55 protein-coding genes (1 of these 55 running past the window's edge) are annotated in these 55426 nt (G+C 64.4%); 19 read left to right on the top strand and 36 right to left on the bottom strand.

Annotation, left to right across the window (positions count from 1 at the left end; translation table 11 throughout):
- Positions 1 to 117, top strand: partial view of an HAD family hydrolase gene (locus tag ABIB80_RS28095; RefSeq protein ID WP_007590720.1) — the 3' portion only. The gene continues 558 nt to the left of window position 1, outside the view; 117 of the gene's 675 nt are visible here — the last part of the coding sequence; its start codon lies beyond the left edge, outside the window; the stop codon is at positions 115 to 117.
- Between the two features lie 48 nt (positions 118 to 165).
- On the opposite strand, the gene ABIB80_RS28100 is transcribed toward ABIB80_RS28095, so the two are convergent.
- Together ABIB80_RS28100 and ABIB80_RS28105 are read right to left on the bottom strand one after the other, a co-directional pair.
- Positions 166 to 1119, bottom strand: a complete 954-nt coding sequence (locus ABIB80_RS28100; RefSeq protein WP_007590717.1) for a YVTN family beta-propeller repeat protein — start codon at positions 1117 to 1119, stop codon at positions 166 to 168.
- A gap of 2 nt (positions 1120 to 1121) precedes the next feature.
- Entirely contained in the window at positions 1122 to 1703 is a 582-nt protein-coding gene (locus ABIB80_RS28105) for an SRPBCC family protein (protein WP_007590716.1), read from the bottom strand.
- A 1158-nt stretch (positions 1704 to 2861) separates the two neighbouring features.
- On the opposite strand from ABIB80_RS28105, the gene ABIB80_RS28110 reads away from it, so the two are divergent.
- The gene (locus ABIB80_RS28110) at positions 2862 to 4934 is read left to right on the top strand and encodes a DUF1217 domain-containing protein (RefSeq protein ID WP_219685493.1); all 2073 of its coding nucleotides are present in this window, start codon (positions 2862 to 2864) and stop codon (positions 4932 to 4934) included.
- Between the two features lie 16 nt (positions 4935 to 4950).
- Here the strand turns inward: ABIB80_RS28110 and ABIB80_RS28115 are convergent, their stop codons facing one another.
- Positions 4951 to 5811: a PCC domain-containing protein gene (locus ABIB80_RS28115; RefSeq protein WP_007590713.1), complete on the bottom strand. Its 861-nt coding sequence runs from the start codon at positions 5809 to 5811 to the stop codon at positions 4951 to 4953.
- A 9-nt stretch (positions 5812 to 5820) separates the two neighbouring features.
- Positions 5821 to 7428: an acyl-CoA synthetase gene (locus ABIB80_RS28120; RefSeq protein WP_007590712.1), complete on the bottom strand. Its 1608-nt coding sequence runs from the start codon at positions 7426 to 7428 to the stop codon at positions 5821 to 5823.
- 179 nt (positions 7429 to 7607) lie between these two features.
- Here ABIB80_RS28120 and ABIB80_RS28125 point away from each other — a divergent pair, with 179 nt between their 5' ends.
- A complete protein-coding gene (locus ABIB80_RS28125) occupies positions 7608 to 7964 on the top strand; it encodes a hypothetical protein (protein WP_007590711.1) in 357 nt (118 codons plus the stop codon).
- A 63-nt stretch (positions 7965 to 8027) separates the two neighbouring features.
- Here the strand turns inward: ABIB80_RS28125 and ABIB80_RS28130 are convergent, their stop codons facing one another.
- Positions 8028 to 8957: a tetratricopeptide repeat protein gene (locus ABIB80_RS28130; protein WP_219685495.1), complete on the bottom strand. Its 930-nt coding sequence runs from the start codon at positions 8955 to 8957 to the stop codon at positions 8028 to 8030.
- A 103-nt stretch (positions 8958 to 9060) separates the two neighbouring features.
- On the opposite strand from ABIB80_RS28130, the gene ABIB80_RS28135 reads away from it, so the two are divergent.
- A complete protein-coding gene (locus ABIB80_RS28135) occupies positions 9061 to 9336 on the top strand; it encodes a GNAT family N-acetyltransferase (RefSeq protein ID WP_219685496.1) in 276 nt (91 codons plus the stop codon).
- 53 nt (positions 9337 to 9389) lie between these two features.
- On the opposite strand, the gene ABIB80_RS28140 is transcribed toward ABIB80_RS28135, so the two are convergent.
- Positions 9390 to 9779, bottom strand: coding sequence for a DUF3597 domain-containing protein (locus ABIB80_RS28140; protein WP_219685497.1), 390 nt, complete (start codon positions 9777 to 9779; stop codon positions 9390 to 9392).
- Positions 9780 to 10112: 333 nt separating this feature from the next.
- Between ABIB80_RS28140 and ABIB80_RS28145 the strand changes: the two genes are divergently transcribed.
- From ABIB80_RS28145 to ABIB80_RS28180, 8 genes are all read left to right on the top strand, one after another.
- Positions 10113 to 11021 carry a DUF2189 domain-containing protein gene (locus ABIB80_RS28145; RefSeq protein ID WP_354128845.1) on the top strand — a complete coding sequence of 303 codons (909 nt, stop codon included), beginning with the start codon at positions 10113 to 10115 and terminating at the stop codon, positions 11019 to 11021.
- Between the two features lie 130 nt (positions 11022 to 11151).
- Positions 11152 to 11976 (top strand): lytic murein transglycosylase, encoded by an 825-nt coding sequence (locus tag ABIB80_RS28150; RefSeq protein ID WP_354128846.1) that lies wholly within the window; start codon positions 11152 to 11154, stop codon positions 11974 to 11976.
- Between the two features lie 472 nt (positions 11977 to 12448).
- Positions 12449 to 12601: a DUF1127 domain-containing protein gene (locus tag ABIB80_RS28155; RefSeq protein ID WP_007590701.1), complete on the top strand. Its 153-nt coding sequence runs from the start codon at positions 12449 to 12451 to the stop codon at positions 12599 to 12601.
- Between the two features lie 125 nt (positions 12602 to 12726).
- On the top strand, positions 12727 to 14154 hold the full coding sequence (gene trmFO / locus ABIB80_RS28160; protein ID WP_354128847.1) for a methylenetetrahydrofolate--tRNA-(uracil(54)-C(5))-methyltransferase (FADH(2)-oxidizing) TrmFO: 1428 nt from the start codon (positions 12727 to 12729) through the stop codon (positions 14152 to 14154).
- 7 nt (positions 14155 to 14161) lie between these two features.
- The gene (locus ABIB80_RS28165; protein ID WP_354128848.1) at positions 14162 to 15256 is read left to right on the top strand and encodes a serine/threonine protein kinase; all 1095 of its coding nucleotides are present in this window, start codon (positions 14162 to 14164) and stop codon (positions 15254 to 15256) included.
- Between the two features lie 104 nt (positions 15257 to 15360).
- Positions 15361 to 15918, top strand: coding sequence for a CAP domain-containing protein (locus tag ABIB80_RS28170; protein ID WP_354128849.1), 558 nt, complete (start codon positions 15361 to 15363; stop codon positions 15916 to 15918).
- A gap of 92 nt (positions 15919 to 16010) precedes the next feature.
- Positions 16011 to 16424: a GFA family protein gene (locus ABIB80_RS28175; protein ID WP_007590685.1), complete on the top strand. Its 414-nt coding sequence runs from the start codon at positions 16011 to 16013 to the stop codon at positions 16422 to 16424.
- Positions 16425 to 16453: 29 nt separating this feature from the next.
- On the top strand, positions 16454 to 17632 hold the full coding sequence (locus ABIB80_RS28180) for an aminotransferase class V-fold PLP-dependent enzyme (RefSeq protein ID WP_035992621.1): 1179 nt from the start codon (positions 16454 to 16456) through the stop codon (positions 17630 to 17632).
- Positions 17633 to 17649: 17 nt separating this feature from the next.
- Here ABIB80_RS28180 and ABIB80_RS28185 read toward each other — a convergent pair whose 3' ends face one another.
- The 6 genes from ABIB80_RS28185 to yajC are packed head-to-tail and all read right to left on the bottom strand — an operon-like array spanning position 17650 to position 23315.
- On the bottom strand, positions 17650 to 18894 hold the full coding sequence (locus tag ABIB80_RS28185) for a threonine ammonia-lyase (RefSeq protein WP_007590682.1): 1245 nt from the start codon (positions 18892 to 18894) through the stop codon (positions 17650 to 17652).
- Between the two features lie 45 nt (positions 18895 to 18939).
- Positions 18940 to 19803, bottom strand: a complete 864-nt coding sequence (locus tag ABIB80_RS28190) for a phytoene/squalene synthase family protein (protein ID WP_007590680.1) — start codon at positions 19801 to 19803, stop codon at positions 18940 to 18942.
- On the bottom strand, positions 19800 to 20183 hold the full coding sequence (locus ABIB80_RS28195) for an Mth938-like domain-containing protein (RefSeq protein WP_007590678.1): 384 nt from the start codon (positions 20181 to 20183) through the stop codon (positions 19800 to 19802). The genes ABIB80_RS28190 and ABIB80_RS28195 overlap by 4 nt, the downstream gene beginning before the upstream one ends.
- Positions 20184 to 20243: 60 nt before the next feature.
- Positions 20244 to 21269 carry a protein translocase subunit SecF gene (gene secF, locus ABIB80_RS28200; RefSeq protein WP_007590676.1) on the bottom strand — a complete coding sequence of 342 codons (1026 nt, stop codon included), beginning with the start codon at positions 21267 to 21269 and terminating at the stop codon, positions 20244 to 20246.
- A 16-nt stretch (positions 21270 to 21285) separates the two neighbouring features.
- Entirely contained in the window at positions 21286 to 22890 is a 1605-nt protein-coding gene (secD, locus tag ABIB80_RS28205) for a protein translocase subunit SecD (protein WP_007590675.1), read from the bottom strand.
- Positions 22891 to 22949: 59 nt separating this feature from the next.
- Positions 22950 to 23315, bottom strand: a complete 366-nt coding sequence (gene yajC / locus ABIB80_RS28210) for a preprotein translocase subunit YajC (protein WP_007590674.1) — start codon at positions 23313 to 23315, stop codon at positions 22950 to 22952.
- A 180-nt stretch (positions 23316 to 23495) separates the two neighbouring features.
- Between yajC and ABIB80_RS28215 the strand changes: the two genes are divergently transcribed.
- Positions 23496 to 24524: an ATP-binding protein gene (locus ABIB80_RS28215; protein WP_007590673.1), complete on the top strand. Its 1029-nt coding sequence runs from the start codon at positions 23496 to 23498 to the stop codon at positions 24522 to 24524.
- 155 nt (positions 24525 to 24679) lie between these two features.
- Here ABIB80_RS28215 and ABIB80_RS28220 read toward each other — a convergent pair whose 3' ends face one another.
- Both ABIB80_RS28220 and ABIB80_RS28225 read right to left on the bottom strand, forming a co-directional pair.
- Positions 24680 to 26068, bottom strand: a complete 1389-nt coding sequence (locus ABIB80_RS28220) for a LysM peptidoglycan-binding domain-containing M23 family metallopeptidase (protein ID WP_007590672.1) — start codon at positions 26066 to 26068, stop codon at positions 24680 to 24682.
- Between the two features lie 109 nt (positions 26069 to 26177).
- Positions 26178 to 26828, bottom strand: a complete 651-nt coding sequence (locus tag ABIB80_RS28225; RefSeq protein ID WP_007590671.1) for a protein-L-isoaspartate(D-aspartate) O-methyltransferase — start codon at positions 26826 to 26828, stop codon at positions 26178 to 26180.
- A 226-nt stretch (positions 26829 to 27054) separates the two neighbouring features.
- On the opposite strand from ABIB80_RS28225, the gene ABIB80_RS28230 reads away from it, so the two are divergent.
- Positions 27055 to 27426, top strand: coding sequence for a response regulator (locus tag ABIB80_RS28230; RefSeq protein WP_007590670.1), 372 nt, complete (start codon positions 27055 to 27057; stop codon positions 27424 to 27426).
- 18 nt (positions 27427 to 27444) lie between these two features.
- Here ABIB80_RS28230 and surE read toward each other — a convergent pair whose 3' ends face one another.
- The 12 genes from surE to ABIB80_RS28290 form a co-directional block, all read right to left on the bottom strand.
- A complete protein-coding gene (gene surE, locus ABIB80_RS28235) occupies positions 27445 to 28230 on the bottom strand; it encodes a 5'/3'-nucleotidase SurE (protein ID WP_219685501.1) in 786 nt (261 codons plus the stop codon).
- 103 nt (positions 28231 to 28333) lie between these two features.
- The gene (locus ABIB80_RS28240; protein WP_007590660.1) at positions 28334 to 28696 is read right to left on the bottom strand and encodes a hypothetical protein; all 363 of its coding nucleotides are present in this window, start codon (positions 28694 to 28696) and stop codon (positions 28334 to 28336) included.
- 95 nt (positions 28697 to 28791) lie between these two features.
- The gene (gene serS / locus ABIB80_RS28245; protein ID WP_354128850.1) at positions 28792 to 30078 is read right to left on the bottom strand and encodes a serine--tRNA ligase; all 1287 of its coding nucleotides are present in this window, start codon (positions 30076 to 30078) and stop codon (positions 28792 to 28794) included.
- A 211-nt stretch (positions 30079 to 30289) separates the two neighbouring features.
- Entirely contained in the window at positions 30290 to 31102 is an 813-nt protein-coding gene (gene tatC, locus ABIB80_RS28250) for a twin-arginine translocase subunit TatC (protein WP_219683152.1), read from the bottom strand.
- The gene (gene tatB / locus ABIB80_RS28255; RefSeq protein WP_007590657.1) at positions 31099 to 31674 is read right to left on the bottom strand and encodes a Sec-independent protein translocase protein TatB; all 576 of its coding nucleotides are present in this window, start codon (positions 31672 to 31674) and stop codon (positions 31099 to 31101) included. Before tatB ends, tatC begins: the two co-directional genes overlap by 4 nt.
- Before the next feature lie 88 nt (positions 31675 to 31762).
- Positions 31763 to 31999 carry a twin-arginine translocase TatA/TatE family subunit gene (locus ABIB80_RS28260; RefSeq protein WP_007590656.1) on the bottom strand — a complete coding sequence of 79 codons (237 nt, stop codon included), beginning with the start codon at positions 31997 to 31999 and terminating at the stop codon, positions 31763 to 31765.
- Between the two features lie 167 nt (positions 32000 to 32166).
- The gene (gene scpB, locus ABIB80_RS28265) at positions 32167 to 32919 is read right to left on the bottom strand and encodes an SMC-Scp complex subunit ScpB (RefSeq protein WP_007590655.1); all 753 of its coding nucleotides are present in this window, start codon (positions 32917 to 32919) and stop codon (positions 32167 to 32169) included.
- Positions 32920 to 32940: 21 nt separating this feature from the next.
- Complete coding sequence (locus ABIB80_RS28270) at positions 32941 to 33780, bottom strand: segregation and condensation protein A (RefSeq protein WP_007590654.1); 840 nt, start codon at positions 33778 to 33780, stop codon at positions 32941 to 32943.
- A complete protein-coding gene (nagZ, locus tag ABIB80_RS28275) occupies positions 33777 to 34805 on the bottom strand; it encodes a beta-N-acetylhexosaminidase (RefSeq protein WP_007590653.1) in 1029 nt (342 codons plus the stop codon). Before nagZ ends, ABIB80_RS28270 begins: the two co-directional genes overlap by 4 nt.
- A 45-nt stretch (positions 34806 to 34850) precedes the next feature.
- Positions 34851 to 36425 (bottom strand): SPOR domain-containing protein, encoded by a 1575-nt coding sequence (locus ABIB80_RS28280; RefSeq protein WP_007590652.1) that lies wholly within the window; start codon positions 36423 to 36425, stop codon positions 34851 to 34853.
- Positions 36426 to 36564: 139 nt separating this feature from the next.
- Entirely contained in the window at positions 36565 to 38355 is a 1791-nt protein-coding gene (argS, locus tag ABIB80_RS28285) for an arginine--tRNA ligase (protein WP_007590651.1), read from the bottom strand.
- Positions 38356 to 38364: 9 nt separating this feature from the next.
- The gene (locus tag ABIB80_RS28290; RefSeq protein WP_246649028.1) at positions 38365 to 39561 is read right to left on the bottom strand and encodes a deoxyguanosinetriphosphate triphosphohydrolase; all 1197 of its coding nucleotides are present in this window, start codon (positions 39559 to 39561) and stop codon (positions 38365 to 38367) included.
- A gap of 146 nt (positions 39562 to 39707) precedes the next feature.
- On the opposite strand from ABIB80_RS28290, the gene erpA reads away from it, so the two are divergent.
- Positions 39708 to 40037 (top strand): iron-sulfur cluster insertion protein ErpA, encoded by a 330-nt coding sequence (gene erpA / locus ABIB80_RS28295; RefSeq protein WP_007610737.1) that lies wholly within the window; start codon positions 39708 to 39710, stop codon positions 40035 to 40037.
- Between the two features lie 6 nt (positions 40038 to 40043).
- Here erpA and ABIB80_RS28300 read toward each other — a convergent pair whose 3' ends face one another.
- Entirely contained in the window at positions 40044 to 42374 is a 2331-nt protein-coding gene (locus ABIB80_RS28300) for a hybrid sensor histidine kinase/response regulator (protein ID WP_035992616.1), read from the bottom strand.
- 134 nt (positions 42375 to 42508) lie between these two features.
- Between ABIB80_RS28300 and xth the strand changes: the two genes are divergently transcribed.
- Positions 42509 to 43306 carry an exodeoxyribonuclease III gene (gene xth / locus ABIB80_RS28305; protein ID WP_007590647.1) on the top strand — a complete coding sequence of 266 codons (798 nt, stop codon included), beginning with the start codon at positions 42509 to 42511 and terminating at the stop codon, positions 43304 to 43306.
- A gap of 15 nt (positions 43307 to 43321) precedes the next feature.
- Here the strand turns inward: xth and ABIB80_RS28310 are convergent, their stop codons facing one another.
- The 3 genes from ABIB80_RS28310 to ABIB80_RS28320 form a co-directional block, all read right to left on the bottom strand.
- On the bottom strand, positions 43322 to 44143 hold the full coding sequence (locus ABIB80_RS28310; RefSeq protein WP_007590646.1) for a tetratricopeptide repeat protein: 822 nt from the start codon (positions 44141 to 44143) through the stop codon (positions 43322 to 43324).
- The gene (gene ilvD / locus ABIB80_RS28315) at positions 44130 to 45854 is read right to left on the bottom strand and encodes a dihydroxy-acid dehydratase (protein ID WP_354128851.1); all 1725 of its coding nucleotides are present in this window, start codon (positions 45852 to 45854) and stop codon (positions 44130 to 44132) included. The genes ABIB80_RS28310 and ilvD overlap by 14 nt, the downstream gene beginning before the upstream one ends.
- A gap of 1310 nt (positions 45855 to 47164) precedes the next feature.
- Entirely contained in the window at positions 47165 to 47563 is a 399-nt protein-coding gene (locus tag ABIB80_RS28320; protein WP_007590644.1) for a MerR family transcriptional regulator, read from the bottom strand.
- Between the two features lie 84 nt (positions 47564 to 47647).
- On the opposite strand from ABIB80_RS28320, the gene ABIB80_RS28325 reads away from it, so the two are divergent.
- Together ABIB80_RS28325 and ABIB80_RS28330 are read left to right on the top strand one after the other, a co-directional pair.
- A complete protein-coding gene (locus ABIB80_RS28325; protein WP_007590643.1) occupies positions 47648 to 48100 on the top strand; it encodes a hypothetical protein in 453 nt (150 codons plus the stop codon).
- A complete protein-coding gene (locus ABIB80_RS28330; protein WP_007590642.1) occupies positions 48100 to 48315 on the top strand; it encodes a hypothetical protein in 216 nt (71 codons plus the stop codon). The genes ABIB80_RS28325 and ABIB80_RS28330 overlap by 1 nt, the downstream gene beginning before the upstream one ends.
- Before the next feature lie 25 nt (positions 48316 to 48340).
- On the opposite strand, the gene ABIB80_RS28335 is transcribed toward ABIB80_RS28330, so the two are convergent.
- From ABIB80_RS28335 to ABIB80_RS28355, 5 genes are all read right to left on the bottom strand, one after another.
- A complete protein-coding gene (locus tag ABIB80_RS28335; protein ID WP_007590641.1) occupies positions 48341 to 48919 on the bottom strand; it encodes a hypothetical protein in 579 nt (192 codons plus the stop codon).
- A 125-nt stretch (positions 48920 to 49044) separates the two neighbouring features.
- Positions 49045 to 49302, bottom strand: coding sequence for a hypothetical protein (locus ABIB80_RS28340; protein ID WP_007590640.1), 258 nt, complete (start codon positions 49300 to 49302; stop codon positions 49045 to 49047).
- 134 nt (positions 49303 to 49436) lie between these two features.
- The gene (locus ABIB80_RS28345) at positions 49437 to 49649 is read right to left on the bottom strand and encodes a hypothetical protein (protein WP_007590639.1); all 213 of its coding nucleotides are present in this window, start codon (positions 49647 to 49649) and stop codon (positions 49437 to 49439) included.
- A gap of 148 nt (positions 49650 to 49797) precedes the next feature.
- The gene (locus ABIB80_RS28350; protein ID WP_007590638.1) at positions 49798 to 49974 is read right to left on the bottom strand and encodes a hypothetical protein; all 177 of its coding nucleotides are present in this window, start codon (positions 49972 to 49974) and stop codon (positions 49798 to 49800) included.
- A gap of 104 nt (positions 49975 to 50078) precedes the next feature.
- Positions 50079 to 51815, bottom strand: a complete 1737-nt coding sequence (locus ABIB80_RS28355; RefSeq protein ID WP_007590637.1) for an adenylate/guanylate cyclase domain-containing protein — start codon at positions 51813 to 51815, stop codon at positions 50079 to 50081.
- 323 nt (positions 51816 to 52138) lie between these two features.
- Between ABIB80_RS28355 and ABIB80_RS28360 the strand changes: the two genes are divergently transcribed.
- On the top strand, positions 52139 to 54328 hold the full coding sequence (locus tag ABIB80_RS28360) for a lytic transglycosylase domain-containing protein (protein WP_007590636.1): 2190 nt from the start codon (positions 52139 to 52141) through the stop codon (positions 54326 to 54328).
- A gap of 448 nt (positions 54329 to 54776) precedes the next feature.
- On the opposite strand, the gene ABIB80_RS28365 is transcribed toward ABIB80_RS28360, so the two are convergent.
- A complete protein-coding gene (locus ABIB80_RS28365; RefSeq protein ID WP_007590634.1) occupies positions 54777 to 54965 on the bottom strand; it encodes a hypothetical protein in 189 nt (62 codons plus the stop codon).
- Positions 54966 to 55426: the final 461 nt, after the last annotated feature.

Raw genomic sequence — 55426 nt, forward strand, 5'->3', positions numbered from 1 at the left:
CTGCGGGCGCAGGCGCCGGATCACATGTTTGAGCAGATGGATGAGATTGTATGGACGCTGTGCCCCGGTGCAGTAGCCCGGATGAGCGAAGCGATATCCGGGAACGGCGGTGGATGAGGAGAGCCTGTCCCGCAAGTCGCTCCGCTCATGCGGGCTACGACGCCCCTACTCCGTCCTGCGCAAAAACGCCCCGAACGCGCGCGGGCCGTCGCCGGTCTTGACTTCGCCGATCACCTTTAGCTCGACCGCGTCGATGATGTCGAGCGTGTTGCTCTCCCAGCAGGCGACGATGATGCGCTTGCCGTCGGCGGTCGCGGCGATGCCTTCGGGATAATCGCCGACATTGATGCGTTTGATCGGCTTCAAGGTCGCCAGATCGAACACGCTGACAGTGCCGCCATATTGGTCGGTGACGAAGCCGCGGCCCTGCGCCAGCGCCACCGCATAGGGGCGCATCCCGACCGGCACGCGGCCGGTCTCGGACCCAGCGGCGATGTCGATCACGGAGACGTCGTTGGAGCCGACATTGGCGGTGTAGGCCCGCTTGCCTTCGGCATCGATGGTGACGCCGAACGGACGGGTGCCGACCTTGATGGTCGCCTTGCGCTGGCGGGTCGCGATGTCCACCACCGAGACGCTGTCGTCGTCGCGGTCGGCCGAGAGCAGCAGCTTGCCGTCTGGCGTCACTGCGAGCCCCGACGGCGAGGCGCCGACCGCGATGCTGGCCGTGACGCTGCGGCTCGCAGCGTCGATCACCCGCACGGCGGCTGCGTACCAGTCCGCGACATAGACGGTGCGGCCATCCGGCGCGACGGCAATGCCAAGCGGCCCGCCGCCGACCTCGATCCGCCCTGCAATCTGCCGCGTTGCTGCGTCCACCACCGTTACGGCCTTGGCGTCCGGGCTCGTGACATAGGCAAAGCGCCCGTCCGCGCTAACGGCCACGCCCGCCGGCTTGCCGCCGATCGGGATGGTCGCGACGCTGCGCGCGGTGGCGAGGTCCACCACCATCAAATCGTCGCTGAGCTGGTTGGTCACGAACGCCTCGTCGGCGCACGCGCTGCCGAGAGCGGCACGGTAAAGGCTGGCAGCGAGCGCCGCCAGGACCAACGCCCGCACGGTCAGCTTCCGCTCTCGATCTTCTTCTTCAACGACTCGAGGCCGGCCTTGTAGAGCCCGCTCACCGCAGTCTTAGCCGCCTCGTCGCTCAGCTCCGGCGGCGGATCGTTGTTGGGAAAGCCGCGGTAGAACGCGCCGGCCCATTCCAGGGTCGAGGCCTTGCCGTCGGCGCTCGGCGTGACGGTGAGCGTCGAGGAATAATTGGTGACCGGCAGCACCTTCACGTCCACATTGGTGATCCGGTAGGAATAGCTCATCGCGGCGGCGTCAAACTTGTAGAGCTCTTCGTCGACGGTCGCGCCTCCCGTCAGCGTCAGCTTCCGCGTCGCGCCGATCTCGTTGCCCTTCTCGCCCTCGGTCTTGGCAACAGGCGGCAGCCAGCTCATGTCCTGGAAATTGCCCATTGCGGCCCACACCTTGGCCGGGGCGGCGGTGATCTCGATGGATTCGCGGACCTTCTGCCGGGTCGGCCCGTGGGCCCAGGCCGATGTCGAAGCCGGGCCAAACGCCGCCGTCAAAGCTGCCGCGCCCGCAGCAGTCAGTACTACGCCCAAGACCGTGCGGCGTCCAATCGTCACCCTCATCTCGTTTCCTCATGCGTCTCATTGATCATGCGCGACTTGATGCGCGCTGGGATCATGGTAGCGCATTTTGCGGCCGAGGGGAGACCCGTTCGTGGCCACGTTGCGGCAGGCGTCCGCGCGCCCCACAACCCCTTGCCGCCCGGCGGGCAAAACACCCAATAAGCGGGTCAACCACGATCGGCAAAAATATTTCTCTTTATCCGTATTTCGGATTATCGTATAGAAAGCCATCCCAACCCGGCCGGGGGGCGGATCGCGATCGTCACGAACGCGGGATGGGACGTGGTGGACGTGGGCCACACCGGCGCGAAGGCTTCGCAGGGCGGGCAACCGTGAACGAAGGCGTCGCGCACACGACCGGTGTGATCCGCGTACGGCAAGATCGTGTGGTCCTGACGCCCGGGGTCTGTGCGTCAAGTCTTGTGGTGATGTGGGCGGCCCGACCGGGCATCCGCATCAGCCATCCGTAAGGCGACGGGGGCAATAGTGCATCGCTCCCCGGGGAGATCACGACATAAGCCGTAAAACCACTGCGCAGGGAAGGCCGTGTGTTGGGCTTCACCTGTATGCCGCTGTGCAGCCTCTTGTAGCGCAACCTTCGCACAGTGGACCGTGGGTGCCAGCCGGCACCCGGCCTTCCCTGCGCCCTCGGCATTTTTGGGGGCAAAGAATGCCGCAAAGCTCGGGCCGCACAGGCCGCGAGAAGGCGAAGGTGCGCGGACTCTGTGGATTGAAATACGAAGATGGATTTTGGGCGCGTGCCCCGGACGCGGCGCAACGCCCCTTCGGCGGTGCGCCGCAGAGCCGGGGCCCACGCAGCGGCAAATGCACGGCTTCTGGGTCCCCGCTCTACGCCGCAACGCTTACGCGTTGCAGCTTGTCCGGGACACGAGCGTGGAACTTTATCTGGCGCGCTGGCGACCGCAACATGCCAAGCACGAAAGCCTCGCGAAAGCTGCATCTGGGAAACAGACAGAAACAAACGGCAACAAAACTCGTCATGCGGCATCGGACGCAAATTGAAATCTCAGTTGTTAACCGGAATCTTCCTGGGAAGACCCAGCTGAGACAGTTTGCCGGCATGAGGCCAGCCCCCATCTCGCGACCCCGCAATGATTGACGGATGTCCGGGACCGTAAGAGCCGCGAGGAGTGCGCGATGGTATCAACGTATTTCAGTTACAGCTACATCACGCGCAATCTCAAGCAGTCCCTGACGCGGGTCGAACAGCAACAGGACGTGGCGCGAGAGGCCGCCTATTACAAAGCCCACATCGGCAAGGTGAAGTCCGTCGACGACTTCATGAAAGACTATCGCCTTTATCATTATGCGACGAAGGCATATGGCCTGGAAGACATGGCCTACGCCAAGGCCTTCATGAAAAAGGTGCTGGAGAGCGACCTCTCCGACGCAAACAGCTTTGTCAACAAGCTGGTCGACAAGCGTTACCGCGAGTTCGCCGCGGCATTTTCCTTCAACGGCAGTGCAACGCCGGTTGCGCAATCGGAGAACCAGACCGACGAGATGATCGGTCTGTACACGGCGACCAGGAAGAGCCAGGTCGATGCACTTACCGGCGACTCCAATTACTACAGCGCCGAAATCGGCAACATCAGCAGTGCAGACCAGCTCCTGAACAACGACCGTCTTCGCAACTATGTCTATTCGGCATACGGAATCGATCAAACCAAGTGGTCGCGTGACACGATAAGCCAGGTCTTGCGCAGCGATCCATCCGATCCCAACAGCTACGTCAACACCACTTTCGCCTCTCAGTTGAGTGGCCTCAACGCCGACCTTGCTCAGGCCCGATCGGATGTCACCGCGGCCAATTCACGGATCGCCGACTACACCACCCAGCTATCGCAGCCGGGCGCGAACGTGACCCAGTTGAACGTGCAGATCCTGGTCGAAAAGCATCATTTGGAGTCATATGCGAGCAGCATTTCCAGCCTCAGCGACCAGATAGGGACGATTGGCGGGTTCGTCGACCTGGCCGGTGCGTTCGAGTTTTCGCCCGACGGGTCCCTTCCGTCAGGCGTGTCCGCGCAGACTGCTGCAAATGTCACCATCACGAAACAGAGGTTCGACGACAGCAAGTCCGCCGTCTATTCGGCGGCAAGCCCGTTGAACGAAGCCTTTGCAATCAGGCAATTCAGAACCGCCATCCTCAAGATCAATTCAGTCCAGGCGTTCGTATCGACACCGGGCGTTTATGATTTTGCGCTGGGAGCCGTCGGCCTCGATCCCGCAAACGTCTCGCCGGCGACTGTCAAGGCCGTGCTCGAAAGCGACATCAACGACCCCAAAAGCTACGTCTATACCCTCAAGGACAATCGATATCTGGAGCTGGCGCGCGCCTTCAACTTCGACGCTAAAGGCAATCTGACGACCCCCTTGGTGGCTCAGGACTCTGCTGAAGTCCTCCAGATCGCCAAGGACTACGTCATTGGAGCGGTGAAGAGCGCCAGCACGGCAACTCCCCAGCAGCAGGCCGCAGTTCGGGCACAGGCCACGAAGGATGCGTCGGAATATCAGCAGGCCATCGCCGGCATCGACAGTGTTTCCGATCTTCTCGCAAACAGGCCGATGGTCGATTTCATTCTCCTGGCCAAGGGTCTGGATCCCAAGAAGGTCAGCACCGATTTTCTCAAGAAGATCTTCGCCTCCGATCTGAACGATCCAAAGAGCTTCGCGAACACCGAGAGCGATCCTCGCTTTGCCGAAATCGCGGCGTCGTTCAATTTCGACAGTCAAGGCAACGTCGCGCGTCTTCCGATGATGGGGCCGCAGAAGCGGGATCAGTTTCGGGAAACACAGGCGAACTATGTCGAGCAAAGCCTGGAGCAGCAGCAAGGCGATGCGAATCCCGGCGTGCGCCTGGCGCTCTATTTCCAGCGAAAGGCGGGGGACATCACATCCGCGTACGACATCCTTGCCGACAAGGCTCTTTCGGAGGTGTTCAGGACCACCTTCGATCTGCCTGACTCGATGGCGGCGATGCCGATCGACCAGCAGGCCAAGTTCGTGGACAGATTCATGAAGATCAAGGACCTGTCCGATCCCGCGAAGGTTACAAAGCTGCTGAACCGTTTCTCCGCCATGTATGACATCAGAAACAGCCAGAGCACCGGTCAGGGTCAATCCCCCCTGCTCAACCTCTTTCAGGGATCCGGTTCGGGGATCAGTGACTCCACATATCTGGCCATTGCCAAGCTACGCACTCACTGACGGTCGCCCGCCGGGACTAGTCCAACACCTCGAGCACCAGCTCCATGGTCATGAGCACGGGATTGTCGCCACGGACCAGACGGCCCTCCGCCATGCCGCCGGTGTAGTCGATCAGGGCGACGTCGAGTGCGGCTTCGAGCGCTCCGGAGGCGCCGGCCGCAATCGTGCCGCCGGTGACCGCAAGCTCGGTCGCGAAGGGCTCGGTCACGCCGCCATGGCTGAAGCGGGCGCCGATGGTCGAGCCGACGCCGCCGTGGATCCTGGCGCGCGCGATGCCTTGCGCGCGGCAGAAGTCTTCGAGACAGATGGCGAAATCCTGATTGGGGCGCAGCCGCAGCGCGAAAGCGCGGCTGGTCGTGCGTGCGCCGGTGCTCGCAGCCGGCACCGGCCCGAACAGCTTGAAGTTGGTCTCGGGATCGGGTTCGGCGGCAAACATCGCACCATCGATGCCGAAGGCCTCGACCTCGAACGGCTCGGCGACGTCAGTCTCGTCCGGCAGCATGTGGCCGCCACTGTCGCGGCCATCGGGCTCCGTCCACAGCCCATGGCAATGAAAGAACGGCGCGCCATCGCGCGTGCCCAGCGTCATGCTGCCGAGCCTGGTGCGCGTCACGCCGCCCGGCCGGAAAGTGTCGCTATAGAACGCGGCGTTCTCGCTGGTCTTCGACAGCGCCGGCATGACATAGGCGAACGGCCCGAGCGCGCCGCGCCCGAAGCTGAGCACGCCGCCGGCGAATCCCTCCGCGGCAAAACCGCGGCGCGCCGCCTCCAACAGCGGCAGACCTGCTCGAAGCGTGAAGGAGAAAGCGCGTCCCCTCGCCTCCACCCATTGGATGCGTTCGGCGACCGGCGCGCCGGGCTGCTTGATGCTGCGCATGACTTTCGCTCAGCCCGCCCGCGTCTTGTCGAGATCGAGCAGCCCGCGCGCCTCGAGCTCGTCGCGAACCATCCGTTTGGGAATCTTGCCGTAGCCGGATTTCGGCAAGGCCTCCCAGAAGAAGAACCGCTTCGGCATCTTGTAGCGCGGCACCTTGGGGCTGAGGAATGCCGCCATCTCCGCTTCGCTCACCGGCTTTGCGCCTTCGCGGGCGACGCAGACGGCAACGCCGACCTCGCCCCAGGTCGCATCGGGCACACCGAGCACCGCGACCTCGCCGACGCAAGGATGGGTCAGGATTTTCTCCTCGATCTCCCGTGGATAGATGTTGGAGCCGCCGGAGATGTACATGTCGGAGGCTCGTCCGGTGATGTAGACGAACCCCTCCTCGTCCATGTGGCCGAGATCGCCAGTGCGGAACCAGCCATTGCGGAACGCCTTCGCATTGGCTTCGGGATTGTCGTAGTAGCCGGCAAGCACGGCGGGGCCGATCACGCAGATCTCCCCGCTCTGGTTGGCGCCGAGTTCGCGGCCCTCGTCGTCCTGGATCGAGACCTGCATGCCGGTACGCTCGAAGCCACAGGTGCCGATCTTCGCGTGCGGCCCGTCCTCGGGATCATGCAGCGCCGCCGGCAGCACGGTGATGTTGCCGGTCACCTCGCCGAGACCGAAATACTGCACGATGACCTTGCCGAGCTTCCTCAGCGCAGCCTTCTGGTCCTCGCGATACATAGGCGCACCCGCATAGATCACCTGGCGCAGCGAGGAATGGTCGTATTTGTCGGCGGCGGGATGCTCGACCATCATCTTCAGAATGGTCGGCACCACGAAGAGATTGCTGACCCGATGCGTCTCGATCAGGCGGAACGCCTCGTCGATATCGAATTTCTCCGTCGGGAGCAGCACGGTGCAAACGCCACGCGCGGTCTGAACCAGCTGATGCACGCCGGCGCCATGCGACAGCGGCGCCACCACCAGCGAAGCATCCGCTTCGGTGACGCCGGGCGTGAGATCGGCGAGATGGTTGGTGACGACAAAACCCATCTGCCCGTGGGTGAGCACCGCAGCCTTGGAGCGGCCGGTGGTCCCCGACGTGAAGAAGAACCAGCAGGGATCGTCGTGCTCGACCGCAACGTTCTCGACCACGCTGCCAGCGCGCGACGCGACGGCATCCGCAACCGACGTCTCGGCAAATGGCGCCCGACCGTCGATGCTCCAGGTGAATTCCAGCGCGCCACCGCTCACGGCCGCGGCGTGTTCAGGAAAATCGACGTGGCACAGAAACGCCTTCGCGCCGGAGGCCTGCGCAAGATAAGTCACCTCGTCCGGCATCAGTCGGAAATTGGTGGGTACCCAGACCGCGCCGAGCCGGAACGCCGCGAACATCGAGAAGAACATCTCGTCGCCGTTCTTGGAATGGACGAGGATGCGGTCGCCCTTCGCGATGCCCCGCGCAGCGAGCGCCGCCGCCAGCGCCGAGACCTGCGCGTCGATCTCCCGCCAGGTCCAGCATCTGTCACCCCAGACGAAACCGGGACGCGCCCTATGCCGCCGCGCATTCTGGGTCAGCATGTGAGCGAGATTCATGACGCGGCGGGACATGCGCAGGGGCTGCATCGGGCTTCCTCTTCGGCGGCGGACGGCACGCAAGCCGCCCGCTCATTGCAGCCCATTTATCGCCATCGCCACGACCCCTGCAAGGCTGCCGGGCGCAGCGCAGCCCATCCCACCGTTCAGGAAATTTTAAACATGATCGGCGCAACCTCGCTCAGTTCTCGCGTACAGAGTGCCGCATCATGGTCAAAGCGCCCGCCCTCCTCCTGTTGTCGTTGGCGCTTGCCGGATGTGCCGTGGGCCCACAAGCGCACCTCGCCTCCGGTCCCGCCTTCACGCCTGCGCGCTATGCCTGGGACGGCGCTGGCGAAAATCCCAATCACCCGCGCGCTCCCTCAGGACCAGCACGCACGGCCCGATCCGAGCGCAACAGCTCGCAAGCAGGGCTTAAACCCTACTCGAAGGAATGGTGGCAGGCGCAGGACGGCATCGAGGCGGAACAGGACGCCAGGGTCAACCGTTCCCTCGTCATCTGCCAGGGATGCCTGCGCCCGCAGGCGCAGTCCGAGGATTCCAGGCTCGCCAAGGCGACCGATTGAAACCTCCGGACGATCAGGACCTGGTGGAAGTCCGGCCCCGTCGTCGCGAGAAGCGACCGGGAGCTACAACGCCCCGAGCTTCCGCAATGACTCCTGTGCGGTCGGCAGGCCCGGCTTCAATTCCAGCGCCTTCCTGAAATCGGCAATCGCGCCCTGTTTGTCGCCGAGCCGCAGCTTAGCCTGTCCGCGGTTGCTCCACGAGAACACGTCGGAGGGATCGTATTGCAGCGCCTTGTCGTAGTCGGAAAGGCCGCCCTTGCTGTCGCCCTGATAGAGCCGGATCATGCCGCGATTGCGCCAACCGCGCGCGTCGGTCGGCGCAACGCGGATCGCCTCGCCATAATCGGCGGCGGCGCGATCGAGCTGCTCGCTATCGCGATAGACGTTGCCGCGATCGATATAGGCGAGCAGATCGGGCGCAAGCTTGATCCGCGTGGTATAGTCGGCGATGGCGTGCGCCATGTCGCGCCTGCGGTAAGACACCAACGCACGATTGGCGTAGGCCATGGCGTATTTGGGATCGCGCTTGATCGCGGCGTCAAAGTCCGCGAACGCACCGTCGAGATCGCCCTTGTTGAAACGCGACTCGCCGCGATTGCTGTAGGCCAGCGCCAGCGACGGATCGAGCTTGATGGCCAAGTCGTAATCGGCGATGGCGCGATCATAGTCGCGCTTGAAACTGTAGACACGGCCCCGATTGTTGTAGGCGCAGGCATAGCCGGGGTCGAGCCTGACCGCATCGTCGAGATCGGACAGCGCCGCGTCGAGCTCGCGCTTCTCCGTCAGACCATGACCGCGATTGCAATAAGCGCCGGCGAGCCGAGGTCCGGTTTCGCTCTTGGTATCGACCACAGTCGAGCAAGCCTTGATCCGCTCGTCCGGCGTGCTGGCCAATCCGACGCAGGCCTCCCAGGCCGGACCGCCTGCCGCGGACGCCGGAGCCGGCGAGATCAGCGCGGCGAGCAGCGCCAGGAGGCTGAGCGGGACACGCATTTTCCGGATATCTCCCCTGCGGCAATCCCTCTTGGTCGCACCTTGGCAAGGGCCGGTTCAGGCGCCTAGATCAGAGGCAAGCAGCAGGTCGGAAGGATTTTGCATGGCGCCATCGGTACGGGACAACAAGGACAAAAGCCGCTTCGAGCTCGATGTCGGCAGCGAAATCGCCTTCGCCAATTACCGGCTGACGCCGTCGGCGGTGATCATCACCCACACCGAGACGCCGCGCGCGCTGCGCGGCCGCGGCATCGGCTCCGAGCTGGTCAAGGGCGCGCTGGAATTGATCCGCCGCGACGGCAAGAAGGTGATCGCCGGTTGCGGATTCGTCGTCGACTATCTCGACAGGCATCCGGAAGATGCGGATCTCGTCGCCTGAATGCAAAAGGGCCCGCGCGATCGCGGGCCCTTGGGTTACGACCGGGGGACCGGTCAGTGCTTGATCTCCGGCGGCAGCTTGCCGCCATTGGCGGCGAGCTTGGACATCACCTGCTTGTGCAGCCAGACGTTCATGGTCGCGGAATCGTTGGTGTCGCCGCTGTAGCCAAGCTCCTTGGCGAGGTCCTTGCGCGCGGCGAGGCTGGAATCGATGTCGAGCGCCTTCATGAGGTCGACGATCGAGGTACGCCATTCCAGCTTCTCGCCCTTGTGCGCGGCGGCCGCCGCGTCGACGATCGAGGCAACGTCCACCGTCGCCGCGGGCGCCGATCCGCCCGGCGCGGGCCCTGCGGGCGCGCTGCCCGACGGTGCGCTGCCTGCGGGCGCGGCGGAAGCTGGCTGGCTACCGAAGATCGCGCCCATAATTTTCCCGAAAATGCTCATGTCTGCTCCCCGAAAAGGACCCGCTGGAGGGCCTTGAGTGGCACTTATAGACCAAGTTGCGTCGTTGCGCCCGCAAAGTTCCGCGGACCAGCACGCAGCATCAGCTTATCTGCGGCGAAATGACGACCGAACGACATCATCGGGGTTGCGCTGCGGCATCGAACCTCACCCAAGCGTGAGGGACAGGACTCGCAAATGGGCGTAGGCTTGACGTTCAGTTCGCGATGCCATCCGGAATTCGCGTCTGGTTGGGGATCGTGAAACTTAGAATAGCGGCCGCTTGCGCCGTTTGCTGGCGCCAGATGCGGCTGCATGGCAAGGGAGCTAGCGACCATGGCCACACTCTACCAGGGCAATGTCCCCACCTTGGCCCAGACCGCAGAAGCGGCTGGACCGGTGATCCGAACCATCCAACTCTCCGATCTGCACGATGCGCTCAAGCGCGGCTGGGACGATTTCAAGGCGGTGCCGAGCCACGCCATCATCCTCTGCGTGATCTATCCTGTGCTGGGCCTCGTGCTTGCCCGCGTGGTGATGGGCTATTCAGTGCTGCCGTTGTTATTTCCGCTGGCCGCTGGCTTCGCGCTGATCGGCCCGTTCGCTGCTCTCGGTCTCTACGAGCTCTCCAGCCGGCGCGAGCGCCATGAGGAGGCCAGCGCCTGGGATGCCATGGAGGTGCTGCGTTCGCCCTCCTTCGGCGCGATGCTCGGTCTCGGCGCGCTGCTGCTGGCCCTGTTCGTGACCTGGGTTGCGACCGCGCAGGCGATCTACGTTGCCGCTTTCGGCTACGAAGGCGCATCCGGGATCTCGGATTTTCTGACGCGCGTGCTCACGAGCCGGCAAGGCTGGTGGCTGATCGTGGTCGGCTGCGGCACCGGCTTCCTGTTCGCCCTTGCCGCGCTCTGCATCAGCGCCGTGTCGTTCCCGCTGATGCTCGACCGCCATGCCGGCGCGTTCGAGGCAATGGTGACGTCGCTGCGCGTTGTCGCGAAGAACCCGGTGCCGATGGCGGCCTGGGGCCTGATGGTGGCCGTCCTGCTGGCGCTGGGCACGATTCCCGCCTTCCTCGGCCTTGCCGTGGTGGTCCCCGTGCTCGGCCATGCCACCTGGCATCTCTATCGCAAGGTAATCGCAGCCGATCCGGGCGCGCGTCCGGTGCCGCCTCCGCCGCATCGTCCACGCAAGCCGGCCGCCGACTTCCCCGCCAACCTATTCCCCTGGCGCAATCGGACCGACGTCTGACGATATCGTGACATGCGATCCTGCTCCGGTGCGGGCAGGATCGCGCACTGTCATGCGCCTTGCTTTGGCCGCGGTTTCCATCGAGATTGCACCCGCCGTTCAGATCACTTCACGGAATTTATTTGCTCGAATGACCCCGACGATTTCTCGTCTCGCCCTCGCAGCCTTAGCCCTCACCGCGTCCATCCTATCCGCCCAGCCAGCGCTCGCCGCTGTTGCCTGCGGTTCGGGCAATTTCGACGCGTGGCTTGCAGACTTCAAAACGGACGCCGCGGCCAAAGGCGTCTCGCAACAAGCCATTTCCGCCGGGCTCGCCGGTGTGACGCTCGATCAGAACGTGCTCAACCGCGATCGCTCGCAGAAGGTCTTCAGCCAGACCTTCGAGGAGTTTTCCGGCCGCATGGTGCCGCCGCGCCTGACGCGCGGCTCCAACATGATGAAGCAATACGGCTCGGTGTTGTCGCGTATCGAGCAGACCTACGGCGTGCCTGGCGAGGTGCTGGTTGCGATCTGGGGTCTCGAGACCGATTTCGGCGTCAATACCGGCAAGTTCGCAACCATCCGCTCGCTGGCGACGCTGGCTTATGACTGCCGCCGCGCCGAGCAGTTTCGCGCCGAGCTGTTGGATGCGCTCCGCATCGTCCAGCGCGGTGACCTCGCACCGGCCGACATGAAAGGCGCCTGGGCCGGCGAGCTCGGACAGACCCAGTTCATGCCGTCGTCATGGATGAAATACGCTGTCGATTTCGACGGCAATGGCAAGCGCGATCTCCTGCACAACGCCCCCGACGTGCTCGCCTCCACCGCGAACTATCTCGCCGGTTATGGCTGGCAAAAGGGTAAGGATTGGCAGCCGGGCAGTCCGAATTTCGCGGTGCTACAGCAGTGGAACAAGAGCGAGGTCTACTCGAAGACTGTCGCTTATTTCGCCACCCAGCTCGCGCGCGCCCCTTAGAAGCCCCACGGTTCGGCGTGTGTGCACTGCAGCAGCGCCGCGTTATGTCGATCCGCCAGGGTTTAGTCGCACCGCTGGCCCAGGGCTGGCAAAAGTGTACCCTCTCGCTTGTTAATGAATCTTAGTTCACTCTTAATGCCCGATCATCATGCGATTCGCGCATGCGAGACTTGGGTATAGAAGCTATTCGATCAACTTGCGGACGACCACAAAGCAACTTATCTGGCCCTGAGTGGAACCGCCTCATCCGCAGTAAATCCGTGAATTCACGGGCATTTTCAGTACACTTTTTCCCGTTCCGCCTACCCTTTGGGCGGGAGTGCTCCTGGGTTAATCGACCGTTACCAATGCCATGCACCCAGCGCTTAGCTGCATCGCAACATCGGAACTTTCGCACTGCACCACTCTCACTTATATTCATTTCAACGATGAGGCTCGGGCAAGAGCTGAATCGAACTACAGGAGACTACCAATGCTGCTCTCGCTCATCCGCATGATCCAGGCTTTCCGGGACTATCAGCGCAATGTTGCCGAGCTGTCCCAGCTTAGCGATCGCGAACTGGCCGATATCGGCCTCGATCGCTCGGACATCCCGCGCGTTGCCGCCGGTCAGTATCAGGGCTGATATCGTTCAGCCTCAACCGGACGAACCGATAGCGCCCGCCTTGTGCGGGCGTTGTCGCATCCGGAGGCAGAAAACTCGATCTCGGCGATTCCACTGACCGCCGAAAAGCGCTACCTGTCCGCCCCATGACAGGACCCCAATCAAATACCGTGCACGTCATCGGCGCAGGCCTTGCCGGCTCCGAAGCCGCCTGGCAGGTGGCCAAATCCGGCGTGCCCGTGGTGCTGCACGAGATGCGGCCGACCCGCATGACCGAGGCACATCGCACCGACGGGCTTGCCGAGCTCGTCTGCTCCAATTCGTTCCGCTCGGACGATGCCGCCAACAACGCCGTCGGCCTGCTGCATGCCGAGATGCGCCGCCTCGATTCGCTGATCATGCGCGCAGCCGACGCCAACCAGGTGCCCGCCGGCGGCGCGCTGGCGGTGGACCGCGACGGCTTCTCAGCGGCCGTCACCAAGGCGCTGAACGATCATCCCCTGATCGAGATCGCCCGCGGCGAGGTCGCAGGCCTGCCGCCGGCCGATTGGAGCAACGTCATCGTTGCGACCGGCCCGCTCACTTCGGCGCCGCTGGCGGATGCGATCCGCGAGTTGACCGACGAGAACGCCCTCGCCTTCTTCGACGCGATCGCGCCGATCGTGCACCGCGAATCCATCGACATGTCGGTGGCCTGGTTCCAGTCGCGCTACGACAAGGTCGGTCCCGGCGGCACCGGCGCCGACTACATCAACTGCCCGATGACCAAGGAGCAGTATGACGGCTTCGTCGCAGCGCTGGTCGCCGGCGAGAAGACTGAGTTCAAGGAATGGGAGACCAACACGCCCTATTTCGACGGCTGCCTGCCGATCGAGGTCATGGCGGAACGCGGCCCCGAGACCCTCCGCCACGGGCCGATGAAGCCGGTCGGCCTCACCAATCCGCACGATCCCAGCACCAAGGCCTACGCGATCGTGCAGCTGCGCCAGGACAACAAGCTCGGCACGCTCTACAACATCGTCGGCTTCCAGACGAAGCTGAAATACGGCGAGCAGCAACGCATCTTCCGCACCATTCCGGGGCTGGAGAAGGCCGAATTTGCCCGCCTCGGCGGCCTGCATCGCAACACCTTTCTCAACTCGCCAAAGCTGCTCGACGGCCAGTTGCGCCTGCGCGCGCAGCCGCGGCTGCGCTTTGCCGGCCAGATGACGGGCTGCGAGGGCTATGTGGAATCCGCCAGCGTCGGACTGATTGCCGGCCTCTATGCGGCAGCGGAGGTGCGCGGCGAGACGCTTGCGGGTCCGCCTGCTACGACGGCGCTCGGATCCCTGCTCGGCCACATCACCGGCGGCCATATCGAGACCGTCGAGCCCGGCACGCGCTCGTTCCAGCCGATGAACATCAATTTCGGCCTATTCCCACCGCTCGCCAGTGTACCGACGAAGAAGCCGGACGGAAGCCGACTGCGCGGCAACGAGAAGACAGTGGCCAAAAAGCAGGCGATGAGCGCGCTGGCGCTCGCCGATCTCGATCGCTGGATCGCCGATCACCTGCGCATTGCCGCCGCGGCGTGAGTTTTCGATGAACCTTCCCAAAGACGACGCCGCAACACTCTCGGCGCGCTGGACCGAGGGCGTGCTGCTCAAGCGCGACGTGTTCTCGACCGTCGAGCGCGGCCGATTCCGCGACGATGACGGCGAGGTCGACGCGGTGCTGCGCCGCCTCGACGAGGTGCCGTGGTGGTCATTCCTTTTGGCGCGCCATCTGTTCGCCCGCGAGACGCATGCGCTGGCACTCGCCAAGGGACTCGATGTCGGCCCGGAGCTGCTGTGGGCCGGACGCCGCGCGCTGGTGCGCAGCTTCGTCGATGGTGTCGCACTGCATCTGGCGAAACCGCATGGCGACCTCGCTTATTTTCGCTCGGCGAAGGCCGCGCTGCGACGGCTGCGCCGCGCCGGAATCTGCCACAACGATCTTGCCAAGGAACAGAACTGGCTGGTCGGCCGCGACGGTCGCGCCTATGTCACCGACTTCCAGCTCGCGGCCTGCTTCGACCGTCGCGGCCGGCTTTACCGGATCCTGGCGTATGAAGATCTCCGGCATCTGCTCAAGCACAAGCGATCCTACGCGCCCGAGGCGCTGACGCCGCGCGAGCGCAAGATCCTGGCGAAGAAGTCGTTCGCCGCCAGCCTGTGGCTCGCCACCGGCAAGAAGGTCTATCGGGCAATCACGCGCGGCCTGTTCAACTTCACCGACCGTGAAGGCGGCGGCCGAAGGCTCGTCAACGACGCGCCGGTGCTGACGGAATTGATCCGCAAGAACCCCGCCGTGCGCGACACCGCCATCGTCGCGTTTGCCGACCGCCGCTCCGGTGTCGGCCTCTATGCCTTCGTCGAAGCCGATCAGGCCGCGCTCGAAGGCCAATTGCGGAACGAACTCACCGCCGCCAAGGGGCCGAAGCCCCCGGAACACATCCAGGTCGTGCACGCACTGCCACGCAACGCCGACGGCAAGCCGCGCACGGAGATCCTGCAACTGGTCGCCATGAACCAGCTCGACCTGATCGAGCCGATGATGAAGAACGACCAGGACCGTGCTTTCCTCAAGGACATCCTGGAGCAGCGCAAGAACTTGCGCGACCGCTTCAATTTCGAGGCCGACCTGCCGGCGGGCTAGCGTGGATCACGCCTTGAAGCGTCCACATTGGCGATAGAGAAGCGATCCGATAATTCGAGCTTGGTAGGGGACTTGGCGGGGTCATGGGCACTCGGGGGACGATGATGCATCGTGTGGTAGGCGGCCTGATCGCCGGCCTTCTGCTGCTCGCCACCACGCCCGTAATGGCCGAGTCTCCCGCCGAACTGATCTCCAGCTTCCGCCTCAAGCATGGCGAGGTCCGCGTCGTCCGCGATTCGACCCTCGACCGCATCGCCATGGACCAGGCGCACGCGATGGCGACAAAGGACGACCTCAGTCACGACGCCCTCGGTCCGTTCAACCGCCGGGTCGCACCTGCCGGCGCAGGCCGCGCCGCCGAGAATATTGCCTACGGCTATGACAATTTCGAGAAGACTCTGGGGCAGTGGATCGACTCGTCCGGACACCGCAAGAACCTGCTGCTGCACAACGCTTCCCGCGTCGGGATCGCGAGCGCGAAAAACGCCAGCGGCAAGCGCACCTATTGGGCAATGGTGATCGCCGGCGACTACGAGCCGAAGGGCAAAGGCAAAGGCAAGAAAGACGGAGAGCCCCTCGTTGCCGTGAAACGCGAAGCCGTTCCTGCAAGCAAGCCGAAATCCGGCGGCTGCCACATCAAGCTGCTCGGCCTCTGCATCTGAGGCGTGACGCCGCGCCGGAAGCATTGTTGCACGCGCTTCTCCGACCGGCCATTATGATCGCGCCGCTATCCTCAACCAACCTGAGGCGATCAATGGCCAAGAAGTACACCGCTCAATGCGCCTGTGGCGCCATCAAGTTCGAATTCAGCACCGATCCGTCCTTCATCGCCAATTGTCATTGCAACGACTGCAAGCGCGCTTCGGGCGGCGAGATGGCGACCTTCTTCGCGGTACCCGAGGACGATTTCACGCTTCTCTGCGGCAAGCCGAAGGCGTTTCACTACATCGCCAATTCCGGCAAAGGCCTGGATCGCAATTTCTGCCCGGAATGCGGTTCGCGGGTCTTTACCACTAATCTCGATAGCTTCCCCAAGACGGTCTTCGTCCAGTTGGGCAGCCTCGACCGGCCCGACCTCGTGGCACCGAAGCTCGAGATGTTCACCAAGCGTCGCATGTCGTGGAACATGCCGCTCAACCTGCCGCAGTTCGAGGAAATGCCGCACTGACGCGACGATAGTCCGAGCCGGAGATTTAGTTGATCAACATCGAGCGAATACGTGCCGACACGCCAGCCACCTCCCGGCTGGCGTACCTGCACAACGCGGGAGCTGCTCTCATGCCCGTTGCTGTCGTCGAAGCCATGAAGCAGCATATCGATCTGGAGTGCGAGATCGGAGGCTATGCGGCAGCCGATCGGGAGTCGCGCCGGCTTGATTCAGTCTACGGCTCTGTGGCCCGCCTGCTGAATGCCGCGCCGGATGAGATCGCCCTCATGGAGAACGCGACGGTTGCCTGGCAGATGGCTTTCTACGCGCTTCCATTTAGCAAGGGCGACCGGATCCTGACCGCCGAGGCGGAGTACGCGGCCAACTATGTCGCTTTTCTTCAGGTCGCCAAGCGAACAGGCGCCGCGATCGACATCGTGCCGAGTGATGCCAGCGGCGAACTCGACGTCGACGCGCTCGAACGCATGATCGACGAGCGCGTGAAGCTGATTGCGATCACCTGGGTTCCGACCAATGGCGGACTGGTCAATCCCGCAGCAGCCGTCGGCAAGATCGCGCGGGCGCACGGCATCCCCTATCTGCTCGACGCCTGCCAGGCGGTCGGACAGATGGTGGTCGACGTCGAGGCCATCGGCTGTGACATGCTGTCGGCGACGGGCCGTAAATTCCTCCGCGGCCCGCGCGGCACTGGCTTCCTGTACGTCCGCCGGGCGATGCTGCAGCGGCTCGAACCGCCGATGATCGACCACTACGCCGCACCCTGGGTCTCCCGGGACGCTTATCGGCTGCGTGACGATGCGCGCCGTTTCGAGACCTGGGAGAACAACTACGCAGCCCGGCTTGGGCTCGGCGCGGCTGTCGATTATGCCCTGGACATCGGGATCGGCCCGATCGAGCAGCGGTGCCGCATGCTGGCGGACCGCCTGAGGGGCAGCCTTGCGTCCATTCGCGGCATCAGAATTCGCGACCTCGGACGCACTCCGGGAGCCATCGTCAGCTTCACGGTGGACGGCTACGAGGCGGAGGCGGTCGTCAGCGGCGCGGCCGCAGCCAGCATCACGATCGGCGCCTCAGATCCGTCGAGCACGCGCATCGATGCCGAAATTCGCTCGCTGCCGCCGGTGGTGCGCGCCTCCCCGCACTACTACAATACGGAAGCCGAGATCGATCGGCTGATCGCCCATTTGGCGGGTTTGACGCCGCGATAGCGGCGGGCGCGCACAGCTCAGGTACAGCGCGCACTCAATCCGGATGCGCCAAGCTTCGCCATGACCTCGTCGAGATGGGCGCTGTCGCGGGTCTCGATCACCAATTGCAGCAACGTCGCCTTGGCCGGAAGATCCGAGAAGGTGCGCTGGTGCGAGACCTCGATGATATTGGCGCCGGCCTCCGCCAGCAGTGCCGCGACAGCAGCCAGTTGGCCGGGCCTGTCGGGGATGTCGAGCGACAATTGGGTGAGCCGCCCCTCGCGCGCCAACTCGCGGGTCAGGACCGATGCGATCAGCCGTGTGTCGATATTGCCGCCGCTCAGCACCAGCCCGACCTTCTGGCCGGCGAAACGGGACGGGTCGGACATCAGCGCGGCGAGGCCAGCGGCACCGGCGCCTTCCACGACCGTCTTCTCGATCGAGATCAGGGTCGCCACCGCGCGCTCGAGTTCGGCTTCGTTGACCAGCGCAATGTCGTCGACGAGGCGGCGGACGATTTCGGTTGTGATCTTGCCGGGCGTTTTCACCGCGATACCTTCGGCGAGTGTGTCGCCACGTGCCGGCAGATTGCCGTCGTGGATGGCGTTGTACATCGAGGGGTAGAGCCAGGCCTCGACGCCGAGGATCCGCAGCGACGGCTTGATCGATTTCGCGGCAATGGCGATCCCGCTGATCAGACCACCGCCGCCGATCGGGACGACCAGTGTATCGAGCTCCGGCACTGTCTTGAGTATTTCCAGCCCGACCGTTCCCTGCCCCGCGATGACAAGCGGATCGTCATAGGGATGGACGAAGATCATGCCGCGCGCTTCGCCGTGGCTGCGCGCATACGCGGCCGCCTCCTCTAGCGTGGCGCCCGTCACCACCACCTCGGCACCGTGATGCCTGGTGTTCTCGACCTTCACCATGGGCGTGCCGACCGGCATGACAATGGTGGCGGGAATGCCGAGCCGCTTGGCGTGATAGGCGACGCCCTGCGCGTGGTTGCCCGCCGACATCGCGACGACGCCCCGCACGCGCTCCTCCGGCGTCAGCGCCGTGAGGCGGTTGAGCGCGCCGCGCTCCTTGAACGAGGAGGTGAACTGGAGGTTCTCGAATTTCAGCCAGATATCGCAGCCGCAGATATTGCTCAGCGTGCGACTGTAGCTACAGGGCGTCTCGACGACGGCGCCGCGGATCGTCTCGGCGGCGGCATGGATGTCGGCCGGTGCGACCGGAAGGCCGCCCAGATCGGAAGATATGGTTTGGGACAACTCAGCCATAGGACAGCATAGAGCATTTGCCCGGCTCCGGCGATAAGCCAACCGCTATTTGGTAAATTCCCGCGAACGTGAAGCCCGCCAAAGCGTCCACAGCGTACGCAGCCGCGATGACGGTTGCGGCGCAAATGGATTGCGCCCGGGTTGCGACAGGCGCTCAAGGTCGGCCCTTACCTGGCTCAGCGGCAGAAACGCTGGCCGAGCCGACACCGGCACCTCGGGCAACAGCGACAAGGCCGTGGTCAAATGCTGCCCGGCCTCGCCCACGAGCTGGTCCAGGACGGCGCGCAAATTCGGCGTCTCCTTGCCGGCGAACACGTCCTCCATGTTGCAATCGTGGCTTGCCAGAACTTGCTGCGGCAGGAACAATTGCCGGTGCGCCGCATCACGCGGCAAGTTCGTGATGACTTGCGCGATGCCTTGAGCCAACCCCGCATGCCGCGCGAGATGCTCGGCTGGGTCCAAGGGTGACGCCATGATCCGCGCCGCAAGAGTAAACAACGCCGAACAGGTCGCGGCCAGATAGCCTTCGAGAGCCGTCATGGTCGGCATTGGGTCGTTGTAGAGATCGAATTGATGCTCGTCGACGAGCAGCGACAGCGGTTCGACCGGCAGGTCGAAATCACGGATTGCGCGGAGCAGCTCCGCCGCCACCGGATTGCCCTCGGCGCTGCCATGGACTTGGCCCGACAGCATGTCGGTCCACCATTGCAGGCGGATTTCACCAGGCAAGGGCTGGCTTACCTGGTCACGGACGCGGACGATCTCGACATTGAAAGCATAGAGCGCCAGCAGCGCGCGGCGCTCGGCAGCGGGCGCGAACAGGGTCGCGGCATAGCGAGCAAAGTCGTGGCTGCGCACGAGGTCAGCACAGAACGCGGCAGAATCCGGCGGCGGCGCGGAGCCGCTCATGGCACGGCGATCAGCGCGGCCGCCACGCGCCGCCGTTCGCCGATCATGATGTTGTAGGTACGCACGGCGGGACCGGTCTGCATCGTGTCCAGAACCACCCTCGCCGCTTTAAGCGCCTGGCGCAGTTCCGCCGGCGGCAGCCAGACCCCGGTTCCGGTGCCGATCAGGAGCGTGTCGATGCTGTTGGCGGACTTGAAGACTCGATCCAGCGAATAGCGGTCGATCTTCGCGGGGTCCGTTATGTCCCAGGCCCAGATCGCGTCGGGCAGGCAAAGCAGCGATCCCCGATGCGACATGCCGGCAAAGGCAAAGCCGCCCTTGCCATAGGCTTCGATCGGCGCCGAGCGGGGGAAATGCGGTGCGTTGGGATCGCCGGCCATGAGCTTCGTCCGAATGAGCTTACTGCCCTCGCAAACTCCTGCGAGGGCATGCGGTTCGGATCATGCCTTGCTTTTCTTCGCCGGCGTAGCCTTATCGACCGCATCTTCGCGATGCTCGCCGACGCCGAGATAGATCAGGATCGGGGCTGCAATGAAGATCGAGGTATAAGTGCCGACCAGCACCACGCCGAACATCATGACCGCGGTGAAGCTGTGGATGGCATGGCCGCCGAACAGCAGCAGAGCCAGCAGCGCCAACGTCACGGTGAAGTGGGTGATGATCGAGCGCGACAGCGTCGAGTTGATCGATTCGTTGAGGAGCTGCGGCATCGGCATCTTCTTGTAGCGCCGCAGCATCTCACGGATACGGTCGTAGATGACAACGGTGTCGTTGAGCGAATAGCCCAAAATCGTCAGAAGCGCCGCGATGCTGGTCAGGTCGAAATCGACCTGACTGATCGACATGAACCCGATCGTCAGCACGATGTCGTGCACGTTGGCGATCATGGCGCCGAGCGCGAACTGCCACTCGAAGCGGAACCAGAGGTAGACCAGGATCGAGACGATCGCGAGCATCAGGCCGAGCATGCCCCAACTCAGCAGTTCGCCGGAGACACGCGGCCCCACCACCTCGACGCGGCGATACTCCACGGACTCGCCGAGCGCAGTGCGGACCTTGTCCACGGCTGCCTGCTGCGCCTTGTCGCCGCCCGGCTGCTCAGCAACGCGAAGCAGCACGTCAGCGGGGCCACCGAATTGCTGCAGCTGGACTTCGCCGAGTCCCAGGCTGCCAAGGGTCGTGCGCATCTGCGCAAGATCGGCGGAGCCCGACTTGGCCCTTACCTCCATCAAGGTGCCGCCCTTGAAGTCGATGCCGAAGTTCAGGCCATGGGTAAAGAACAGCGTGATGGCGACGATCGACAGCGCCGCCGAGATCGGGAAGCTGATACGGCGGAAGCGCGTGAAGTCGAAATGCGTCTCGTCTGGCACGATGCGCAGCGACGGCAGGAGGCCAAGCACGCTGACCACGGTCAGCACGGCAATCAGGACGCCGAGAGAAATGAGAACGAGTTGAGTAGTGGTCACAGCCGGCCTCGAATGATCAAATCGGCACAGTTTTCGGCCGCGTCCACTGCACCCACCATGCGACGATCAGGCGGGTCATGGTGAAGGCGGTGAAGACCGTGGTGATGATTCCGATGCCCAACGTCACTGCGAAGCCGCGCACCGGTCCGGTGCCGATCATGAACAGCACGGCAGCGGCAATGAAGGTCGTGATGTTGGAATCGAGAATGGTCGCAAGCGCCCGCTTGAAGCCTGCATCGATCGCCGAGATCGGGCTTCTCCCGCCGCGCAACTCCTCGCGGATGCGCTCATATATCAGCACGTTTGAGTCCACCGCGATGCCGACGGTGAGCACGATGCCGGCGATGCCGGGAAGCGTCAGCGTGGCACTGAGCAGCGACAACAGGCCGAAGATCATTGCGACGTTGATGGCCACCGCGATGTTGGCGAACACCCCGAACAGCCGGTAGGTCAAGAGCATGAAGATGACGACCAGGATCGAGCCGACGTAAGCCGCAAGCTCGCCCTTCTCGATCGAGTCCTGGCCGAGACCCGGACCGACGGTGCGTTCCTCGACCACCGTGAGCGGCGCAGGCAGGGCGCCGGCGCGCAGTAGAATCGCGAGGTCGTTGGCCGACTGCACGGTGAAACTGCCGGAGATCTGGCCCTGGCCGCCGGTGATCGGCTCGCGAATGACCGGCGCCGAGATCACCTTGCCATCGAGGATGATCGCGAAGGGCACCCCGACATTCTCCTGCGTGGCCTGCGCAAACTTGCGCGCTCCAGAGGTATTGAACGTGAAGCTAACGACCGGCTCGTTGGTACGCTGGTCAAAGGTCGCCTGGGCGTTGGTCAGGTCGCCGCCAGCAACCAGCACCTGCTTCTTGACCACATAGTTGGGCGGCGGCGGCGTGGCCGCCGGCAGCAGTTCGGAATCCGGTGGAATCCGGCCCTGCTGCGCCTGGTCCGGCGGCACCGAGGGATCGACCATGCGAAATTCCATTTTCGCGGTCTTGCCCAACAGTTCCTTCAAATGGGTGGGATCCTGCAAGCCCGGCACCTGCACCAGGATGCGGTCATTACCCTGACGCTGGATGATGGGCTCGACGGTGCCGAGCTCGTTGACGCGCTTCTCAACGATCTGGATCGACTGCTCGATGGTCTTGCGCATGCGGTCGAGCATCGCGGCCTCTGGAATACTGAGGCGGATCAATCCGCCACCAGCATCGGCGACCTCAAGGTCGCGCTGACCGCTGGACCCCATCAGGCCGCCAATCGGCTGCGCAAGCTCGCGCAACTTGGCGAGCGCCGGCTGCGCGTCGGTGTCCTTGGTGATGCGAACCTCGACCGCGTCGTTGCGCACGGTGACGCCACCGGTGAAGCCGATCTTGGCCTCGCGCAGCACGCGACGGACGTCGTCGCGGATCTGGTCGAGCTTTTCCTTCTTCACATAGTTGGAATCGACCTCGAGCTGCAGAGAGGAGCCGCCCTGCAAGTCGAGACCCAACACCAGCCGCCGCTGCGCCCAGGCGGGCCAGGTCTTGACCTGCGCTTCGGGGAAGAAGTTCGGGACCGCGCAGAGGCACACGATCAGCGCCGTCAGGATGATCCCGAGCGCCTTCCACCGCGTGAAATACAACATCGACTGGACCTGTCAGATCAGGAGACTTGCAGGAAGACTTGAGAGACTCGCGGAAGCGCTCACTTCGCCGCGGCGTCGTCCTTGGCGCTTTCCTTGGATTCCTTGGCCGGCTCGCCCTTGGCGCGCACGCCGGAGACCATCGAGCGCATCTGCCGCACGCGCACGCCATCGGCGATCTCGAACTCGATCTGGTCGTCGTCGACGACCTTGGTGACCTTGCCGACGAGACCGCCCGAGGTCACGACGGTGTCGCCGCGGCGGATGTTCTTTACGAGGTCAGCGTGGTCACGGACCTTCTTCTGCTGCGGACGCAGAATCAGGAAGTACATGATCACGAAGATCAGGGCGAATGGCAGCAGCGACATCAGCATGCCGCTGGTGTCGCCGGCGCCCGCAGCCTGGGCATACGCAGGGGTAATCAACATTCGGACGATCCTCGTGAGAACGGGGGAAAACCGGTCAGGCCCAAATGGCGACCGGTTCGGTCAAATTCGCGCGGACTATAGCGGCCATTGCCCCAATTGCAACGCTGCCAGACCGCCCTTTTAGCCACCTTGCGGCGCGCGCTCAGGCCCGATAAGGCTGCATTCTCAGGAACTTCGGACATGCCCCAAAAACCAAGCAAAAGCCCGGCCGGCAAAGGCCCCCGCACCCCTGCCGCGAAGCCAGCCCGCGTCGCGGCAAAACGTCCCAAGGCAGCCCTCAAAGCTGCTTCCAAAGCGACTTTCAAGACGATTTCCAAGGCGACTTCCAAGGCCAACCAAAGCGTCTCCCAGGAGCGCATCGTTCGCGCGCTGGAGACGATTGCGGCGCACCTCTCCGCGCAAGGCAAGCCCGCCGTCGAACGCGAGTCGTTCAAGCCGGCGGACGCTTTCGTCTGGCACCCGGACGGCCGTCTTGCCGCGGTGCCGCGGGTCAGCCGCGTCGAATTGTTCCTGCTTAAGGGCGTCGATCGGATGCGCGACATCCTGATGGAGAACACGGAGCGTTTCGCCAACGGATTGCCCGCCAACAACGCATTGCTCTGGGGCGCGCGCGGCATGGGCAAGTCGTCGCTCGTGAAGGCGGCGCATGCCAGCATCAACACGGAGCGCAAACCGGCCGACAGACTGAAGCTGATCGAGATCCATCGCGAGGACATCGAGAGCCTGCCCGCGCTCATGGAGCAGCTTCGCGCCTCATCCTTCCGCTTCATCGTGTTCTGCGACGATCTCTCCTTCGACGGCAATGATGCGTCCTACAAATCGCTCAAGGCGGTGCTCGAAGGCGGCATCGAAGGTCGGCCGGAGAACGTCATCCTCTACGCCACTTCCAACCGCCGCCATCTGCTGGCGCGCGAGATGATCGAGAACGAGCGCTCGACCGCGATCAATCCCGGCGAAGCCGTCGAGGAGAAGGTCTCGCTATCGGATCGCTTCGGTCTCTGGCTCGGCTTCCACCGCTGCAGCCAGGACGAATATCTCGCGATGGTGCGGGGCTATTGCAGCCATTTCGGCGTCAAGGTCGACGATGACGCGCTGGAGCGCGAGGCCCTTGAATGGTCGACGACGCGCGGCTCGCGCTCCGGCCGCGTCGCCTGGCAGTTCGTGCAGGAGCTTGCGGGACGGCTCGGCGTCAAGCTGACGGCGACGTAGCGGGAGCTAAGAGCCGCACTCACACCTGTCATTCCCCGCGCAAGCGGGGAATCCAGTATTCCAGAGACAGTTTTGATCGATCGAGACGCTGCGGCGTACTGGGTCGCCCGGTCAAGCCGTGCGACGACAGCTTTCGTGCCGAGGCAACGCTGGCCTCACGCCCCGTTCAGGAATTGAAGCGGGTCAACCGGGCTCGATCCCTTGCGGATCTCGAAGTGGAGCTGCGGCGACGCCACCTCCCCGGATTGACCCGACTTGGCAATGACCTGGCCGCGCTTGATGGTATCGCCGCGCTTCACCATCAGCTCACTCGCATGGGCATATGCGGTGACGTAGCCGTTGGAGTGCCGAACCAGGACGAGATTGCCATAACCTTTCAGCTCGTTGCCGGAATAGGCAACGACACCGTCTTCAGCCGCCTTGACCGGCGTACCCTCGGGCACCGCGAGATTGATGCCGTCGTTGGACTTGCCATTGGTCTTGGCGCCGTAGCTCGTGACCACCTTGCCGCGCACCGGCCAGCGGAAAGTCGGCAGCGCGCTGGTGGTCTCCGCAGCTTTCGCCGGAGCTTCAGCGGTCTTCTCTTCGACATTGGCAGTGGCCTGGGCCAGGCGCGCGCTTTGCACCGGCGCGACGGCCGCCATCTTGGTGGCGGGCGCAGGCGCGGCCGCAACGGGTTGCAGCGTTCCGGCAACGGGAGCGGCTCCGACCGGAGCCGCGGCAAGCGGTGCTGCGACGGCGGCAGTCTTGGCGCCGGGCACGGCCAGCCTGGTGCCGAGCTTCAGTTTCGCAGAGGGATCGAGCCCATTGGCGCGGGCCAGTTCAGCCGCCGAGATATGGTTCTTGCGGGCGATGCTGGCGAGCGTGTCGCCGTGGTTCACGAAGTGCGTGCTTGACGGCGCGGCAACGGCTGCAACCGGCTTCGCAGCAGGCGCCATCGCGGGGGCAGCGGCAACGGGAGCCATGAGCGGCGCGGGCGCAGCGGCCGTAGCCTGGTGCGGAATGATCAGTTGCTGGCCGGGCGAGAGCGCGCGCGGCCCCTTATAGCCGTTGGCGGCGAGAATCGCCTGCGGCGTGACGCGATAGCGTTTGGCAAGCAGGTCGAGCGTATCGCTGGTGCCGACGATGATTTTGGTTCCACCGACCGGCTGGGCGGCTGCGACCGAGCGCGGCGGCACGGTGGCCGTGGTCTCCAGATGCGGCTGCGCCGGGGGTGCGTAGGAGCCGACACCGCGACCGCCTCCGGACACGCCGCCTGCCGCAACGGGGTAGGATTGCGGCGCGGACACCGCCGGCGGCAAAGGCTGCGACTGATAATAACCGGACTGGGTCTGCGGCCGCGAATATTGCGGCAACTCACGCTGCGGCGGCGGTGCCTGTTGCACCGAACCGGTCGATTCCTGCGCGAAGGGATTGGAGAAGTTCGACTGGGACATGCGCGACGACATGTCGGCGCTGCACCCTGCGAAGCTGAAGGAGATCAGCGCCAGCACCGCGACCTGCGGCACCCGGCGCGAGTAAAGCAACTCGGCGGCAACGGACATGGTTACTCACTCGTACGCAACAGAACTGGTGTTTTAAGTAAACACGCGCCGAGTAAATAACGGCTTAACCCTCCCAATAAGATGTTGGCAGCACAGCCAATCCGGAATTCTACAGCTCCCGCGCCACGCCGGGCAGCGCCGGCACGAAGCGGACTTCGACGAGTTCCTTGCGCTCGATCCCGGCTTCCGTCCGGCTCAGGCGGATCAGCGTCTGCACCCCCTGATGCGGACCGACGGGCGCGATCAGGATGCCGCCCACCTCCAGCCGCTCGACCAGGTTCTCCGGGAGCTGCTCCATCGCGGCCGTGACGATGATGCGGTCGAACGGGCCGATATTGGGAGGCAGATTGAGGCCATCGCCCAGCATCACCTCGACGTTGTGATAGTTGAGCTTTTCAAGCCTGATCCGTGCGGCATCCGCAAGCTTGCGGTAGCGCTCGACCGTCAACACCTGGCCGGCGAGCCGCGACAGCACCGCCGCCTGGTAGCCCGAGCCGGCACCGATCTCGAGCACGCGGTGCCTCTTCTGAAGCTGGAGCTGCTCGGTCATGTAGGCGACGACGAAGGGCTGGCTGATGGTCTGCCCGCAGGCGATCGGCAGCGCGCTGTCGCGATACGCGCCGTCGCGATCGGCGTCGTCGACGAATTGATCGCGCGGCACCTCCTCCATGGCCCGCAGGACCGCCTGGTCGCTGATGCCCCGACGCCTCAGCGTGAGCTGAAACATCATCTTTTCCGGCGGGTGCTGATGGGAAGTCATTGCCTGCTTGTGCTGTCTTTGCGGTCCGGGACGCCGAGCTGGGGCGCTAGATTCTTGTTCCGGCTCAGGGAACCCATGATAGGCTTCGGATGGGAGTAGTTGACCACAAATTGGCTTGCAACGGGCAAGCCGCGACGGCCATTTTCATGCATCCGTTCGTCAAAACGCGCATTGCGTCGATTCATGTTATCTGCGAACGTTTTTGACAATGGGCAAGGACTCGACCATGACCGCGACGGGGCTTACCGGCCGCTCTGTATTCCTCGTCGAAGACGAGGTGATGATCAGGATGATGGTCGCGGACATGCTCGAAGAGCTTGGCTACAAGATCGCAGCCGAGGCTGGCGACATCACCGAAGCCATGCGGCTCGCCCAGGCAACCGAGTTCGACATCGCCATTCTCGACGTCAACGTCAACGGCAAGGTCATCTCGCCGGTCGCCGACGTCATCAAGGCAAAGGGCTGCCCGTTCATCTTCGCCACCGGATACGGTTCCTCCGGCCTGCCCGAGCAGTACCGCGATCGGCCGGCGCTTCAGAAACCATTTCAGCTCGACGCCCTCGGCAAGACCATCGAAGCCGCGCTTCGCGGCGGCTAGGCCCCGTTCCAAGTCGGATTACTTCAGCGTCGGACTTACTTCAAGCGTCGCACTCAGCGCCTCCGAAAACGCCTCGTTGGTGCGGTCGAGCCGGAGCGGCGTGACGGAGACGTAGCGTTCGCGCAGCGCCGCGAGATCGGTGCCATCGGCGGGTGTATCAATCATCGCGGTGCGCTCGAAGCCGATCCAGAAATAGGGATTGCCACGGCCGTCCTTGCGCTCGTCGATCTTGAGGAAGCCGAGATTGCGCTTGCCCTGCCGCGTCACGCGAATGCCCAGCACATCCTCCGGCGCGCAAGCCGGGAAGTTGACGTTGATGACGGTGTCCTTCGGGATGCCGGCGGCGATCACCTTGCGCAGGATGTCGGGCCCGAATTTGCGCGCGGTGTCCCACAGCGGTCGGTCGCGGGTCTCGACGCTGAACTCCTGCGACAGGGCGAAAGACGGTAGTCCCAGGATGGTTCCCTCCAGCGCGCCGGCGATGGTGCCGGAATAGACCACGTCCTCGGCGACGTTGCGGCCCTTGTTGACGCCGGACAGCACGACATCGGGCAGCTTGGCGCCGAGGATGTGGCGCGCGCCCATGATGACGCAGTCCGTCGGCGTGCCGCGCACCGCAAAGTGCCGCGGGCCGACCTCGCGCAGCCGCAGCGGATCGTTCAGCGACAGCGAATGCGACACGCCGGACTGGTCGAGTTCAGGCGCGACCACCCAGACGTCATCGGACAATGCGCGCGCGATCTCCTCCAGGACCTTGAGGCCGGGGGCGTGGATGCCGTCGTCATTTGTGCAGAGAATGCGCATGGGAAAGGTCGATTCCTGAAGCGGGTCTCAGCCGTCTTATCCGGCCGGGGCCGATCAGGCAAACCGGCCGATCGGGGCCGGCTGCCGGTACCGGCTTGGCCGGCTATCGGCGAACGCGCCATTGCGGCAGGAAGCGCGCCAGCCGGCCCTCGGCGTGCAATTTCATCGCCGGCACGACCGGGCTCACGATCGGCGCCTCGATGACGCCGAGCGTCTCCAGCTGTGCGACGAACGGGTCCGCTACCGACGCCTGCGGAAAGCGTTCGCGTGCCAGCGACAGTGCCTGGTCGAAATCCGCGGCATTCACACCGGGCTTGGCCCGCCGGCTCTGGACCAGATCGTCGTCCCAGAGCCGCGTGATCCCGATGTCGAACACGCCACGCAGCCGCTGATCGAGAGCCTGGATGCCGGCACCCGTCACCGCCCATTGTCTGCCGACCCAGAAGATGTCGCGGTGCAAGGCCATGAACGAGGGGTTCGCGTTGTCGGGTGGCCGGCAGGATAACCGGCCGCCCGATCTTCGCAACCAAACGTTTCGACCGTTTCAGATTGGCAGCACGCCTAGTCGCGTGCGACCACCTTCAGCCCGCCCATATAGGGCTGCAGTACGCTGGGGACCGCGATCGAGCCGTCCTCCTGCTGGTAGGTCTCCATCACAGCGATAAGCGCGCGGCCGACGGCAGTGCCGGAGCCGTTCAAGGTGTGCACGAAACGCGGCTTGCCGTCGGGACCGCGCGAGCGCGCGTCCATCCGGCGGGCCTGGAAATCGCCGCACACCGAGCAGCTCGAGATCTCGCGGAACATGCCGCCATCGCCCTGCCCGGGCATCCAGACCTCGATGTCATAGGTTTTTTGCGCCGCAAAACCCATATCCCCTGCGCAGAGCGTCATCACGCGATAATGCAGGTCGAGCTGCCGTAACACCTCTTCGGCGCAAGCGAGCATCCGCTCATGCTCGTCCTTGCTGGTTTCGGCCGTTGCAATCGACACCAACTCGACTTTTGTGAATTGATGCTGCCGGATCATGCCGCGCGTGTCGCGGCCTGCCGCCCCTGCTTCCGCCCGAAAACACGGCGTCAACGCTGTCAGGCGCATCGGCAGCTCCCTCTCGTCCACGATGGATTCGCGAACCAGGTTCGTCAGCGGCATTTCAGCCGTGGGTATGAGCCACATCCCTTCCCGCGTGCAAAACATATCTTCGGCGGATTTGGGAAGGTTACCCGTCCCATAGGCCGTTTGCTCGCGCACCAAGAGCGGCGGGTTGATCTCGGTATAACCATGCTCGTTGGTGTGCAGGTCGAGCATGAACTGGCCGATCGCGCGTTCGAGCCGCGCCAGCCCCTTCTTCAGCACGACGAAGCGCGCACCCGAGAGTTTTGCCGCTGCCTCGAAATCCATGTAGCCGAGCGCGTTGCCGAGATCGTCGTGCGGCTTCGGCGCGAAGCTGTAGTTGCGCTTGTTGCCGAAGACGTGGTGCTGCACGTTGCCGTGCTCGTCGACGCCATCGGGTACCTCGTCGAGCGGCAGGTTCGGAATCGCGGAGAGCTCTTTCGTCAGCTCCTCGTCGGCGGACTTCGCCGCGGCCTCGAGCTGCGGCATCGTCGTCTTGAGTTCGGTAACTTCCGCCATCAGCTTCGCCGCGCGCGCCTCGTCCTTGGCCTTCTTGGCATCGCCGATTTCCTTTGAGGCCGCATTGCGCCGCGCCTGCGCCTGCTCGGAAGCCAGGATCGCCGCACGCCGGGTCTCGTCGATCGCTAGCAGCGACGCCGACATCGGCTTCAGGCCGCGTCGTGCGAGGCCGGCGTCGAAGGCTTGCGGGTTGTCGCGGATCGATTTGATATCGTGCATGGCCGAGGTCCTGGGGCAGCGCGTAAACATACAACGGCAAACGTTGTACGTCAGCGCGTCTCCCTAGCACTCTGTCATCGCCCGCGAAAGCGGGCGATCCAGTATTCCAGAGACGTCAGTGATTCCCCCGAGAGGCCGCGGCGTACTGGATTCCCCGCCCCAGGGCGCAATTGCGCACAAGGCGGGGAATGACAGCGGAGGTCAGGGCGCCCTACTCCGCCGGATTAGCCGGCGTCGATACGTCAGTGCCGGTGGTGGCCTTTGAAGTTGCCGCCTTCTTCTCCACAATTCCCACCGCGATGATCGAGCCCTCGTAGAGCGCGAGCAAGGGGATCGCGAGCGAGCACTGGCTAAGCACGTCGGGCGGGGTCAGAACGGCCGCGATGACGAAGGCGACGACGATGAAATAGCGGCGCTTCTCGCGCAGCATTTTTGACGTGACGATGCCGATGCGCCCGAGCAGCGTCAGGATCACCGGAAGCTGGAAGGCGATGCCGAAGGCGAAGATCAGCGACATCATCAGCGACAGGTATTCACCGACCTTGGGCAGCAGCTGGATCTGCGCGGTCTCGTCGCTGCCAGCCTGCTGCATGCCGAGCGAGAAGCGGACCAGCATCGGCAGCACGACGAAATAGACCAGTGCTGCGCCCAGCACGAAGAAGAACGGGGTCGCGACCAGATAAGGCAGAAAGGCCTGCTTCTCGTGCTTGTAGAGGCCCGGAGCGACGAACTTGTAGATCTGCGTCGCAACGATCGGGAACGAGATGAAGCCGGCGCCGAACAGCGCGAGCTTGAGCTGAGTAATGAAATATTCCAGCAGCGCAGTGTAGATGAATTTCGAGTTCTCGGGACCCGCGACCCACACGAACGGCCAGACCAGCACGTTGTAGATCTGCTTGGCGAAGAAGAAGCAGAAGATGAAGGCAACGCCGAAGCCAAGGAGCGCCTTGATCAGCCGCGAACGCAGCTCGATCAAATGGTCCATCAGGGGAGCTTTGCTGGCCTCGATATCGGCGGCGCTCATGACGCTTTGGCGTCCTTGATCGCCTCGGCCGGCGCAGTGTCCTGGATGACCGAATCTTGCGTGACCGAACCTTGAGCGACCTGCGCCTGCTCGACCTCACGGGTGATGGCGAGCGGCTCGTTCACCGCCGCATGTGCCTCGGCCTCTACGAAGGTCTCGGGCGTCGGCGCTTCCGGCGTGGTGGGCGTCGCCGGCAATTCGCTTGAAGTCGCCAGCGCTTCGCTTGAAGTCGCCGGCGGCTCAACAGCGGCGGTGGTCGAGGTCTCGGCCGGCTTGTCCAGCGCATCGACGCGGAGCGCGTCGCTGACGTCTTTCTGAAGCGAGGTCATCAGATTGTTGCCGGCGAACCCGGAAGCCGCTTCCTTGACCTCGTCGAAGCTCTTCTTGAGGTCGGCCATTTCGGCCTCGCGCATCGCCTCCTGGAATTGGCCCTGGAATTCGGCGGCCATCTTGCGCGCCTTGCCCATCCACTGCCCGACCATACGCAGTACGCCCGGCAGCTCTTTCGGGCCGATGGCGATCAGGGCCACGACCCCGATCAGGACCAGTTCACTCCACCCGATATCGAACATGAGGTCTTCCGTTCACGCCAGCCGCAGCCAGCCCAATCCCTCGCGCGCAGGATCGGGTCCGCTACCCGCGTCTCGCGTGCTCTCTGGCTCAGACGGCCTTGCTGCCGATGTCGGACCGTGCCGCGGTCGGCGCGGCATTGTTGTGCTCGATGGACTTGGCCGGCTCGGGCTTGTCGGCGACCTTGTCGTCGTCCTGCATGCCCTTCTTGAACGCCTTGATGCCCTGCGCCACGTCGCCCATCAGATCCGAAATCTTGCCGCGACCGAACAGCAGCAGGACCACTGCGATCACCAGGACCCAGTGCCAAATGCTGAGTGAACCCATCCTGCAACCCTCCAAACGCGCATGGCCGGGGACCCGGCCGATCTTCACCGAAACCTAGGCTTGGCAGGTGTCAAAAACAAGGACCAAGGCAGCGCCAATTCGCTGTTGGCGCTACGTAATTTTGCTAGTGTTAACTGGTCGCAGGTGGCCGGTAGAAGGCCGGGACGTCAGTCCTCGCTACCGCCCTCGCCGCCCTCATTGCCGCCTTCCGGCGGCGTCTCGGGCTCGACCGCAGGCGCCAGCGCGAGATCAAGGTCCTCGCCAGGTTCCAGCGGATCCTCGTCCTCACGCAAAGTCGGGTCATCCGACGGCGTCGGCACGCTGAATCCGGTCGGCAGACGCGAATCCAGAAGGCCCGTGCCCTTGAGCTCCTCCAAACCCGGCAGATCGCCGAGCTGTTCCAGAGTGAACTGCGACAGGAAGTCCTCGGTGGTTCCGAAGGTCAAGGGACGGCCCGGCGTCTTGCGACGGCCGCGCGGCTTGATCCAGCCGGTTTCCAGCAGCACGTCCAGCGTGCCTTTCGAGGTGACGACGCCGCGGATCTCCTCGATCTCGGCGCGCGTCACCGGCTGGTGATAGGCGATGATTGCGAGCACCTCGATCGCGGCGCGCGACAGGCGGCGGGTTTCGGTGCTCTCGCGGGTCATCAGCCAGGCGAGATCGCCCGCCGTGCGGAAGGTCCATTTGTTGGCAACCCGGACGAGATTCACGCCGCGCAAGGAATAGTCGGCCTGCAACTGCTCAAGCGCGGCCTTCACGTCCACGCCCTCGGGCATGCGCTTGGCCAGCGTCGCGGTGTCCAGCGGTTCATTCGAAGCGAACAGCAGCGCTTCCAGCAGCCGCAATTCTTCGGGACGTGCCTGGGACTCGTTCTCCATCGGCTCGGCCTCTTCTACCCGCACTTCAGCCAGGCTTGCCATGGCAGATTCTCCTTGTTGCACTTAAGCGACCGGCGCATCGGGCGCAGGAGCTGCGTCCATGACCGGCTTGGGGCGCCCCTTCCGGAAATAGATGGGCGCAAACGCCTCTTTCTGATTCAGCTCGAGCTGACCTTCGCGCACCAGTTCGAGCGCAGCCGCGAAACTCGAGGCGAGCACCGTCGCGCGCTGCGTCGGATCGGCGACGTGCTGCAGCAGAAAATCGTCGAGAACGCCCCAATCGTCTTGCTCGCTGATGCTGCCGACCAGCCGCTCCAGCGTGGCGCGCGCCTCCGCAAGCGACCACACCGTGCGCTTGGCGAGATGCACGCTCGCCAGCACGCGCGACTGGCGCTGCGCGGCATAGGCGGTGAGCAGGTCATAGAGCGTTGCGGTGTATTTCGGATGCTTGATCTCGGCGATCTGCTCGGGCTCGCCGCGCGGGAAGATGTCGCGCAGCAATTGCTGCCGGTTCATCAGCCGGTTGGCGGCTTCGCGAATGGCCTCCAGCCGGCGCAGGCGGTTGGCGAGCGCCGTCGCCATCTGCTCGGCGCTCGGGCCTTCCGCACTCGGCGGCTCCGGCAGCAGCAGGCGCGATTTCAGAAAGGCGAGCCAGGCCGCCATCACGAGATAGTCGGCGGCAAGCTCGAGGCGGATCTTTCGCGCGGCTTCGATGAAGTGGAGATACTGGTCGGCGAGCGCCAGGATCGAGATCTTGGCGAGATCGACCTTCTGCTGCCGCGCCAGTGCGAGCAACAGGTCGAGCGGACCCTCATAGCCCTCGACGTCCACCACCAACGCCGGCTCACCCTCGGCGAGCTCTGCGGGCCGCCCGGTTTCAAACGATAGGATTTCTGCGGTCATGCCGATGCCGTGTTTGCCCGTGCGATCAATGCGTCCAGTTCGGCGCGTGCGGCCGCGCGATCGAACGGTTGCGGTCCTCGACGCGCCGCGAGCGCGGCGTTCGCCCGCTCCAGCGCCCTGCCCGCCAGTTCGGGTGTCTGGCCGGCGACCTCACGCATCTCCTCGATCTTGCCGTTGCAATGCAGGGCCATGTCGCAACCGGCCGCAAAAATCGCGCGGGTCCGCTCGGCGATATTGCCCGACAGCGCGTTCATCGACACGTCATCACTCATTAACAAACCCTGGAACCCGATTGTGCCGCGAATCACCTCAGCGATCATTGTCGCAGATGTCGTCGCCGGATGGGCGGGGTCGACCGCGCTAAACACAACATGTGCAGTCATGGCCATCGGCAAATCCGCCAAAGGCATGAACGCCGCGAAGTCGGTGCGCTCCAGTTCGTCTCGCGACGTGTCGACGGTCGGCAGATTGAAATGGGTATCGGCCGTAGCTCGGCCATGGCCGGGGATGTGCTTGAGCACCGGCAACACGCCCCCCTCTTCCAGGCCCTCGGTGACCGCGCGGGCGATCGCGGCGACTTTTCCCGGTTCGGTGCCGTAGGCCCTGTTCCCGATGACGGCGTTGGCGCCAGCCACCGGCACGTCGGCCAGCGGCAAGCAATCCACGGTAATGCCGAGATCCCCGAGATCGGCCGCGATCAGCCGGGCACTGAGGCGCGCCGCGGTCAGCCCGAGCGCCGAATCAGTATCGTAGAGACCCGCGAAAATAGCGCCCGGTGGATAGACCGGCCAAAGCGGCGGCCCCAGGCGCTGCACCCGTCCACCCTCCTGGTCGATCAGGACAGGGGCATCAGCGAAACCCGCGACCGCCCGCAATTCCGCAACGAGTGCAGCAACTTGAGCTGGCGTCTCGACGTTGCGCTTGAAGAGGATGAAGCCCCATGGGCGTTCGCTGCGGATAAACTCCCGCTCGGCGGCAGTTAGTTCCGTTCCGGAAACGCCGGTAATGAAGGCCCGCGTGCTCATACGGCCGATTAACCCTGACCCGCGAGACGGTCAAGGAAACGGCCGTTAATTCCTCTGGACGAAGCAGGCAGACAGGCCCGCGGATTTCAAACTGTTGCAGGCCTGGTTCGCCTCTTCGAGCGATCCGTAGGGTCCAGCGAAGGCGCGGTAGACGATTCCCTTGCCCTTGTCGGTCAGGTCGACCCGCTTGACCACCGGAGCGCGGGAGCCCAGCACGCTGCCGTACTTGCTCTGAAGCACCCGGTAGGAGGCGTGGGCGCTATCCTCGGTCTGCTGCGAGGAGACCTGCACGACGTAGCCACCGCCACCGCTGCTCGCGGGCGCAATTTGCGTCGGATTGGTCGCAGCCATCCGCTGCGGCGGCTCCGCAGCCGGCGCCGATTGCGGCGCCAGCGAGAGCGGCTGATTGGCACTGGCATTGGCCGAGGTCGGCGGCGTGCGTGGTGCAGCGGGTGCCGCAACGGGCTTCAGTGGAGCTGCCGGCTTCGCGACGGCGGCGGCTTGCGACGCGGTGGCGTCGGTCTGATCGCCCTTCACGGCCACGGTCCTGATCGCGCGCGGCGAATTGTTCGGCAGCGTGCCGTTACTCGGATTCGGGCCCGCACTCGATAGCGGAATGCTGGACGGCGACACGCTCGCCACCGGCGGCGGGTTCGCGTTCTGGTTCAGCGGCGGGAACACCACGCGGGGACCTCCCGCCTTGGCGTTGACGTCGACAGGCGCCTCCTCGCGCGGCACGATCTTCTCAGCGCCATCACCGGTGACCATGCGGTCCGGCACCTTGGCCGAGGAGTCCGACGGCGCCGGCACGATTTTGGTCGGCGTGTTGTCGGCCTTGATGATGGGCGGCTCGCCGCTGCGGGGCGAGCCCACATAGGTCTTGTAGGCGAACGCAGCGCCGGTCCCGACCACGGCAAGCGCCAGGATCGCCGCGACCGTCATCATGCCGCCGCGCTGCTTCTTGGGCTCGTCGAGATCGGCCTCGGGATAGTCGCTCTGGAATGCGTAAGGATCGTCGGGATAGGCGGCATCGCGCTGGTAGTCTTGTTCGCCCGCCTCCAGCCGTCCGTAGAGCGCATCGTCGTAGCGCGCCGGATCGGGCTGCTGCTGATAGGCTTGTTCCTGATAAGCCTGATCGTGCTGCTGGTAGGCCTGATCCTGATAGGCAGGAGCTTGATAAGCAGGAGCTTGATAGCCCTGATCCGGATAGGCCTGCGGCTGACGAAAATCAGGTTCGGGCTCGGGCGCAGTCGGCTGGGCTGAATAACGATGCAGTGGATGAACCGGGTTTACGGAAGCGGGATAGGCAGGCTCAGCTGGCGCCGTCTGCGGCTGCACATTGGCGCGCCGCATCCATGAGGGCGGTCCGGGCGGCGGCGGAGGAGCCTGCTCGGCATAGTCCTGCGGGTCATCGTCCTGGCGATAGTCGTCGTCCTGATAGCTCTGGGCAGGCGCGGGCGCTGCCGGCGGGTGCGCACCCGGCCGCCCTTGCGCCGCAAACGGATCGGTCTGCCCGATCAGGCGGGCGAGTTCGGCCAAGGGATCGCCGCTCCCATGCTGATCGCCACCGCGACCATAGTCATCGGAAGGAAACGGTCTGTCCTGATATCGTTCGGCCATCGTGATGATGCGTCCCTTCGGGAAAGCCGCGCGCCCCTCGGCCAAGGCACGGCTTTCGACCCACAAGGCTTTCAACCAAGTCTAAGCGATCCGGCTTCTGCCGGTTACCCCCGAAATCCCTTAAGTAGTTCGCCCCAAACTACCGCATCTCGTCCGGAGCATGGACGCCGAGGATGGCGAGGCCCGATGCCAGGACAGAGACGACGCCCTGGACCATGGCCAGCCGCGCCTTCGTTAGATCTGCATCATTATTGATAATGAAGCGTAAATAGGGCAAATCGCGCCCCTTCGTCCAAAGTGCGTGAAATTCGCTCGCTAAGTCATAGAGATAGAAAGCAATTCGGTGCGGCTCGTGGGCGCTTGCCGCCGCTTCCAGCATGCGCGGAAAAATTGCGAGCCGCTTAAGAAGGTCGAGCTCAGCCGGGTCTGACAGCCGTTCCACCGCCGACTCACCGAGCCAGGCGATGCGCTTTTCGGTTTCCTCGGGGAGTTCCGGGAACACCTCGGCCCGGGCGTTGCGGAAGATCGAATGGCCGCGGGCGTGGCCGTACTGGACATAGAACACGGGGTTGTCGCGCGACTGTTCCATGACCTTGGCAAGGTCGAAGTCGAGCACCGCGTCGTTCTTGCGGTAGAGCATCATGAAGCGGACGGCGTCCTGGCCGACTTCATCTACCACCTCACGCAAGGTGACGAAGTCCCCGCTCCGCTTGGACATTTTCACCGGCTCGCCGTTGCGCAGCAACTTCACGAGCTGGACGATCTTGACGTCGAGCGCCCCCTTGCCGGAGGTCGTCGCCTTCACCGCCGCCTGCATGCGCTTGATGTAGCCACCATGGTCGGCGCCCCAGACGTCGATCATTTCCGCAAAACCACGGTCGAACTTGTTCTTGTGGTAGGCGATATCGGCGGCGAAGTAGGTATAGGAATTGTCCGACTTGATCAGCGGGCGATCGACGTCGTCGCCATAAGCAGTCGCCTTGAACAGCAACTGCTCGCGATCTTCCCAATCCTCGGCCGGGGCCCCTTTTGGCGGCGGCAGACGGCCCTGGTAGACGTCGCCCTTGGCCTTGAGGAAGTCGATGGTCTCGGCGACCTTGTTGTTGCCGGCGTCCTGCAGCGAGCGCTCCGAGAAGAACACGTCGTGGCGGATGTTGAGCGCGCCGAGATCTCCCTTGATCTCGTCCATCATCATCGCGATGGCCTTGGCGCGTACCGTCGGCAGCCACGCGCCCTCGCTCATGGCGAGGAGCTTGTCGCCGTGTTCGTTGGCCAGCGCCTGCCCGACCGGCTTCAGATAGTCGCCGGGATAAAGGCCTTCCGGAATCGCGCCGATGTCCTCGCCGAGCGCCTCGCGATACCTGAGGAACGCGGAACGTGCGAGCACGTCGACCTGCGCACCGGCGTCGTTGATGTAATATTCGCGCGTGACGTCACGGCCTGCGAACTCGAGCAGGCTCGCCAGCGCGTCGCCGAACACGGCGCCGCGGCAATGGCCGACATGCATCGGTCCGGTCGGGTTGGCCGAGACATATTCAACGTTGACCTTGGAGCCGCCGCGGACGCGGCCGTAATCGGCGCTCTCGCGCAGCACGGTCCGTAGCGCCTCCGCCCATGCGGCCGGCTTCAGCGTCAAATTGATGAAGCCGGGACCGGCGACGTCGACCTTGGCGATCAGCGCATCCGCGCGCAGCCGTTCGGCGATCTGCTCGGCGAGATCCCGTGGCTTTGCCTTTGCCTCTTTCGCAAGCACCATGGCCGCGTTGGTCGCCATGTCGCCATGGGAGGTATCGCGCGGCGGCTCGACCACCACGCGCGAGAAATCGATGCCCTCGGGCCAGTTGGCGTCCGCCGCAAGCGCGCGGCAGACCGCGTGCACGCGTGCGAGCACGTCGGCGAACAGGTGCAGTGCTGAGGATGTGTCGGGCATGGGCGCCGCCTAACGCAAATCCGGGGTCGAGTCAAAGAGCCGCTGGTGCTCGGTCAGGGCGAAACGGTCGGTCATTCCGGCAATGAAATTCCCGATCCGTCGAGCCCGGTCGCCCTCATTGTCCGCCTCCGCCCCGACCAGCCATTCCGGCGGCAGTTCGCCGGGCGATGTGAGGTATTTCGCGAACAGGTCGAACAGGATCTGTTCCGCCTCGCTCATCACCCGCATGACCCGCTTGTGGCGGTACATGTGCTGATAGAGAAAGCGCTTGATGGCGGCCTCCTCCTCGGCGACCGCGGCGGGGAACGCGATCAGTGCCCGGCTCTGCTGGCGCACGTCCTGGGCGGATTGCGGTTTCACGGCGGCAAGGTTTGTCTGCGCCTCGGCGAACACGGCACCGATCAGGTGCGAGATCAGCTCGCGCACCAGCTCGGCGCCGCGCCTGACGTCTTCGAGATCGGGGTAATGCGCAGACGTCTCGGCGATGATCTCCGCGGTCAGCGGCATGACCTTGAGGTCGTCGAGATGAAACAGGCCGGCGCGCAGGCCGTCGTCGATATCGTGGGCATCATAGGCGATGTCGTCGGCGATCGCGGCGACCTGTGCCTCCAGCGAGGCGAAACTCCACAACTCGAGATCGTAGGTCTTGATGTAGTCGGCGATGCCGACAGGAATGCCGTGCTCGCGATAACGCCCGACCGGCGCACCGCTGCGATCGGTCAGCGGGCCATTGTGCTTGACGATGCCTTCCAGCGCTTCCCAGGTCAGGTTGAGCCCGTCGAATTCGGGGTAGCGGTGTTCCAGCGCCGCGACGACGCGGAGCGTCTGGGCGTTGTGGTCGAAGCCGCCGAAATCCGTCAGGCAGGCGTCCAGTGCCCGCTCGCCGGCGTGCCCGAACGGCGGATGGCCGAGGTCGTGGGCGAGCGCCAAGGTTTCCGTTAGGTCCTCGTCCAGCCCGAGCTGCCGCGCCAGCGCCCGGGCAATCTGCGCCACCTCCAGCGAATGGGTCAGCCGGGTCCGGTAATGGTCGCCCTCGTGGAACACGAACACCTGGGTCTTGTACTTCAGTCGGCGGAACGCGGTGGAATGGATCACCCGGTCGCAATCCCGCCGGAACGGGCTGCGGGTCCGGCTCGGCGGTTCCGCGACCAGCCGGCCGCGGCTGCGATCGGGATCGCAGGCATAGGGCGCGTGGGGGGCAGCCATTCCGACGGACACGGCGAATTTAGTCCCTATCCATTTGATTCTGCGTATGGTGGCACTTAACTATGCCGGACGCGGGATACCAACTGAATTGGGCAACCGACCTTCGGGCGACCTTGGTGTGACCGCGGGGCTATCGGAGACGAGCGATGACGACTGACGTGACCATCAGTGACAAGGCCGCACGCCGGATTGGGGAGATCCTCAAGGGCGAAGGGTCTGGCGCGATGCTGCGGATCTCGGTCGAGGGCGGCGGCTGCTCCGGCTTCCAGTACAAGTTCGACATTGACCGTGCCCGCACCGACGACGATCTCGTGATCGAGCAGGACAATGCTGTGGTGCTGGTCGATTCCGCCTCGCAGCCGTTCCTGGCGGGCTCGCAGGTCGATTTCGTCGACGATCTGATCGGCGCCTCGTTCCGGGTCAACAATCCCAACGCCACGGCGTCCTGTGGCTGCGGGACCAGCTTCTCGATCTGACAGGCTTTAGGCGCCAGTCATCTGCCTTTCCTCGTCCGTCCACTCCACGTCGACAGGCGTGAGCTCCGGCTGAAGTGGTGCGTCTTCCGCCATCACATGTCCATCGAGCGCGCGCAGCAGAGCCGCCACCAGCGCAGGCTTGCGCAGCGGTTTGGCGAGGAAGTCGGACATCCCCGCCTCGCGGCAGATCTTGACGTCCTCGGGGAAGGCATTGGCGGTCAGCGCGATGATCGGCAAGGCCGCGAAGCATCCGCCCTCGGCGCGGATCGCACGGGTCGCGGCAAGCCCGTCCATCTCGGGCATGCGCACGTCCATCAGCACGATATCGTAATCGTCTTCGGACACGGCCGCGACGGCCTCGACACCGTCGGTCACGACGCGCAACTCGACGTCGAAGGCACCGAGCATCTTGCTCACGACCATGCGGTTGACGGCGTCGTCCTCGGCGACCAACACCTTCAGCGGTCGGTCGAGGCCCGCGATGCGCGCCTTGAGATCGTCGGCTTCCTCGCGGCCTGCGTCGTGATCGGACGTTTGCACCTGACTCCACGGCAGTACCAGCGTGAAGCGGAAGGTCGAGCCTTCGCCCGGCGTCGAGGTGACGCCGATGGTGCCGCCCATCTGCTCGATAATGCGCCGCGAGATCGCTAGGCCCAGCCCGGTGCCGCCGAAGCGGCGGCTGATCGAGGCGTCGGCCTGGGCGAAGTCGGAGAAGAGCTCGCCGAGCTTCTCGGGGGCGATGCCGATACCGCTGTCGGTCACGCTCCATTCGACGGTGGCGAGCAGATCGCGGCGGGCCTGACAGACAGCTGCGATCGTGACTTCGCCTCCGTCAGTGAACTTCACCGCGTTGGATGCGAGATTGAGCAGGACCTGGCGGATACGCGCGACATCGCCGCGCAGCGTCGGCGGCAGGTTGGGATCGAGCTCGACCTTGACGGCGAGCCCCTTGCTCTTGGCGCTCGCGCGCACGATGGTCGCCACGGCTTCGACCATCGCCTGCGGCGCGAAGTCGATCACCTCGAACGCGAAGCGTCCGGCCTCGAGCTTGGACAGGTCCAGGATGTCGTTGAGGATGCGCTGGAGATTGTCGCCGGACTCGCGGATCGTGGTGACAGCCTCGCGCTGCTCCGGATCGAGTTTTGTCTCCAGCAGCACGCTGGCAAGCCCGAGCACGCCGTTCATCGGCGTGCGGATCTCGTGGCTCATCACCGCGAGGAAATCCGATTTGGCACGGCTCTCGGCCTCGGCCTTTTCGGCGCGCCAGCGCTCGGTCACGTCGCGGCCGAAGCCGCGATAGCCGAGGAATTGACCGTCGCGGTCGTAGGCCGGCTTCGCAGTGAGCGACCACAGCCGCGCCTCGCCGCCGGCGACGACCTTGAGGTTCATTTCGTGCAGCGGTTCGGCGTGCTCCATCAGGCCGACGACGTTGTAGGCCGCGCTCTTGTCTTCGGGGCACAGCATGTCGAGCACGTCGGCGAAATGCGAGCCCTTCAGCAACGGCAGTGGCAGCTGTGCGACGGCGGCGAAGCGCTCGGGCACGTCGACCAGATGCCCTTCGGCGTCGGTCTGCCATAGCCAGTCGCTGGCGTTCTCCTGAAAATCCTTCAGCAATAGCGAAATGATCTCGGTCTGGCGCTCGAGCTCGAGCCGGGCCTTGAGATTGCCGAGGAACAGATTGCCTTGCGAGACGATGTTGCGCGCCATGAAGAACGCGAACAGCAGCAGAAACACCGCGGTCAGGAGGTAAGGCCCGGTGCCGCACAACAGCAACGCCGCGGCGCAGGCAATCGTCGTCGTCGCGAGATAGACAAGGCCCGCGCGCGGGAAGGTCGAGAGCATGAAGGCGCCGCCGGACATCGTGCCGACCATCAGGCAGGCCAGGACGAGCTGGCTGGTCGGCTCGATGCGGCTGAACAGCGCGATCGGCAGCGTGCCCCAGATTGCGGCGAGGAAAAACGCCTGCCGCAACATCTGCCGCGCGGCGCGGGGCGAGGCTTCCTGCGGCGGGCTCCGGTGGGAGCGCCGCCACGCGCGCACCGCGAGCGAGGCGGCGGTCGCGAGGGTCATGCCCCAGATCGCGAGAAAGTCGTTCCAGCCACGGCCCCAGAACAGGACCAGCACGACTGCGACGTTGAGCATGGTGACGGCCATCGTCACCGGGATCAGGCGTATCACCGCGTCGATCTGCTTGGCGCGGATGCGGCTCAGCTCGCGCTCGCTGAGACCGGCGGTCAGGCCGTCCTCGATCTCGTAGCCGCCGAGCCAGTACAGGAACGCGCCGATCAACCCGTCGCGGGGCTCGGTTCGCTTCATGGATTTGTCCGGCCGTCCCATTCGAAAAACCTTTTCACGATCAATGACCCAGGCCCGACTTAAGCCGGGTTAATTTTGTGGGAGATTTCGCAGCGTCCTTGACGGGCGCGTTTGCATTTTGTTCTAACCATGGCCCCTGCCCGGAGCCCGTCGAAATGCCCATCAGAATAGCCACCTGGAACGTGAACTCGGTCCGGCAGCGGATCGACCTGTTGCTGACCTGGCTGAAGGAGTGCCAGCCGGACATCGTCTGCCTCCAGGAGATCAAATGCGTCGACGAGGCCTTCCCGCGGCTGGAGATCGAGGCGCTCGGCTACAACGTGGTCACCCATGGGCAGAAGACGTTCAACGGTGTCGCCCTGCTCTCGAAGCTCCGGTTCGACGAGACCAAGTCGGGGCTGGCCGGCGACGACGAGGATGCGCATGCCCGCTTCCTCGAAGGCGTGGTGACGCTCAAGAGCGGCGTGCTGCGCATCGCCTGCCTCTATCTGCCCAACGGCAATCCGGTCGGCACCGAGAAATATCCCTACAAGCTCAAATGGATGTCGCGGCTTCTTGAGTATTCGAAGGAGCGCCTCAAGACCGAGGAGCCGCTGATCCTCGCAGGCGACTTCAACGTCATCCCGCATGCCCGCGACGTCCATAATCCCGCCGCCTGGACCGAGGACGCCCTGTTCAAGGCCGAGACGCGGGAGAGTTTTCAGTCCCTGCTCGGCCTCGGCCTGACCGATGCGCTTCGGGCCGTCACCGACGAGCCCGGGCTCTACACCTTCTGGGACTACCAGGCCGGCGCTTGGCAGAAGAACCACGGCCTGCGGATCGACCATCTGCTGCTGTCGCCACAGGCCAGCGACCGGCTCGGCAATGTCGGCATCGACAGTTATGTGCGCAGCTGGGAGAAGCCGTCGGACCATGTGCCGGTGTGGGCGGATCTCGACCTCGAGGCGGCGTGAGGCCGCCTCAACCCATCACTCCCGGCGACCCTGGACCCATTGCTCCAGCATCTGCAGGCACATGGCGCGATCGTCGTCGGAGGCCTTTGCGAAGGCGCGGTTGTAGTTTTCCTTGATCCAGGTCTCGTCGCTACCTGCGCTGTCGCGCGCCAGCGTCAGCCACATCAGGCCGCGCGCGGCCTGCCGCGGCAGGCGGTCGCCGTTGAACAGCATCTGGCCGAGCAGCGCCTGGGCCTCGTGCTGGCCCTTCTGCGCGGCGAGCCCAAGCCAGCGCGCGCCGTAGCGGAAATCCTCGCGCGAAGCGTCTGGTGTCTTCAGGTACAGGCGGGCGAGATCGTATTGCGCATCCGCGTTGCCGAAATAGGACGCGGCATAGGAGAACATCTCCCGCGCCCGCTCCTGGTCCGGCTTGACCTTCGAATTCGGGATGCCACTGAGATAATAGCGGCCGAGCGCCACAAAGGCGTTGGCGACGATCTGCGCCTGGGGCGCGGACGGGCTGTCCTCGGCGTGCGCGTTGGCGATCCGGGTGAAATACTCGAACGCACGAACATCGTCCTGGGCGACGCCGTCGCCATTGGCATACATGCGGCCGAGCTTCCACTGCGCGATGGGGTGGCCCCCTTCCGCGGCATATTGCAGGGCGCTGAGCGAGGTTTCCTGCGGCACGACTGGCGGTACATTGCGCACCTTGCCTGCTGCGCCCGGCAAGGTCGTGACCACCGGGATGGTCGCATCCTTCTGGCTGACGGGTGCGCCGTCAAAGGCGAGCGCCGGCGCGGCCAGCGCAGTAGCCCCCAACACAAACGCAACGATGGTACGCCTAGATGTCCGCATAGCACTGTTTCTCGTGCGCGCCGCCCGGATGGGTCACTGCCCCACCGACCGCTGGTCCAACCTGCTGAGCATATTTCCAGAGCGCGCCCGTCGTGTGGTTAGTCGCGCGAGCGGTCCATTTGGTCTTGCGCTGGGCAAGCTCCTGGTCGCTCAATTTTACGTTAAGGGTACCGGCGACCGCGTCGATCTCGATGATATCGCCGTCCTCGAGCAGCCCGATGGGGCCGCCGATGGCGGCTTCCGGCCCGACATGGCCGATGCAGAAGCCGCGGGTGGCGCCGGAGAAGCGGCCGTCGGTGATGAGCGCGATCTTGCCGCCCATGCCCTGGCCGGTCAGCGCCGCGGTGGTCTGGAGCATTTCCCGCATGCCGGGACCGCCCTTGGGCCCCTCGTAGCGGATCACGATGACTTCGCCTTCGCGGTAAGTGCGGTTCTGGACGGCCTCGAAAGCATCCTCCTCACGGTCGAAGCACCTGGCCGGACCGGTGAACCTGAGGTTGGACATTCCCGCGACTTTCACGATCGCACCTTCTGGCGCCAGATTGCCCTTCAGACCGACCACACCGCCGGTGACGGTGATGGGTTTGTCTGCCGGGTGCACCACGTCCTGGTGCGGATTCCACTTCACGCTTTTGAGGTTTTCGGCGATCGTTCGACCGGTGACGGTCATGCAGTCACCGTGGAGAAATCCGTTGTCGAGCAGCGTCTTCATCAGAAGCGGTATGCCACCTACTTCAAACATGTCTTTGGCGACATAACGGCCGCCCGGCTTCAAATCCGCGACGTACGGTGTCTTTTTGAAGATTTCGGCGACGTCGAACAGGTCGAACTTGATGCCGCACTCGTGCGCGATTGCCGGCAGGTGCAGTGCAGCATTGGTCGAGCCGCCGGACGCGGCGACCACGGCGGCGGCATTCTCCAGCGCCTTGAGGGTAACGATGTCGCGCGGCCGGATGTTTTGCGCGATCAGCTCCATGACCTGCTCGCCCGCCGTCATGCAGAAGGCGTCGCGAATTTCATAGGGTGCCGGAGCACCAGCCGAGTACGGCAGCGCCAGCCCGATCGCCTCGGAGACGGTCGCCATCGTGTTGGCGGTGAACTGCGCGCCGCAGGCACCCGCCGAGGGGCACGCCACGCGCTCGATCTCGTCGAGGTCCTCGTCGGACATTGCGCCGACCGAGTGCTTGCCGACGGCTTCGAACATGTCTTGCACGGTCACCTGCTGGCCCCGGAAATTGCCGGGCAGGATCGAGCCGCCATAGATGAAGATCGAGGGCACGTTGAGGCGGACCATCGCCATCATCATGCCCGGCAGCGACTTGTCGCAGCCGGCCAGGCCAACGACGGCGTCATAGGCGTGACCGCGGATCGTCAGCTCGACGGAATCGGCGATGCATTCGCGCGACGGCAGCGAGGAGCGCATGCCGTCATGGCCCATGGCGATGCCGTCGGTCACGGTGATGGTGCAGAATTCCCGCGGCGTGCCGCCGGCGGCTGCGACGCCCTTCTTCACCGCCTGCGCCTGGCGCATCAGGGAGATGTTGCAGGGCGCGGCCTCGTTCCAGCACGAGGCGACGCCGACGAAGGGCTGGTGGATCTGGTCGGTGGTCAGACCCATGGCGTAGAGGTAGGACCGATGGGGCGCGCGCGCAGGGCCTTCCGTCACGTGACGGCTCGGCAGCCTCTGCTTGATGTTGCTCTTCGCGTCCATCGCAAACCAGTTTCCCCGGCGAACCCTTTCAGACCCGAAAAATCAGTGCCAAGATTTGAATCGACCTTTTGAATCGACCTTGGGGATTTCCGTCGCCTTCCAGGACCACCGCTGCCGCTAAAACATTCGAGTGATTTTATTCATGTTCGGGTGTGGCCAAAAAGCGGCGTTGATGCGAACGGACAGAGATGATGGTTAAATCCGTGACGGGTGTTGCGCGGACGGCACAATCGTGGCTTGGAGGACACGATTGAGCTTACTGCGATACCCCCGGCGGGAGGACAATCCACAACTTCAGGCCAGTAGATGCCCGCACCGCAACTAAGACGCGACGACGAGGCGCAGCCAAGGTGAGTCGGCGCCTTCATCATCCCCCGCGCGTGCCCCTACGCGCTGCAAAGGCCTCTGCGCTGCGCATCGGAGACTCAAGGGTCGAGCGTGGCGCACACTCTCTCAAAGCGTCATTGCGAGCGAAGCGAAGCAATCCAGAATCCCTCCGCGGTAAGACTCTGGATTGCTTCGCTGCGCTCGCAATGACGGCGTATGAGGCGGCAGCGGCACTCTTCCAGCTCGCATTTTTACTTGCAGACATGCCTTTTCGTCCTCGCGGCTGATTTCGCCCGAGCTTTGCTTGTTCACTCCACCCTCTTATCCAAGAGGGCGCAGGGAAGGCCGGGTGCCAGCTGGCACCCGCGGTCCGCTGCGCGAAAAGCACACGCAGAAAAACCGCACAGCAGCATACAGGTGGTGCCAATCACTCGGCCTTCCCTGCGCGATGGTTGGACGGCTTATGCCGTGCTCTCCCGGGAGCCGAACTTTCCTTCTGGCCTCCCTCGCCTCGCGAATTGGATGATGCTGTCTGCCCGGTTGGGCTCGCACACACCTCCGCGACAGCTTGACCGTAGCAACGACGGCCAGGACCACACGGTTTTGCCGTACGCGCATTCGCCATTTCGCCGCAGGGTTCGACGGCCTCGTGCACGTAGCCATCGAAATACCGACGAGACGAACTTCACAGCGCCGCTCGTCCGCACGTGGCCACGGGCTCACAGGGAGTACCCGCCCTGCCCGCACCTCTCATGCCGACGCTGCCGCGTCCACCGCAAGCCCGGCTCGCAATCAAGACGACAACGAGATCGCCCCTCAAGGATGAGCCGGGATGACCGACACATACGCCGTTTCCGAATTTCGGTAAAGTAGAATATTTTAGACACACCGTCTTGACACGAGCATGTCAAGAAATGGTCGGGTGTTTTGCCCGACGGGTCACGGCGACTGCATCGTGAAAGTCAGATCAAGGCGACCCGGGATCACGCGGCCCCGCATCCGGGCTGCAGGATCACGCAATCCGGCGCGGCGCTGCCGCAGCACGTCGTCTCGCAACTGCTGACCAGCGCGGCCACGGTCGCTTCCAGTGCCCGCAGCTCCGCAATTTTCTTCCTGATCGATCCGAGATGCTTCTCCGCAAATGTCTTCGTATCGCTGCAGGGCAAGCGCCGCTGACCCGATGCGAGGATGTCGCGCGTCTCGTCGATGGAGAAGTCCAGTTCGCGGCAGTGCCGGATGAGACTGAGTGCCTTGAAAGCCTCTCCGCCGTAGACGCGCTGGCCGCCCTGGCGCGCTGGCGGCGTCAGAAGACCGATGCTCTCGTAATAGCGGATGGTGGGAACCGAAACGCCGGCCGCCTTGGCGAGGACGCCAATTCTCATGGAGCTCTCACTTTTCGCTTGAACCTCAAGTGGCTTGAGGGCGTAGCGATCCGGTCCGTGGCGCACAAGCATGAGGAGAATCACATGAGCGTTATAGGACCGTCCTGCAACCTTCCGTCCGAGACGTCGCCAGGATGCGGCTGCGCGGCCAAGCTCGAACCAGGGACCGAACCAGGAGGCGGCAAGGCCGCCGGCACGGCGGTCGCGGCCGCGGTTGTCGCTGTAGCCTGCACGGCGTGCTGTGTGCTTCCCTTTACCCTGCCCGCTGTCGTGCTCGCCAGTGCAGGCAGCCTGATCGCCGTGTTCGACCATGCGCACGGGCTGATGACGATACTGTCCATCGCCGTCGTGATCTGCGCCTGGGGCTGGATCGTCTGGCGATCGCGGACGCGCGGCTTGAAAATCCGATCGTCCGTGCTGGCTGCAATGTGCGCCGCGACCGTTCTGACCGCGACAGCCGCGCTGTGGCCAGTGATGGGGCCCGCTGTCTTCCAGGCCCTCGGTCTCGCCAAGAAGCCGAAGCATCCGGCCGGCTGATGGACGCAATCACGATCTTCGGACTGCTGTCGGTCAGTGCGATGCTGTTGTTCTACGCGCTCGAGCCGCGCGGACCGCATTTTGTGCTGGCCTTCGCGGCAGCCTGCGCGCTCAGCGCGGTCTATGGCTTTCTCCAGGGGACCTGGCCGTTTGGGCTTGTCGAGACGGTCTGGACAGCGGTCGCCTTACGGCGCTGGGTCCGGTCATCGCCATGACCGGAACTTAAAGCCTTGGAGGCGCCTACGCGTTCCGCATCGCACGGCCGAACGGATCGACCAGGCGGACGATCTCACAGGCGGCAACGAGGCCGGCGAGCCAGACGGCGCTGGTCAGCCCGATGCGCGCAACGATGGCGGCGGTGAAGGCGCCCTCGCCGCCGAGGACCGGCGTCGCGACAAGCAGCGCGAACTCGTAGACCGCGTAGGCGGCAGCGAACGCAATCGCCAGCATCAGCGGCGTGCGGCCTCGTGGCAGCCTACGGAGGACCGTCGATGCGGCTGCGGTCGATAGCAGCGCAGCCGCGCCGATGACGAAGCCCCAGGCGATGGTGCTGATGTCGATCGGATAGTGCAGCACGCCGAAACCGATGGTCTGGTTGACCAGCCAGGCGCCGGTGACGACGAGCAGCGCCGGACGCAGCGGCAGCATCGCGGCGGCGATAACCGCGAAAGCGGCAAATGGCGTGGCGCAGGCGAATGCAAAGCTTGCCAGCGCGCATGACACCGTCAGCAGCGCGAAGCCGAACAGCGGCGCAAGCCGCGGCGCAACCGGGTACAGACGGAAACGGTCGCCGTGAGAGGGCAGGATCTGACGGGGCATGGATGAACTCCTGCCGGCGATCCTAGCACATTGCATTGGTTGGATCGCCTCCCGCGACAGTTCCAACTGCCCCATCGGAGGTCGTGAGAGATGGTAACGCGCCCTCTTGTCCTAGAACGGGCCGGCTACGCTCGCCCTCTTGCGCGCTGGGCTTGAGCCCAGGCCGCGGTGACGTCGCGCGGCGGGACGTCGACGCGCCGGATCGGCGTCAACTCGCCGGAGGCGGAGATGATCGCGGTCTCCTCGCGGCGGCAACGCGGGCACACGAAGCGGACCTCGTTCGGCGAAGCCGACCAGCTCGAACGTTTTACATTGGCGGCCATCGGCCAGGCTGCGCAGTGAGAGCATGACACCAGGAACCGACCGGGATCGAGCATACCCATTCCAAAGGACTCCGCGTCCTGCCATCCCTTCAATGATTAATCCATGTGAATCGTTCCGGTGCCGAGACACCGCCAAGGACACCGTCAAGGAACCGTCAAGACACCGTCGGCCCCGAACCAGGAGGCGGAGCGGCTCAATGGGCGCCCTTGAGCGTGCACGACGTGGTGCAGGTGACCGTGTTGCCGTGGTCGCACGCCTTGCAGGCGGCAACGCATTGGGTCATGTCGCGGGGATTGAAGGAGCTGTAGTTCCGCATCGCGCAGACTGGGGTCGAGCCGGTGATGTCCTGCTCCTGGTTGCAGGCTGCCGTCATGAGTCCAAACATGATGACCGCGAGGAGGCGCATGGGATCGCCCTGTGAGGCACGACAAAACAATCTCGCGAGGCGCGCTGCATCGCAGCGAGCCTCGGCATTTCCACAGCGGAAATCGCCGCAGGCGTCCCCGCTTCTGCATTGAGGATGCGCGCCAAGTGTTAAGAACGGATTGCCGGCGTCAGGCCGCAGCCTTGCTCGCGATGGCCTGCCGCATGTCCACGGCCAATTGGCGGTACTGCTCCGATAGCTTCAGATAAAACTCGCGCTTGGTGCTGTCGGTGGCCAGCCTGGCGATCAGCTCGCATTCGGCGGTGAGCGTCTCGAACCGTTCGAGCCTGTTCTCAAGTTCTGTCATCGGCGTGTCCCCGTCAAACGCCTCAAGGACATCAAACCTAAGCCCGGGAAATAGGTCACAGCGAACATCGTTATCGAGTAGAATCAATTTTTCCGCGCGGCCGGCTATTTCTGCTCCAACCGCCACGCGCCGTCCCAGCCCTCGTCCGGCGGATTGGCCTCGAACCGCGCAATACGGGCAAGCATTGCCCGCGACGGGCCGTCGCCGGGGACGGCTTCAAGTGCCGCGTTGAAGGCGGTACGGGCCTCGTCGAAGCGGCGGGCGCGATAGGCCGCGAGGCCTTCGGCGTAGTGCGAACGCAGACTCTCATGCGCGGCAGTCAGCGCGCCTGCCCGGCCCATCACCTCGAAAATCGTTTGCGGCACGCTTTGGCCGGCGACCGCAAGACGATCGACCTCGCGCAATTCGAGCTGTGAGCCGATCGCGTCCGCCGTCGCCTGCGAGATCAGGATACGGGTGCCAAAGGTCTTGTTGACGGCTTCCAAGCGCGAGGCGAGGTTCACGGCATCGCCCATCACGGTGAAGCTCATCATCAGCTCGGAGCCGATGCTGCCGGTCAAAACCTCGCCGGTGGCGATGCCGATGCGCAGATCGCATGGCACCGGCATGGCGCGGATGCCGAGGAGATCCGGGAGCTGCTTCTGGAGCGCGGGCACCTGGTCGGCCATGTCGAGCGCGGCGAAGCAGGCAAGCTGAGCCTGCTCCTCCTCCTCGATGAAGGGCGGCCCCCAATAGGACATGATGGCATCGCCGATGTATTTGTCGATGATGCCGCGGTTGCTCCTGATCGGACCGGACATGACGGTGAAATAGTGGTTCATCACCCTGACGAGACCGCGCGGGGTCATGCCCTCGCTCATCGAGGTGAAGCCGCTCATATCGCAGAACATGATGGTCATGACCCGGCGCTGGCCCTCGATGGCGACCTCGGGCCGGTCGATCAGGCCCTGAACCACCTTGGGATCGATATAGCGGCCGAAAGTCTCGCGGATGCGCTCGTTCTGGCGCAACTGCTCGACCATGCGGTTGAAGGCGGCAGCGAGCTCTCCGATCTCGTCCTGGGTCGAGACGCTGATAGTCTTGTCGAAATGGCCTGCCTCGACCTCGCGGGTGCCGGCCAGCAGCAGCCGGACCGGTCGCGTGATCCCGGTGGAGACCATGATCGCAAAGGCAAGTCCGACGATCGCCGCGAGGATGGTCACGATGCCCGAGACGATGATCGCCTGGCGCTGATGGCGGATGACCTGGGCGGTGCTCACGAACACCTGCGAGAGCATGTCGGCTCGGATCGCGTCGATCCGCTGGGTGAAGAGGTCGCGTAGCGCGTCCACATGGACGAGCACGTCGGGCGCGCCCGCAAAGTCCTTGTCATCGAGCAGCCGGAGCAGCTTGGCGTCCTCCTCGTCGAGTTCGCGGCGAAGCTCCTTGACTGCATTCTCGATGCGCGTCTCGATGCGGGCGAGTGCCGCGTTGTCCGACGGTGTGCTCTCATCGTTGATGATCGCGTTGATCAGCTTTCGCGCGGCTTCGGCCTCCTGCTCGACCTGGGCGTCCGTTTCCCTGAAGATCTTCAGCCGCGCCGCAAAGCCCTCCTCGTCCGGCGGCGTTTGCATTTTGGCGATCACCATGCGCCGCATCGCCAGCGCCCGCTCCAACGAACGCACATTGGACCGCGCCAGGTGGCCGTAAGCCGGAATATACCGGGCGGTCAGCTCATCCAGAAGATGGCCGACGCGGCTCGACATCACCATCGACAGGATCGCGGTGACGACCATCAGGATGATGAGGCCGAGCGCAATCCCGACGATCTTGCGCCGGATCGACTGGTTGAAAATCGGCATGGGCGCGGGACAATGGGCTGAAGGGGAAAGGCCTTGGAACCAATACAACGGATTTGCCGCCGGGAATACTCGCAATTTGGCCGCTTGTGGCGTCCTGAACCGCCGCAACCGTCGCGCGAGCCTTGTTCGTTAATGAAGGTTAAGAAACCCGCTCGACCCGCCGTTGCACAAGTTCCCTCGCTCCATCCGTATTTCGCCGCATTGTTGGAACAGCTTGAGGATGCGAAACGATGTCGTGTCACCGTTTTTGACGCCGTTTTGATTCTCGAACCGCATCTCGTCGCGGACTTTGGTTTGTACTGGTTTCGCAGGGGGACCACGGAATGAACCAGTGCCTACGCTCGCTTGCGTGCGTCGTTGCCGTGGCCGCTTTGGCCTTCATCCCTACCGAGCTGGCAGCGAAGAGCAGTCAGAAATCGTCCGCGCCGAAGAAGACGCATGAGGCGAAAGCCGGCAAGCAGCGCCACGCCTCCGCCAGCAAGGCGCGGCACGGCAAACGTGCCGAGGCCAAACGCAACTCGAAGAAGCAGGACGACGCGCCCTCGGACAATCCGGCAGCCCCGCCACTGACTGGCGATCTCGCCGCGCTGAAGGATGCCATCGATCTCGCGCGGAAGGGCAAGACCGAGGACGCGAGCGCGGCGCGCGACCGCATTGCTGACCCGGCGGGGCAGAAGCTCGCCGACTGGTTCATGCTGCGCCATTCCGAAAGCACGGCCAATTTCAAGCGCTACGCCGCCTTCCTCGCCGCCAATCCGGACTGGCCGAGCAGCGCGCTGCTCCGCCGCCGCGCCGAGGCGCGGCTGTGGCAGGAGAAGGCCGACGCGGCGACCGTGCACAAATTCACGATGGACCGGCCGACCAGCGCCAAGGGCAAGTTCGCACTCGCCCGCGTGCTGATGACCGAGGGCGACAGCGACCGGGCCGAGCGTCTGGTGCGCGATGCCTGGCGCACGGACGAATTGTCCGAACGCAGCGAGGAAGATTCCTACGAAGCGTTTCGCGATCTCCTGACCACTGAGGATCATCGTGCCCGCATGGACAAGCGCCTCGGCGCCAAGGACTACGCAGGTGCGCGGCGCGCAGCCAAGCGGCTCGGCGAGGATGCGCTCGCGATCGTCAAGGCCTGCGCCGCCGTCACCGGCAAGGCCAGCAAGGCCAAGGATTACCTCGAGGACGTCTCGGCCGAGGCGCGCCGCGACCTCGGCTATGTGCTGTGCCGCGCGCAATGGCATCTCCAGAATGACCGCATCGACGACGCGGCCGAGGTGATCCTAGCCGCCGCGCCCGATACGATGGCGGCGCAAGACACCGACGCCTGGTGGCGCGAGCGCCGCCTGCTCGCGCGAAAGCTGCTCGACCAGGGCAAGTTCAAAACCGCCTACGACGTGGTGCGCTCGGCGGCCGTGCCCGCGATGGAAGTCTATCGCGTCGACTATCACTTCATGTGCGGCTGGATCGCGCTGCGCTATCTCGATGATCCCAAGGCGGCGATGACGCATTTCGCCGCGATCGACGAAGGCTCGGCCAACCCGATCGCGCTGTCGCGCGCGCATTATTGGCGCGGTCGCGCGGCGGAGGCGATGAACGCAACCGCCGATGCGCGCCTGAGCTATCAGGCGGCGGCGCGCTATCCGACCGCCTATTACGGCCAGCTCGCCCGCGCCAGGCTCGGCCTCGACCGCATCGAACTGCGCGGGCCCTCGCCCGTGCTGGCAGCAGTCGACACGCCGCCCGCGGACGAGCGCGTGCGCGCCGCCGACATGCTCTACGGCGTCGGTGAGCGCGACATGGTGTTTTACTACGCCGAGGATTTCGCCAAGGAGAGCACCGACGTGGCGGCGCTCGAAGCCCTCGGCGAGCTCGCCGGCCGGCGCAACGATGCGCGCGTGATGCTGGAGGTCGGCAAGTCGGCGCTGGCGCGCGGGCTCGCACTCGATCACTACGCCTTCCCGACCATCGGCATCCCTGAACATAAGCAGGTCGCGCCCGCGATCGACCCCAGCGTGATCTATTCGGTGGCGCGCACCGAAAGCTCGTTCGACCAGCGCGACAAATCGGCCGCCAACGCAGTCGGGTTGATGCAGGTGACGCCGGAAGCGGGCCGCGACACCGCAAAGCGCTTCGGCCTGACCTATGACTGGGACAAGATGGTCTCCGATCCCGTCTACAACACGCAGATGGGCGCGGCCGAGCTCAGCGCGCTGATGTCGGAATACCGCGGCAATCAGATCATGACCTTCGCCGGCTATAATGCCGGCCGGGGCCGCGTGCGCGAATGGGTGCAGGCGCGCGGCGACCCCAGGGATCCCAAGGTCGATCCGGTCGACTGGGTCGAGCGCATCCCGCTGTCGGAGACGCGCAACTACGTCCAGCGCGTGATCGAGAACGTGCTGGTCTATCGTGCGAGGTTTGAGGCCAGCAGCGTCGTCGCGGCGAAGTCCGAGCAGCGCGTTACGACGCCGAACGTGGGCGCGATGCCGACGGCATCGGCCGCAGCCGCCGCGCCCTAGCTTCGCGACGCCGGGGCTGGACGCGGCGTGAAGCTGGATGCGGTGACTGCGACCGACCTCTCTGCGCGGGTCCGCATCGTTCGGCGAGCCGTCACCTCCTTCCGTGGTCAGAGGGTTCGTACGCGCGCAGAAATGCTTCCGTCAGCGAGCGCGAGAGCGCACCCGTCTGCAGTATCCAGTTCCAGCTCGACACCGTGATCGCTTCGAGCGAACTGCGGTAAGGCCAGAGCATTTCCACCGTCGTCTGCTGATATCGACGGTAGCAATCATAGTCGCAGTACCGCCGCTCAGCGGGCACATGGCGGACGTAACTCGCGCCCAACGGTTGCGCGCACGCGCTGCAGGTACCGCCGTGGCGAGGCCCTTCCTGATTGACGAGCATGAATCTCATAGCGATGCCCTCTCACCCGGACGGCAAATCCACCGCCCGTTTCGCTCTCCTATCCGCTCAAGACGCCGCTCGTGTGCGTCCCTCGATCAGCGGCGCAGCTTCGCCATGAAGCGCGTAACACTCGTAGCCGCAGTAGGGCAGCAGCGTCTTCGCATCGCGCAGATAGCCGCCGCTGATCTCCTCGCAGCACCACAGGCAGAACGTTTTGCGGAAAGGGGTCCTGCCGTTCACCAATATGAACCTCATGTGGCACCTCCGAGCGCAAAGCAGTAGACCGTGTCGACGGATCCGGTGACTGGTGCTTACGCCGCCTGAGACCGAAACAGCCATCGGCGATCGCGTTCGCGGCGCGCCCTGAAGCGATCGAGACATTTCCGGGAGCAAAGCGGCGCTCGCCAGGAATAATACCGGATCAGGCCGAACTTCCCGCTGCAGACGGCGCAGCTTTTTGCCGCGGAAGGGCGCTCGGAGTGTTCGGGCTTATCGCACATGATCTCTCCTCCTGGCCTCTGATGGGCGCCTCTGACGGTCGAGGATCCCCACGGGCGCTGATGCACAATCATCACGTTCGTCAACGAAATGCGGCTTCTCAATCGTGACCAGCCAGATCATCGGCAAGTCGGACGCCGGCGGAGGCGAAGCTCGCCTCTTGAGCGCACGACGCCGCGCTACTCGACGGTTCGTGCTTCGCGATCGACTTCACTGGA

Origin of the sequence: Bradyrhizobium sp. i1.15.2, assembly GCF_040548425.1 — a bacterium.
Classification (GTDB): domain Bacteria; phylum Pseudomonadota; class Alphaproteobacteria; order Rhizobiales; family Xanthobacteraceae; genus Bradyrhizobium; species Bradyrhizobium canariense.

Excerpts from the sequence above, each read along its gene's own strand:
- ABIB80_RS28105 (WP_007590716.1), bottom strand. The coding sequence starts at position 1,703 with ATGAGGGTGACGATTGGACGCCGCACGGTCTTGGGCGTAGTACTGACT.
- ABIB80_RS28110 (WP_219685493.1), top strand. The coding sequence starts at position 2,862 with ATGGTATCAACGTATTTCAGTTACAGCTACATCACGCGCAATCTCAAG.
- ABIB80_RS28115 (WP_007590713.1), bottom strand. The coding sequence starts at position 5,811 with ATGCGCAGCATCAAGCAGCCCGGCGCGCCGGTCGCCGAACGCATCCAA.
- ABIB80_RS28120 (WP_007590712.1), bottom strand. The coding sequence starts at position 7,428 with ATGCAGCCCCTGCGCATGTCCCGCCGCGTCATGAATCTCGCTCACATG.
- ABIB80_RS28125 (WP_007590711.1), top strand. The coding sequence starts at position 7,608 with ATGGTCAAAGCGCCCGCCCTCCTCCTGTTGTCGTTGGCGCTTGCCGGA.
- ABIB80_RS28130 (WP_219685495.1), bottom strand. The coding sequence starts at position 8,957 with ATGCGTGTCCCGCTCAGCCTCCTGGCGCTGCTCGCCGCGCTGATCTCG.
- ABIB80_RS28135 (WP_219685496.1), top strand. The coding sequence starts at position 9,061 with ATGGCGCCATCGGTACGGGACAACAAGGACAAAAGCCGCTTCGAGCTC.
- ABIB80_RS28140 (WP_219685497.1), bottom strand. The coding sequence starts at position 9,779 with ATGAGCATTTTCGGGAAAATTATGGGCGCGATCTTCGGTAGCCAGCCA.
- ABIB80_RS28145 (WP_354128845.1), top strand. The coding sequence starts at position 10,113 with ATGGCCACACTCTACCAGGGCAATGTCCCCACCTTGGCCCAGACCGCA.
- ABIB80_RS28150 (WP_354128846.1), top strand. The coding sequence starts at position 11,152 with ATGACCCCGACGATTTCTCGTCTCGCCCTCGCAGCCTTAGCCCTCACC.
- ABIB80_RS28155 (WP_007590701.1), top strand. The coding sequence starts at position 12,449 with ATGCTGCTCTCGCTCATCCGCATGATCCAGGCTTTCCGGGACTATCAG.
- trmFO (WP_354128847.1), top strand. The coding sequence starts at position 12,727 with ATGACAGGACCCCAATCAAATACCGTGCACGTCATCGGCGCAGGCCTT.
- ABIB80_RS28165 (WP_354128848.1), top strand. The coding sequence starts at position 14,162 with ATGAACCTTCCCAAAGACGACGCCGCAACACTCTCGGCGCGCTGGACC.
- ABIB80_RS28170 (WP_354128849.1), top strand. The coding sequence starts at position 15,361 with ATGCATCGTGTGGTAGGCGGCCTGATCGCCGGCCTTCTGCTGCTCGCC.
- ABIB80_RS28175 (WP_007590685.1), top strand. The coding sequence starts at position 16,011 with ATGGCCAAGAAGTACACCGCTCAATGCGCCTGTGGCGCCATCAAGTTC.
- ABIB80_RS28185 (WP_007590682.1), bottom strand. The coding sequence starts at position 18,894 with ATGGCTGAGTTGTCCCAAACCATATCTTCCGATCTGGGCGGCCTTCCG.
- ABIB80_RS28190 (WP_007590680.1), bottom strand. The coding sequence starts at position 19,803 with ATGAGCGGCTCCGCGCCGCCGCCGGATTCTGCCGCGTTCTGTGCTGAC.
- ABIB80_RS28195 (WP_007590678.1), bottom strand. The coding sequence starts at position 20,183 with ATGGCCGGCGATCCCAACGCACCGCATTTCCCCCGCTCGGCGCCGATC.
- secD (WP_007590675.1), bottom strand. The coding sequence starts at position 22,890 with ATGTTGTATTTCACGCGGTGGAAGGCGCTCGGGATCATCCTGACGGCG.
- yajC (WP_007590674.1), bottom strand. The coding sequence starts at position 23,315 with ATGTTGATTACCCCTGCGTATGCCCAGGCTGCGGGCGCCGGCGACACC.
- ABIB80_RS28215 (WP_007590673.1), top strand. The coding sequence starts at position 23,496 with ATGCCCCAAAAACCAAGCAAAAGCCCGGCCGGCAAAGGCCCCCGCACC.
- ABIB80_RS28220 (WP_007590672.1), bottom strand. The coding sequence starts at position 26,068 with ATGTCCGTTGCCGCCGAGTTGCTTTACTCGCGCCGGGTGCCGCAGGTC.
- ABIB80_RS28225 (WP_007590671.1), bottom strand. The coding sequence starts at position 26,828 with ATGACTTCCCATCAGCACCCGCCGGAAAAGATGATGTTTCAGCTCACG.
- ABIB80_RS28230 (WP_007590670.1), top strand. The coding sequence starts at position 27,055 with ATGACCGCGACGGGGCTTACCGGCCGCTCTGTATTCCTCGTCGAAGAC.
- surE (WP_219685501.1), bottom strand. The coding sequence starts at position 28,230 with ATGCGCATTCTCTGCACAAATGACGACGGCATCCACGCCCCCGGCCTC.
- ABIB80_RS28240 (WP_007590660.1), bottom strand. The coding sequence starts at position 28,696 with ATGGCCTTGCACCGCGACATCTTCTGGGTCGGCAGACAATGGGCGGTG.
- serS (WP_354128850.1), bottom strand. The coding sequence starts at position 30,078 with ATGCACGATATCAAATCGATCCGCGACAACCCGCAAGCCTTCGACGCC.
- tatC (WP_219683152.1), bottom strand. The coding sequence starts at position 31,102 with ATGAGCGCCGCCGATATCGAGGCCAGCAAAGCTCCCCTGATGGACCAT.
- tatB (WP_007590657.1), bottom strand. The coding sequence starts at position 31,674 with ATGTTCGATATCGGGTGGAGTGAACTGGTCCTGATCGGGGTCGTGGCC.
- ABIB80_RS28260 (WP_007590656.1), bottom strand. The coding sequence starts at position 31,999 with ATGGGTTCACTCAGCATTTGGCACTGGGTCCTGGTGATCGCAGTGGTC.
- scpB (WP_007590655.1), bottom strand. The coding sequence starts at position 32,919 with ATGGCAAGCCTGGCTGAAGTGCGGGTAGAAGAGGCCGAGCCGATGGAG.
- ABIB80_RS28270 (WP_007590654.1), bottom strand. The coding sequence starts at position 33,780 with ATGACCGCAGAAATCCTATCGTTTGAAACCGGGCGGCCCGCAGAGCTC.
- nagZ (WP_007590653.1), bottom strand. The coding sequence starts at position 34,805 with ATGAGCACGCGGGCCTTCATTACCGGCGTTTCCGGAACGGAACTAACT.
- ABIB80_RS28280 (WP_007590652.1), bottom strand. The coding sequence starts at position 36,425 with ATGGCCGAACGATATCAGGACAGACCGTTTCCTTCCGATGACTATGGT.
- argS (WP_007590651.1), bottom strand. The coding sequence starts at position 38,355 with ATGCCCGACACATCCTCAGCACTGCACCTGTTCGCCGACGTGCTCGCA.
- ABIB80_RS28290 (WP_246649028.1), bottom strand. The coding sequence starts at position 39,561 with ATGGCTGCCCCCCACGCGCCCTATGCCTGCGATCCCGATCGCAGCCGC.
- erpA (WP_007610737.1), top strand. The coding sequence starts at position 39,708 with ATGACGACTGACGTGACCATCAGTGACAAGGCCGCACGCCGGATTGGG.
- ABIB80_RS28300 (WP_035992616.1), bottom strand. The coding sequence starts at position 42,374 with ATGGGACGGCCGGACAAATCCATGAAGCGAACCGAGCCCCGCGACGGG.
- xth (WP_007590647.1), top strand. The coding sequence starts at position 42,509 with ATGCCCATCAGAATAGCCACCTGGAACGTGAACTCGGTCCGGCAGCGG.
- ABIB80_RS28310 (WP_007590646.1), bottom strand. The coding sequence starts at position 44,143 with ATGCGGACATCTAGGCGTACCATCGTTGCGTTTGTGTTGGGGGCTACT.
- ilvD (WP_354128851.1), bottom strand. The coding sequence starts at position 45,854 with ATGGACGCGAAGAGCAACATCAAGCAGAGGCTGCCGAGCCGTCACGTG.
- ABIB80_RS28320 (WP_007590644.1), bottom strand. The coding sequence starts at position 47,563 with ATGAGAATTGGCGTCCTCGCCAAGGCGGCCGGCGTTTCGGTTCCCACC.
- ABIB80_RS28325 (WP_007590643.1), top strand. The coding sequence starts at position 47,648 with ATGAGCGTTATAGGACCGTCCTGCAACCTTCCGTCCGAGACGTCGCCA.
- ABIB80_RS28330 (WP_007590642.1), top strand. The coding sequence starts at position 48,100 with ATGGACGCAATCACGATCTTCGGACTGCTGTCGGTCAGTGCGATGCTG.
- ABIB80_RS28335 (WP_007590641.1), bottom strand. The coding sequence starts at position 48,919 with ATGCCCCGTCAGATCCTGCCCTCTCACGGCGACCGTTTCCGTCTGTAC.
- ABIB80_RS28340 (WP_007590640.1), bottom strand. The coding sequence starts at position 49,302 with ATGGGTATGCTCGATCCCGGTCGGTTCCTGGTGTCATGCTCTCACTGC.
- ABIB80_RS28345 (WP_007590639.1), bottom strand. The coding sequence starts at position 49,649 with ATGCGCCTCCTCGCGGTCATCATGTTTGGACTCATGACGGCAGCCTGC.
- ABIB80_RS28350 (WP_007590638.1), bottom strand. The coding sequence starts at position 49,974 with ATGACAGAACTTGAGAACAGGCTCGAACGGTTCGAGACGCTCACCGCC.
- ABIB80_RS28355 (WP_007590637.1), bottom strand. The coding sequence starts at position 51,815 with ATGCCGATTTTCAACCAGTCGATCCGGCGCAAGATCGTCGGGATTGCG.
- ABIB80_RS28360 (WP_007590636.1), top strand. The coding sequence starts at position 52,139 with ATGAACCAGTGCCTACGCTCGCTTGCGTGCGTCGTTGCCGTGGCCGCT.
- ABIB80_RS28365 (WP_007590634.1), bottom strand. The coding sequence starts at position 54,965 with ATGAGGTTCATATTGGTGAACGGCAGGACCCCTTTCCGCAAAACGTTC.